This window comes from Massilia sp. ST3 (assembly GCF_018119405.1).
Taxonomy (GTDB): Bacteria; Pseudomonadota; Gammaproteobacteria; order Burkholderiales; family Burkholderiaceae_D; genus Telluria.
In genome coordinates this window covers 1-53690 of record NZ_JAGPWC010000032.1, presented here as the reverse complement: position 1 = coordinate 53690, position 53690 = coordinate 1, and the positions used below count along the sequence as shown (strand labels likewise).

Genomic DNA, 53690 nt, shown 5'->3' with positions numbered 1-53690 from the left:
AATAGAGGGAGGCGATATTATGCCCCAACGCAAGATTTGGTGATAATTGAAATATCCGATAAGGGATATAAGCAATTCATATATTAGCAAGCTGCTCGCGGCTCCCCGGGTGCTTCTTCGTGGTTCCCCGTCCAGCCCTGCGTCGGCGCAAGCCGTGCGCAAGGCAAGAGGCGGATCATACACGATTTCGGGGCCACGCGCCCGCCTGCCGTAGTAATAAACCCAACAGTATCCCTGGAACAAGTACAATACGCGCCCGGGCGCCGTGCTATCCTTTGCTTTCCCGTTCTTACCATGAAGTCAATGAATACCAATACCCCTGCAGAGTCCGCCGAAACCATCGCCACCCCAGCCGCGCCAGAGCAGGCCAAGGCACCCGCCCTGTCGGCCCGCGCACTGCTCAAGCAACTCCAGCAGGAGTTCCCCGCCTTCCGCGACTGCCTCCCGCTGGCAATCGGCATCGACAAGCAGTTGCTGGCCCGCATGCCGGGCCTGGACCGCAAGACCATGCGCGCCGCGCTGGGCATCCACACCGGTTCGATGCGCTACCTGCGCGCCATGGAAAAGGCCAAGCAGCGCTTCGACCTGGACGGCACCCCGGGCGCCGAAGTCACCGATACCCACCGCCTGCACGCCAAGGAACAGCTGCAGGAACGCTTCAAGAAGGAAGCCGAGCGCAAGAAGGCCGAGCGCGAGGCCGCGGCCGCCGAGGAAGCGGACCGCAAGCGCCAGGAAAAACTGCAGGCCCTGGCCAGCAAGTTCTCGCGCAATTGATGGCTGTCGATCCGGACGAACTGCTCCCGCCCTATGTCGGCATCGGGCTGGCCGACGTGCGTATCGTCCGGACCGAGGCCGAGGCCGCGGCGGCCTTGACCGTGCTGTCGACGGCCGACGCGATCGGCTTCGACACCGAATCCAAGCCCACTTTCGCCAAGGGCGAAGTCTCGACCGGACCGCACCTGGTGCAGCTGGCCACCGATCAGATGGCCTACCTGTTCCAGACCGCCAGCCCTGCCGGCAACGCCACCGCGCTCACCGTGCTCAAGCCGGTGCTCGAATCCGACCGCATCCTCAAGGTCGGCTTCGGCCTGGGCGACGACCTGCGCCGCCTGCGCAGCAAGCTGGGCATCGAGCCGCGCAACGTGCTCGACCTGTCCACCGCCCTGCGCCGCGGCGAACGCAACTCGCTGGGCGCCAAGAGCGCGGTGGCGCGCTTCTTCGGCCAGCGCCTTCAAAAGTCGCGCCGCATCACCACCACCAACTGGGCCCTGCCGCGCCTGAGCGAAAAACAGGTGCTGTACGCCGCCGACGACGCCCACGTGGCGCTGCGCATCTACCGCCACTGGCGCGCCAACCCGCCTGCATAAACGCGCGCCCGGCCGAACCGCCCGGCCGGCGGGTGGCATACAATCCGGGCTCCACAGGCTTCCTCGGCAGGACTACCGGATGAAAGCACTCGGCTTGCTCCTCGCACTTCCCCTTGCCGCCCTGGCCGCCCCGCCAGCGCCCCTGCCTGGCGCGCTCGATGCCCTGGTCGCGGCGCGCTTCAAGCCGGAACTGCCGGGCGTCGCCGCCCTCGTGCTCAAGGATGGCCAGCCGCTGCTGCGCAAGGGCTATGGCATGGCCAACGTCGAACTGGGCGTGCCGGTGCGGCCCGAACACGTGTTCCGCATCGGTTCCACCACCAAGCTGTTCACGGTCACCGCTATCCTGTTGCTGGCCGACGAAGGCAAGCTCGTCCTCGACGCGCCCGTGGCGCGCTACCTGGCGGATGCGCCGCCGCAGTGGAGCAAGGTCACCCTCCTCCACCTGCTGGCGCATACCAGCGGCATCCCGAACCTGTCGATGGATTCCGGCTACTGGCGCACCACCGCCCGCCTGGACCACCAGCCGGAAGAACTGGTGGCGCCGGTGCGCGCCCGTCCGCTCGACTTCGAGCCGGGCGCCCGGTTCGCCTACAACAATACCGGCTACAACCGGCTCGGGCTGGTGATCGAAAAGGTCTCCGGCCAGGGGTATTACGACTTCATCGAGGCGCGCATCGCGCGGCCGCTGGGGCTGAAGCACACGGCGGCCGGCGACGACCGGCAACTGATCCCGGGCCTGGTCACCGGCTACCAGCTGGGTCCGAAGCCGGCCTGGATCCTGGCCGGCAGCAACCTGTACGCGGCGGGCGGCCTGGTGAGCACGGTGGACGACCTGGCCGCCTTCATGCTCGCGCTGCAGGCCGGGCAGATCGTCTCGCCCGCGAGCGTGGCGCGCATGAACGCCGGCCACGTGCTGCCGAATGGCGAGGCGACCGGCTACGGCCTGGGAACCTGGGTGCGCCGGGTCAACGGCAAGCGCCTGGTCGGCCACGGCGGCTACATCTTCAATTTCTACAGCCAGCTCGAGATGGATGTCGATTCGGGCATCGTGGCCGTCACCCTGCACAATGGCGACCGCTTCGGCGGCGACAACGAGGAGCTGAGCAAGGGCCTGATCGCGGCGGTTCAGGAGCAGGCCGCCGGCGCGGCGGCGAAGTAGCGCCTCAGGCGCCGGCGCTGTGCAAGGGCCGCTGCGCGGCGGGCCGGTCGAGCGCCCGCTCGACGCTGGCGGCCAGCTCGATCAACTGGAAAGGCTTGCGCAGGACCATGTCTTCCCCGATCACCTCCTCGATCGCCCGCATGTCCGCATAGCCGGTGGCGATGATCATCGGCACGTCGGGATAGGCCTGGCGCGCGTGCCGCATCAGTTCGGCCCCGGTCATCCCGGGCATCAGGTAATCGGTAATGATCAGGTCCGGGCGTCCCGCCGCCAGCTCCTCGAGCGCGCCGTGGCCGTCGCCTGCCTGGACCACTGCGTGGCCCAGCGCTTCGAGCGATTCGACCATCGAGCGGCGCACCGCGTCGTCATCCTCGACCACCAGGATGCGCACGCCCCTCGCTTGCGCCACGCGCAGGTCCGGGGCGCCGAGCAGCACCGGCGCATCGCCCAGGGCGGCCAGCCGCAGCCAGATTTCCACGGTCGTGCCCACGCCGGGCTGGCTCAGGATGCGCGCCGCACCGCCGGACTGGCGCGCCATGCCATACACCTGGCTCAGGCCGAGGCCCGTGCCCTTGCCGACCGGCTTGGTCGTGAAGAAGGGCTCGAAGACGCGCGCCGCCACGTCCGGCGGCATGCCCTGGCCGCTGTCGGTGACGGCGATACGCACGAAGTCGCCGGACAGCGCCAGGTCGGGCGGCGTCACCGTCGCGTCGGCGTGGAAGCGCAACTCGCCCCCGTCCGGCATGGCATCGCGCGCATTGATGGCCAGGTTCAGCAAGGCCATCTCCATCTGGTTGGCGTCGGCCAGCACGAGGGCATCGGCGCCGTCGGCATCGAAGCTCACACGGATACCAGACCCGAGCGAGGCAGCCACCAGTTCGCGCACGCCGTCGAACAGCTCGCCGACGCGGATCGGACGCAGCACCAGGCTCTGGTTGCGCGAGAAGGCCAGCAGCTGGCTGGTCAGTTTGCCGCCGCGCTGGCAGGCGCGCCGCGCCACCTCGGCGCGCTGCTTGGCCACCTCGTCCTTGGACAGCATGATGATCAGGTCCATGCTTCCCTGCACCACGTTCAGCAGGTTGTTGAAGTCGTGGGCGATGCCGCCGGTCAGGCGGCCGATGGCTTCCATCTTCTGCAGCTGGACCATCGCCGCCTGGACCCGTTCTCGTTCGATGATCTCGTTCATCAGGCGGTCGTTGGCTTGCGCGAGCTCACGGGTGCGCGCCTCGATCCGCGTCTCGAGGGTCGCGTTCAGGTGCACCAGCGCCTCCTGGCTCTCGCTCAGCCTGTGAGCGGTGCGGGTGCGGTCGGCCAGGACATCGCGCGCCTGGTACTGGCGATGCCTCGCGCGCAAGGCCGAGGTGGCGGCGCTGCGCAGGGTCTGGGTGTTGAGCGGCCGCTCGAGCAGGACGACGTTGCCCAGCGCCGCGAGCCAGGCGCGGGCGGCGTCGCCGGACGCCGCCGCGCCCATCGGCTTGCCGAGCAGGACGACGAAAGGAAAATCGGACCACGGCTCCTGCCGGCCGAGCCAGTCGGCCAGGCGCCCCAGGTCGGCGCCGTGCAGGGCTTCCTCGGCGACGATCGCAGCGCCCGCGCCCTCCTCGATGGCCGCGAGCAGCCCGCCGAAGGCGGCGACCACGAGGCAGCCGAAGCCGTCTTGCGCCAGCACCGAGGCCATGACTTCGGCGTCGCGCCCGCGCGGCGCGAAGACCAGCAGCCGTGCGTCCCGCTCGTCAGTCGCCTGCATGTGCCGTCGGAACCATCATGGGCGTGGCGCCGCGATAGCTCGGCAAGCCGGTCAGGACGCCGTCGAAGCCTTCGAGCGGCTCGCCGATCCGGACACCGTCGCTGCCGAGCTGCATCTCGTGGATCGTCAGCGCATGGTCCGCCGTGCGGCTCTTGATGACCGTGATGGCGCGGCGCAGTCTGCCGTTCGATTCGAAGAAGCGCAGCAGTACGGTACTGTCGCTCAGGTAGCTCAGGTCGACGTCGGTGCGCACTTCGCCGATCAGGCCGTGCTGTCCGAGCACCAGCACCGTGGTCACGCCCTTCTGGTTCAGGTAGGACAGCAGCTCGTGCATCTGCAGCGTGAGGAAATGCTCGCCCGGCATCGCCTGCAGGTAGGCGTTCAGGCTGTCGATCACGATGAAATCCACGCCTTGCCGCTCGACGGCGTCGCGCAGCATCTGCGCAAATTCGCCCGGCGCGAGTTCGGCGGGATCGATATGGTGGATGGCAAGCTGGCCGCTGGCGGCGTAGGCGCGCAGCTCCAGCCCCATCGCGGCGCTGCGCGCGAAGAAGGTGCCGAGCCCCTCGTCGAACAGGTAGAACGCCGCCTTCTCGCCCCGCTCGATGGCGGCCAGCAGGCAACGCGTGGACAAGGTGGTCTTGCCAATGCCGGACGGCCCCACGATCAGGGTATTGGTGCCGCGCACCAGCCCCCCTCCGAGCAAGCGGTCCAGGCCCGCCGCCCCGGTCGAACGCACCGACGGCGCGAAATCGCTGGCATGCTCGGCCGCCACCAGGCGCGGGTACATGGTGATGCCTCCGGTATCCAGCGTGTAGTCATGGTAGCCGCCGCGGAAGCGGATGCCGCGCATCTTGATGATGTTGACGCGGCGCCGCTCCTTGCCGAACTCCTTGGCGATCTGCTCCAGGCTGATGACGCCGTGGGCGATGCTGTGCAGGTGCTGGTCGGACGAGGCGGTCTTGTCGTCCAGCAACAGCACGGTACAGGCCCGCGAGGAGAAGAACTGCTTGAGCGCAAGAATCTGGCGCCGGTAGCGCAAGGGATTCTGGGCCAGCAGGCGCATCTCGGAGAGACTGTCGAACACCACGCGCGCGGGCTTGACCTGGTCGACCTGGTTCATCACGTTGCGCGTGGTCTCGCCCAGCTCGACCTCGGACGGGTGAAACACCGATTGCTGCGCATCGATGTCCAGGTCGGCGTCGCCGGCCAACTCGAACAGCGACAATTCCGCGAGCGACCAGCCGTGGCTGGCGGCCACTGCCCGCAGTTCATCGGTGGTCTCCGACAGGGTGATGTACAGGCCATGCTCGCCCTTGCGCGCGCCGTCGAGCAGGAACTGCAGGCCGAGGGTCGTCTTGCCGGAGCCCGGCGAGCCTTCGATCAGGTACACGCGCTGGGGCGTCAACCCACCGCCGAGGATATCGTCGAGGCCGTCAATGCCGGTGGAAATGCGCGGAGCCGACGAAGTGGGAAGGGGTGAAGCAGAAATCATGGTGCGGCCTATGGTCGGGATGACAAACACGCGACGGCGCCGGCAGGCGGCGCCATGGCCCTCGAACTGCGGTCGTAAACCGCGACAGTATCGTATGTGTAGGACAATACCACTTTATCGTGCAAAACAGCGCCGTGCTGGCGCGCCCACCTTTCATCCCGGGTCACGGTGTCCCGGATTGCCGTCCATTGGCAGGCGATCCGCGTTATCATCCATGCATGCCCATGATTGACGATCCGATGAACCGGTTTCGCCCCCTGTCCGGCGCCATGCTGCTTGCGCTGGCGTGCTCCGCCCCGGCCGCGCACGCCCAGGCCGTGCCCGACACCCTGGCCCAGCGCCTGGCCGCCTGCACCTCCTGCCACGCGCGCGTCGATGCGCGCGGCAATCCGGTCAACGACAGCTACTACCCGCGCATCGGCGGCAAGCCGGCCGGCTACCTGTACAACCAGCTGCTCAACTTCCGCGAGGGCCGGCGCCAGTATCCGCTCATGACCTACCTGGTCGACCACCTGCCCGATCCCTACCTGCGCGAGATCGCCGGCTGGTTCGCCGCCCAGCACCCGCCCGCGCCGCAGCCGGCGCCGTCCACGATGCCGGCGCAGACGCTGGAGCGCGGCCGCCAGCTGGTGTTCAAGGGCGACGCGGCGCGCAAGGTCCCGGCCTGCGTGGCCTGCCACGGCCAGCGCCTGACCGGCGTCGAGCCGGCGATTCCCGGCCTGCTCGGCCTGCCGCGCGACTACGTGAACGCCCAGTTCGGCGCCTGGCGCGACAAGCTGCGCCGCGCCCACGCGCCCGACTGCATGGCCGAGATCACCGCCCGCCTCACGCTGGAGGACGTGAACGCCGTCTCGGGCTGGCTCGCGGCCCAGCCGGTGCCGAGCGATCCCCGCCCCGCTGCGGCGGCGGCGATCGTCCGCCCGCTGCCGCTGGCCTGCGGCAGCGCGAAGGATGCGCCATGAAGAGGACTTCACTTGCCCTGCTGGTCCTGGCCGGCGCCGCCCTTGCCGCGATCGCCCTTGCCTGGCCACGCGCCCAGCACATCCCGGCCGCCTCGCCGGCCGCCTATGCGCCCACGCCGGAGAACATCGCGCGCGGCGCCTACCTGGCGCGCGCCGGCGACTGCGTCGCCTGCCACACGGCGCGCGGCGCGCCGGCCTATGCCGGCGGACGGGCGCTCGACACGCCTTTCGGCCGCCTCTACGGCCCCAACCTGACGCCGGACCGCGAGACCGGCATCGGCGCCTGGAGCGCGGACGATTTCTGGAACGCCCTGCACAACGGCATCGGCCGCGACGGCCGCCTGCTCTACCCGGCCTTCCCGTACACCAACACCACCCGCGTGACGCGTGCCGATTCCGACGCGCTGTACGCCTATTTCCGCAGCCTGGCGCCGGTAAGGCAAGCCAAGCGCCCGCACGAACTGGACTTCCCCTATAACCAGCAGGCCTTGCTGGCCGGCTGGCGCCTGCTCTACTTCCGTCCCGCCGTGTTCGCGCCGCAGCCGCAGCGCGGCGCGGCCTGGAACCGCGGCGCCTATCTGGTCGAGGGCCTGGGACATTGCAGCGCCTGCCACAGCACCCGCAACCGCCTGGGCGCGAGCGGCGAGACGCTCTCCGGCGGCCTGATTCCCGCCATCGGCTGGTACGCACCCTCGCTCACCGCCGGCAGCGAGGCGGGACTGGGCGACTGGGACAAGGAGCACATCGTGGCCCTGCTCGGCACCGGCGTCTCGCCGCGCGGCACGGCCACCGGGCCGATGGCGGAAGTGGTGGCGCGCAGCCTGCAGCACCTGACACCAGGCGACCTGGGCGCCATGGCGGACTACCTGAAATCGCTGCCGGCAACCGGGGCGCCCCAGCCCGCGGCGGGCGAGGCGGCCAGCGAGCAGCTGCTGGCCGAAGGCAAGCGGATCTACGACAAGCAGTGCGTGGATTGCCACGGCGCCGACGGCAAGGGCCGGCAGCCGGCCTACCCGCCGCTGGCCGGCAACCGCGCGGTGACGCTGACGCCCGCCGTGAACGCGATCAGGATGGTGCTGAACGGCGGCTTCCCGCCCGGGACCGCGGGCAATCCGCGTCCCTACGGCATGCCGCCCTATGGCCATGAGCTGAGCGACGCCCAGGTGGCGGCGGTCCTGAGCTATGTGCGCGGCAGCTGGGGCAACGCGGCGCCGGCGGTCACTTCTCCGGAGGTGAACCGCTACCGCGCGGTGCCGCTGGACTAGGCCTGTCCGTCCGAACGCGGTGGCGACAAGATAATTGTCGGCGCGATGAGTAGGGTGGACGGCTGTGCCGTCCACGCGGTGATTGGTAGTGGCTCCGCTCTCGTGCGGGATGATCTCGCTGCGGACTATCACCGCGTGGGCGGCAAAGCCGCCCGCCCTACGCCGGCAGGCGTCACACCATGTCGGCGAACGCCACCCGGTCGGTGGTGGCGGCGCGCGCGTCTTCCACGCGCACCTTGTGCGCGGCCAGCAGCTGTTCCAGCGAGGCGTTCATGGTGTGGCAGCCCGGATCGCGGCCGCTGTTCATGTGGGCGCGGATGCCGCCGATGTCGCCCGCTTCGAGCATGCGCATGATGGCGCTGCTGGGGGTCAGGCACTCGGTGGCGAGGTGGTAGCGGTTGCCTTCGCGCGAAGGCAGCAGCGCCTGGCACAGCACGCCGCGCAGCGCGTGCGCCAGCGCCTGGGCCTGGGCTTCGGAGTTGCCCAGCAGGCGCAGCATCTTTTGCAGCCCCAGTTCGGTCGAGCGCGCGTGCAGGGTGGCCAGCACCAGCGGGCCGGATTCGGCCAGCGCCAGCGCTTCCTGGGCGGTCTGGGCGTCGCGGATTTCGCCGATCATGATCACGTCCGGGCGCTCGCGCAGCGCGTCCAGGGCGCCCAGGTAGTAGCTCTCGACGTCGCCGTCCACGCCCACCTCGCGCTGGGTGATGATGCACTTGCGCTGGGGGATCAGGGTCTCGACCGGGTCTTCGATGGTGATGATGTGGCCCGAGCGCTGCTTGTTGATCTCGTCCAGGATCGAGGCGATGGTGGTCGACTTGCCCTGGCAGGTGTCGCCGATGATCAGGACCAGGCCGCTGGTCAGGCGCGCGAACTGCAGTTCGTCGTCCCACAGCCCCAGCTCGGACAGCGCCAGCGGCGCCTTCGGGAAGCGGCGGATCACGCAGCCCAGGCGCTTGCGGCCCTGGAAGTGGAAGCAGTTGGCGCGGATGCGCGCCGTATGCAGGTCGATCGAGCGGTCGAAGGCGCGCACCGCGATGCGCTCGGCCCAGTTCGGCTCGATCACGTCGAAGAACTCTTCCAGCTCCTCCTTCGTGATCGGCGAATCGGTCACCGCCACCAGGCCCTTGGGCTGGCGCAGCATGAGCGGGCTGTTCTGGTGAATGATGATGTCCGAGAACACCAGCTTCGAGTTCAGCAGGTGCAGGATCTGCTCGACCAGGGTCCCGAACACCGGGTGGTCTTCGTTTTCGATGTACGAGAGAGTGGGAATCTGCGAAGAGGTATGGTGTTCCATCTGGCCGGGGCGCTGTTAAATGAATTGATGCAAACCATTATAAAACCAGCACCGGCCAAAAATTGCAATATCGAAATCAAAATTGCCCGAGAAGCCACACTTGGCGTGACGCTTATCGTGTGATAGTTGCAACGATGCGGTCGCCGAACAGGGTAATCGCCACGCCCAGGGCTACCACCACCGCCCCGGCCAGGCGCACCATGGACACCTTGCGGGTCGCCATATGGATCAGGCCGAAATGGTCGATCGCCATCGAGGTGAACAGCTGGCCGGCGATCACCAGCACGATCAGGCTCAGCAAGCCGATGCGCGGAGCCAGGAACACGGTGCCGAAGACGAAGGCGGCGCCCAGGAAGCCGCCGGCGAACTTCCACAGCGGCTGCGAAGGCAGCGCCGCGAGCGTGGCGCCCAGGCCGCCGAAGCCATCCTTGGCCAGGGCCATCGCCAGCAGCGCCACGGTGCCGCAACTGAAGGACACCAGGGCGGCGGCCACCGAATTGGCGCCGATCGCATGCGCCAGCTGGCTGTTGACGGCCGCCTGCACCGACATCGCGATGCCGACGCAAAAAGCGACCATGAAGAGAATCAGGTTCATCACATACCTCAACCCGGGGAAATCCGGGGAAAAAGCGCACGATTCTAGTGCATCTCGCGCTTGAGGGATAGGCGGAATGCATGGCGGCCTGTCCCTCCATCGTGCATTCCACTCCGCCGGCCCTGCGGTTCGTCGCAAACGCGCCACGCGCACAGGGACGCTTGTCTAGGATGGCTGCACTGACATTCGCATCCAAGGAGACCACCATGAACAAGAACACCTTCACTGTCACCGCCCTGCGCGGCCTGCTGCTGGCCGCCGCCCTGGCCGGCGCGGCCGCCCCCGCCTCCGCCGGCATGTGGCCCTTCAAGGGCGAGCAGGTCGAAGGCAGCGGCAGCGTCAAGCGCCAGGCGCGCCAGGTCCAGCACTTCACCGGCGTGGCGCTCGAGCTGCCGGGCCGGCTGGAACTGCGCATGGGGAACAGCGAAGCGGTGACCGTCGATGCCGACGACAACCTGCTGCCCCTGATCGAGACCGTGGTCGAAGACGGCACCCTCAAGGTGCGCCCGTCCAAGCGCAACCTGAACCTGCGCTCGCGCAACATGAAGATCGTGGTGAACGCGCGCCAGGTCGACCGCCTGTCGCTGGGCGGCTCGGGCACCATCGACGCCGACGCCCTGCGCGGCCAGCGCCTCCAGTTCGACCTGGGCGGCTCGGGCAAGATCAACGTGCGCGGCATCGAGAGCGAATCGGTCTCGGTCACCCTGGGCGGCAGCGGCGACTTCCGCGCCGAGGGCGGCAGCGCGCGCAAGCTGTCGGTCTCGATTGGCGGCTCGGGCAATGTGGACCTGGGCAAGGTGGCGTCGAACGACGCCAGCATCAGCGTGGGCGGTTCGGGCGACGTGACGGTGTGGGCCAAGGATGCGCTGAGCCTGACCATCGCGGGTTCGGGCGACGTGAACTACTACGGCGATCCGCGTGTGAGCAAGTCGATCGCGGGGTCGGGGGATGCGCGCAGGCTGGCGGGGTCGCCGCGCTGAGTGGTGATGGTGCGGCGTGCATACGCCGCATGAACTTGGGTTCCCGCCTTCGCGGGAACCCAAGTTTGCCGGCAAATACACGACGCGAATCAGTGCCCGCTATGCGCCGAATACGACAAGGGCTTCACCGGCACCGCCACCTTCACCTCCTGCCGCTTCTTGGCGGCATCCTGCACCACCAGCACCAGCTCCACGCTCTCCCCTTCCTTCAGCTGCCGCTTCAGGTCGAACAGCATCACGTGGTAGCCGCCGCTGGCCAGGTTCACCGGCTTCCCGGCCGGCAGCTCGATGCCGTCGACGCGGCGCATGCGCATCACCTGGCCGTCCATGGCCATTTCGTGCAGCTCGGCGCGGCCTGCGGCCTCGGTGCGCACCTCCACCAGGCGCGCCGGCTGGGCCGACTTCACCCCCATGAAGGCGCCGGTGCTCTTCTGGACCGGCACCGTGGCGCGGATCCAGGGATCGGTCACGCTCACCTGGGCCAGCGCTTGCGTGGACAGCAGGGCGGCGCCCAGCAGGACAAGAATGCGAGAAGTCATGATCGTCTCTTCCAAACAGACATACGGACCGGCAGATTATAGTCCGCCGGGAGCTACTCAGCCGCCGCCGAACAGGTATTCGCGCTCCACCAGCACGGTGTCGACGCCGTCGGTCAGCCAGATCTGGCCGTCCTGGATCGTGCACTGCAGCTGCATCGAGCGCTTGGCCAGCTTTTCCAGCTGGGCGCTGGTTTCGGCGGGAATGTTCACGACCGTCACCTTCCTGGCGCGCTCGATCTTGTTGGCGATGCCCTTGAACCAGATGCTGCTGGTGGCGCTGTAGCTGTACACGAACACGCGCTCCGAGCGGCTGCAGGCCTTCAGGATGCGCTTCTCGTCCGGCTGGCCGATGTCGATCCACAGGTCGATGGCGCCGGTCAGGTCCTTCTGCCACAGGTCGGGTTCGTCGACGTCGAACAGGCCCTTGGTGAAGCCCAGGGCCGGATCGGCGTGGATGGCGAAGGCCAGCACGCGGATCATCATGCGCTCGTCGGTTTCGGAGGGGTGGCGCGCGATGGTCAGGCCATGGTCGCCGTAATAATTGCGGTCCATGTCGGCGATCGACAGGTCGGCTTTGTAGATGGTCGCTTTGAGAGCCATGGATGGGGTCGGTGGATAGGGTCGAATGCGTTAGCCCGCTATTGTCGCACGCGGCGCGCCGCAGGCGGTATAGTCTTGTTGCCAACATCATCATGGAGACCGCAATGACCAATGCATTTCCGCCGAACCAGCAGTTCCGCCTGGCCGCCCGTCCGTCCGGCATGCCGCGCCGCGAAGACTGGCAGTTCCACGAGGAAGCCGTGGGCGAGCCCCCTGAAGACGGCATCGTCGTCAAGGTGCTCTACCTGTCGCTCGACCCGGCCATGCGCGGCTGGATGAACGAGGGCAAGTCGTATATCCGCCCGGTGGCGATCGGCGAAGTCATGCGGGCCGGCGGCCTGGGCGTCGTGGTGGCCTCGCGCTCGCCGCGCTTCGCCGTGGGCGACTACGTGGCCGGCGGCACGGGCGTGCAGCGCTACTGGTCCGGCGCGGCCGACGACAAGGGCGCCGCCTTCGTCAAGATCGATCCCCGCATCGGCGGCACGACGGCCTGGCTCAATACCCTGGGCATGCCGGGCATGACGGCCTGGTTCGGCCTGCGCGAAGTCGGCCAGCCGAAGGCCGGCGAGACGGTGGTGGTGTCCGGCGCGGCCGGCGCGGTCGGCATGACCGTGGGCCAGCTCGCCAAACATATGGGCTGCCGCGTGGTCGGCATCGCCGGCGGCCTGGACAAGTGCCGCTTCGTGGTCGAGCAGCTCGGCTTCGACGCCTGCATCGACTACAAGGCCGGCCCGGTGCACGCGGCGCTCAAGGAGCACTGCCCGCAGGGCGTCGACGTCTACTTCGACAACGTGGGCGGCGACATCCTCGACGCCGTGCTCACCCGCATCAACATGAAGGCGCGCATCGTGATCTGCGGCGCGATCTCGCAGTACAACGCCACCGCCCAGGTCAAGGGGCCGGCCAATTACCTGTCGCTGCTGGTGAATCGGGCGCGCATGGAAGGCATGGTGGTATTCGACTACGCCGCGCGCTATCCTGAAGCTGTGCGCGAGATGGCGCACATGATCGGGGAAGGCAACCTGAAAAGCATCGAATTCGTGACCGAGGGATTCGAGACTTTCCCGGAGGCGCTTCTGATGCTGTTCGAAGGGCGTAACCTGGGCAAGCTGGTGCTGAAAGTCGCCGACGTCTGACGCCCCGGACGACACCCGTGGCCGCACGGTCCGCCGCCGTGCAGCCGCGCCCCCACCCGGCGGCCGGGGCGGCTCGGCGCGCAAACCCGCAGCGGACGGAACTAACGCCAGCCCCTCCTCTCTAATCGCACGAGCGCAGCCATTCGGCGTTCGGCAACATCCTCGATACCATCCACATAGACCGCATCGAGGGAGCACTGAATCATTCTGGCGCGCAGGAATCGTGGCCAAGGCCGCCGCCATGAATCGATCGGTGCTTCCCTAGTGCACAAGGAGATCGACATGGCGACTAGCAAGGAAAGCATCGACAGAGGCGCGGCCAGTCCAGGAAATGTGCAAAAAAGCGGCCAGCCCGCCAAGCGCGGGTTCGCAGCAATGGACCAGAACCAGCAACGTGAAATAGCCAGCAAGGGCGGGCAGGCAGCCCATCAGAAAGGCACGGCGCACGAATTCGATTCCGAAGAAGCGCGCCGGGCCGGGCAAAAAGGGGGCGAGGCGGTCAGCCGCAACCGCGCGCACATGGCCGACATCGGCCGCAAGGGTGGCGAAAGCCGCCAGTCGGCCCAGCGGGCAGCCGCTGCCGCCGCCAAGGGCAACCGCCAGGGGGAGAAGGAAGGCTGAGCAAGCAATCTGAATTGCCCTTCCGGCGCCGCCATTCCGGCGGCGCTGTGGCGCGGACGCCGCAAGCGTCCGCCCCGGGGCCGCCTGTGTTACATTGCGGCCCCTATGCATACTCCGCACACGCCAGCGTCGCCCGCCTCACCCTCTTCACCTTCCTCGCCCGGCACGCTGACCCTGAAATACCTGTCCGCCTACCCCGAGCAGCTGCGCGCCCAGGCCGGCCAGCTGATCGCCAGCAAGCAGCTCGGCGAGGTGCTGCGCCGGCGCTATCCCACAGCCCACGGCATCCGTACCGACAAGGCCCTGTATGCCTACGTGCAGGACTTGAAGGACGACTACCTGCGCCAGGCCGAGCCGGTGTCCAAGGTCGCCTTCGACAGCAAGATCCAGGTCGTCCAGCATGCCCTGGGCCTGCATACGGCGATCTCGCGCGTGCAGGGCAGCCGCCTCAAGGCCAAGCACGAGATCCGCATCGGCACGGTGTTCCGCGACGCCCCGCTGCCCTTCCTGCGCATGATCGCCGTGCACGAGCTGGCCCACCTGAAAGAGAAGGAACACGACAAGGCCTTCTACAAGCTGTGCTGCTGGATGGAACCGGCCTATCACCAGCTCGAGTTCGACGTCCGTCTTTACCTGACCTGGCTCGAGTTGTCGGGCGAGCGCCTGTGGGCGGCCTGACGCGCCTCGCAGGACAAGAAGGATTGCCGGCGCCTTCCGATGGAAGTCTTGCCGGATGCGCCAGACGCGGCGCCAACGTCGTTGCCGTCAAACAACAATCATTGTCACACCAACTAATTGCGCTGCGTAAAGTTCTCGACTTAAATAAGCGTGGCGGGTAAAGTTTGACCGGACATACGCATTCGCGTCGTCTCTCCCGGTTCGTTCTGGCTGCCGGGGCCGCTCATCCGACATCAGCATGTATCAGCACATCGTACCCGGCAAGCTTCTTCCTGCCGCGCTTGGCACCGCCATGCTTGCTTGCGGACTCTGCGCTACCGCGCAAGCCGCCGATTCCAGCCTCACGTGGAAACTGTCCGGCTTCGGGACGGTTGGCGCTGTCCATTCCAGCAACCGCGATGCCGACTTCACCACCTCGCCCCTGAAGGCGAACGGCGCCGGCTATACCCAGTCCTGGAGCCCGGACGTCGATTCGCGCCTCGGCGCCCAGCTCGACGTGAGCAAGGGTCCGTGGTCGGGCGTGGTGCAGGTGGTCAGCGAACAGCGCCTGGACGGCAGCTACCGTCCGCTGGTCGAATGGGCCAATGTGAAATACCAGGTCACGCCGGACCTCGCCGTGCGCGCCGGCCGCATCGCGCTGCCGATCTTCCTGGCGGCCGACTACCGCAAGGTGGGCTACATCGTGCCCTGGGTCCGCACCCCGACCGAGCTGTACGGCGGCCAGCCGCTGAGCGGCAGCGACGGCGTCGACCTCACCTGGCGCTGGACCGGCGGCGCGCTGCGCAATACCACCCAGGCCTTCTACGGGCACACCGATCTCAACCTGTACAACGGACTGCGCCTGAAGGCGGCCGGCATCGCCGGCCTGTCGCACAGCATCGAGCAGGGCGCCTTCAGCGGCCGGGTCTCGGCCGGCACCGCCACCCTGACCACCGACCTGGGCGGGGAATTGTTCGGCGCCCTGCGCGCCTTCCGCCCGCAGGGCCAGTCCCTGGCCGACCGCTACGACATCGTCGACAAGCGCGTCGTGATCATGACGGCCGGCGCCACCTACGATCCGGGCGAATGGTTCGTCACCGCCGAAGGCGGCCGCACCCGCACCGCATCGGTGCTGGGCGCCTATACCGCGGTCTACGTGGGCGCGGGCATGCGCTTCGGCGCCTTCACCCCGTATGCCGGCTACGCGCGCTCGCACGCCGACGTGCCGACCACCGACCCTGGCCTGCCGCTGGCCGGCCTGCCGCCGCGCCTGGCCGCCACCGCCGGCATGCTGAACGCCGGCCTGAACGCCTACCTGTTCGCGATGGCGGCCCAGAGCACCTGGAGCACCGGCCTGCGCTGGGACTTCGCGCCGAACATGGCGCTCAAGGCCCAGTACGAACGCGCCCTTCCCAAGCAGGGCACCCGCGGCACCTTCTCCAACGACCAGCCGGGCTATCGTCCCGACCGGCCCATCCACGTGACCAGCGTGGCGCTGGACTTCGTTTTCTGAGGCGCCGCATGGGACATCGTTTGCATCACCTTCTCGGCGCCCTGACCCTCGCGCTCGGCGCGGCCGGCCATGCCTCGGCCGAACTGGTCGTCATCGTCTCGGCCCGGAATCCGGCGCCGGCCCTGAGCAGCGACCAGATCGCCGCCATCTTCCTCGGCCAGGCGGGACGCTTCCCTGACGGCGCCGAAGCGGTCGCGCTCGACCAGCGCCTGGGCTCCCAGGAGCGCAACCAGTTCTACCAGCAGGTCGCCGGCAAGACCCCGGCCCTGCTCAAGGCGCACTGGTCGAAGATGGTCTTCACCGGCCGCGGCCAGCCGCCGCGCGAGGCCACCGACAGCGCCAGCGTGCGCCGCATGGTGGCCGACAATCCCGCGATGATCGGCTACATCGAACGCGCCGCGCTGGACGCCAGCGTGCGTCCGGTGCTGGTGCTGCGCTGACATGAGCACGCTCGCCCGCTCCGACCGAGGCGCCCTGCCCGCGCGGGCCGTGCGCAGCCGCCGCAGCCTGCTCTCGCGCTGGCTCGGCATCGGGCTCGAGACCTATGTCTCGCTGCCGCTGTTCGCCCTGCTGCTGGTGGGCGCGCTCTGGTTCGCCACCCTGCACGTCATCGACTCCGAGCGCAGCGCCGCCCAGGAAGCCGCGCTCGACGCCACGCGCGAGCTGGTCGACACCTACGAAGCCCAGATGGCGCGCAGCCTGAGCGGCATCGACCAGACCTTGCGCGTGCTGAAGTACGCGGTCGAGCAGAACGGCCCGACCGGCGCCCTGCCCGCGCTCGCGGCCCAGGGCCTGCTGCCGCCCGGCCTGGTGTTCCAGGTCGCGATCATGAATGCGGACGGCCGCGTCCTGGCCAGCAATCCGGCGCTCGGCGCGCACGACCTGTCGCAGGCGCCCTGGCTGGCCTTCCACCGCAACACGCCGCACGACACGCCCTTCGTCAGCGAGACCAGCGGCGGCGACGAGCCGCACCTGCACTTCACGCGCCGCATCAACGACGCCGCTGGCCACTTCGCCGGCGTCGCCATGGTGGCGGTCGATCCGTCCTACTTCACGAGCTCCTACGAACGTTCGCGCCAGGGCGAGCGCGGCCTGCTCGGCCTGGCCGGGCGCGACGGCATCGTGCGCGTCCTGCGCATCGGCGAGAACGTGTCCTGGGGCCAGCGCTTTGCGCCCGGCGCCGCCGATGCGGTGGTGCTGCGCGACGCCGGCGTCGACGCCGAGCTGCGCTACACCAGCACCCGCCCCCTGAACGGCTTCCCGCTGGTGGCCGTGGTCGGCCTGTCGCAGAGCGAGCAGATGGCCCAGTTCGAACAGGGACGCCGCGCCTGGCTGCTGGGCGCCGGCGCCGGCACCGCCCTGGTGCTGGGCGTGGTGACCCTGGTCAGCGCCTGGTCCTGGCAGCTGGCCAAGGCGCGCCGCCGCGAGCGCCGCGCCCAGCAGACCTATGCCGCCGCCTCCGAGGCCAGCCTGGACGCCTTCTTCGTGCTGCGCGCGGTCTACGGCCCGGGCAACAGCGTGCTGGATTTCACGATCGAAGCCGCCAACGGGCGCGCCGAGCAGCTGACCGGCCTGAGCAAGCAGCAGATGGCCGGCCAGCGCATGTCGGTCCTGCTCCCCGCCTCGCTCGGCGCCTGCATGTTCGAGGACCTGGCGGCGGTCGCCACCGATGGCGTGGCGCGCGAGGCCGAGTGGCAGGCGCAGGAACTGCCGCTGCCGGACCGCTGGCTGTACCGCCAGGTGGTGCCGGTCGAAGGCGGCGTGGTCGCCATCGTGGGCGACATCACCGAACGCAAGACCACCGAGCAGCGCATCCGCCACCTGGCCCACCATGACGACCTGACCGGCCTGCCCAACCGCAGCCTGCTGCGCGACCGCCTGGGCCAGGCGATCCGCGAGGCCGAGCGCAAGGGCAGCGCCGTGGGCCTGGCCTTCATCGACCTGGACGGCTTCAAGCTGGTCAACGACGGCCTCGGCCACAACGCGGGCGACGAACTGCTCAAGGTGGTGGGCGCGCGCATGGGCCGCTGCCTGCGCCGCACCGACACCCTGGCGCGCTTCGGCGGCGACGAGTTCGTGATCCTGCTGCCCGACCTGTCGGGCGATCCGATGGCGATCACCCCGCTGCTGGAGAAGGTGCGCCAGGCGGTCACCGAGCCGGTGCTGGTCGAGGGCCAGGAGGTGCAGGTCAGCTCGAGCATCGGCGTCGCCTTCTACCCGCGCGACGGCGCCGACACCAATACCCTGATGATGAACGCCGACGCGGCCATGTACCGCGCCAAGGACATGGGCAACAATAACGTCCAGTTCTACGCCAGCGAGATGAACGCCAGCGTGGAGGAAAAGCTGGTGTTGCTCGAGGGCCTGCGTGCGGCGCTCGACACCTGCGTGGACGGCTACCAGGGCGCCTGCCAGTTCGAGTTGCTGTACCAGCCCAAGGTCGACCTGCGCACCAATCGCCTGTTCGGCGTCGAGGCCCTGATCCGCTGGCACCATCCGGAAAACGGCATGGTCTCGCCGCTGCGCTTCATCAGCCTTGCCGAGGAGAGCGGCCTGATCGTGCAGATTGGCGAGTGGGTGGTGCGCACCGCCTGCCGCCAGGTCCAGGCATGGCGCGCCGCCGGCCTGCCGCCCCTGAGCGTCTCGGTCAACGTCTCGGCCCGCCAGTTCGAGGAAAAGCGCCTGGTCGAGCGTATCGAAGGCGCCCTGCGCGAAACCGGGCTGCCGCCCGGCGCGCTGGAAGTCGAAGTCACGGAAAGCTCGATCATGCGCGACCTGGCGCGCTCGATCGACAAGATGCGCGAACTCAAGGCGATGGGCGTGTCGCTCTCGATCGACGATTTCGGCACCGGCTATTCGAGCCTGTCGGCCTTGAAATCCTTCCCGATCAGCCGCCTGAAGATCGACAAGTCCTTCGTCAGCGACCTGGCCGAGAGCCAGGACGACCAGGCCATCGCGATGGCGGTGATCTCGCTCGGCCACAAGCTGAACCTGCGCGTCATCGCGGAAGGCGTCGAGACCGAGCAGCAGCGCGACTTCCTGCGCGCCAACGACTGCGACGAGATGCAGGGCTACCTGTTCAGCCGCCCGGTACCGGCGCACGAGATCGCGGCCATGCTCGCGGTAGACCAGGCGTGAGCACGGGCGCCACCGTCTGGCGGGCCCTGGCCGGGTCCGAGCGCGGCCTGCGCCGCATGCTGCAATACTGGGCCGCCACCGCCCTGCTCTACCTGGCCTCGATCGGCATGGTGGAATGGCAGGTGCTGAATGGCTTCAGTGAGCTGGAGGGAATGCGCCGGCTGGAGCTGTTCGGCATCGGCGGCCTCATCGTCTTCTATTTCATGGTGCGCTTCAGCGCGGTGCTGCGGCTGACGCCGGAAGTCTTGACCGTGACCCAGGCCCTGTACGCGATCGGTTGCGGCATGTGGGCCTATTCGATCGGTGGGCCGGTGCGCAGCGGCATCATGCCGATGACGGTGATGGTGGTTGCCTTCTGCATGTTTGCCCTGCGTCCGCGCCAGACCCTGCTCCTGACCGCTGCGGCGCTAACGGGGATGGGCAGTACCATGTGGTGGCTGCAGGCGCACGATCCCCTGCGTTTCCCGCCCGCGGTCGAGGCGATCACCTTCGGCTACCTGGCGGCGGCACTGCTGTCGACCGCCTTGCTGACCGGCGAAATGAGCAAGCTGCGTGCGAAACTAAAGCGGCGCAAGAAGGAACTCGAGCGTGCGCTGGAGACGATCCGCCTGCTGGCAACACGGGACGAATTGACCTCGCTGGCCAACCGCCGCCACATGAACGAAGTACTGGCCGAGGAAGAGCGCCGCCATCCGCATGGCGCCGGCACCTGCGTGGCGCTGCTGGACATCGACTTCTTCAAGCAGGTCAACGACCGCCACGGCCACGCCGCGGGCGACGCGGTGCTGCGCAGCTTCGCCGCCACCACGCGCGGGGCTCTGCGCAGCCACGACGTGCTGGCGCGCTGGGGCGGCGAGGAATTCCTGCTGCTGCTGCCGGACACCTGCCCGTCGGATGCGCGGCTGGTGCTGGAACGCATGGCCGAGCGCGTGCACGCGATGCGAGTGCCGGGACTGGAAGCGGACCGGCGCATCAGCTTCTCGGCCGGGCTGGCCGAGCGCCGCCATGGGGAGGCGTTCGCGGATGCGATCAACCGGGCGGACAAAGCCTTGTACCGGGCCAAGGAGGCGGGGCGGGACCGGATCGAGATGGCGTGAAGCCCGCGCCTCTACCGTCAGCCCCCAACTCCTCCGTCATTCCCGCGAAGGCGGGAACCCAAGTTTGCTCGCGTGCCCGCTGCGTTTGACGATAGTGGTGCGTCACGAACTTGGGTTCCCGCCTGCGCGGGAAGTCGTAGGCGCCAGTGGCGCGTACGACGGTGTGCAAGCGGAGGTGAAGCTATCCTCGCAGGATCCCGCCTTCCACATCCTCGCCCGCCGCCGGCGCCGCCGCCTCGCGCAGCCGGCGGATCAAGAGGCCAGGATCCTCCTCGATCATCATCAGCCCCTCATGCTCCGGCCTGACGAAGCCCTCTTCGCATTGGTGGCGCACGAAGGCCTTCAGGCCGTCGTAGAAGCGCTGGGTGTTGAGCAGCCCGATCGGCTTGGCATGGATGCCCAGCTGGGCCCAGGTCACCATCTCGAACAGCTCTTCCAGGGTGCCCATCCCGCCCGGCATGGCGATGAAGCCTTCGGACAGGTCGGACATCATGGCCTTGCGCTCGTGCATGTCCTTCACCACGAACAGCCGGGTCAGCCCGGCATGCCCTACTTCGCGCTCGACCAGGGCCTTGGGAATCACGCCGGTGGCTTCGCCGCCCAGGCGCAGCACCTCGTCGGCGATCACGCCCATCAGACCGACCTTGCCGCCGCCATAGACGAGGCCGATGTTGTGCTCCACCAGCGCGCGCGCCAATTCACGCGCCGCGTCGGCGTAGACGGGATGGGCGCCGTGCGAGGCGCCGCAGTAGACAGCGATGGTTTTCATGGGGCGCAAGCTTACAGGAATTCGGCGCCGGGACGGGCCTCGGCGGAGAGTTTCTTGAGGTATTCCTCGGACAGCTTCTCGAACAGCAGGCGGGTGTCGCCGCGCAGGTAGGGACCAACCATCGACAGCACCTGGTAGCAGCCGCGCGCCAGCGCGTCGGCGATCGCCTGCTGCTCGCTGTACTTGCGCGGATTGCGCACGTACTCGTACGACAGCCAGTAGGTTGCCACCACCACCATGTTGGTCGCCATCGCGCCGATCTGCTGGTCCGATGCTTCCAGCGAGCCTTCGCTGCGCAGGTCCTCGCATAGCTGGCGCGCGACCTTGATCTTGTGCGCAAGGATGGCCTTGAAGTGCAGCTCGAGCTTGCGGTTCCGCGACAGCAGGTCGTTCAGGTCGCGGTAGAAGAAACGGTAGCGCCAGATCAGCTCGAACATCAGGTGCAGGTAGAGCCACACGTCCTCCATGTTGGAGCGGCGTCCGGCCGGCACCGTCAGGATGCGCTCGATTTCCGCCTCGAACTGGACGAAGATCGAATTGACGATGTCGTCCTTGTTGCGGAAATGGTAGTACAGATTGCCGGGCGAGATATTCATCTCCTCGGCAATGACGGTCGTCGTGATGTTCGGCTCGCCGAATTCGTTGAACAGCCTGAGCGAGAGCTCGAGAATGCGTTCACGGGTCCGGCGCGGAGCTTTCTGTTGCATGAAGGACGAGGTTAAAGTGTGTTCCTGAAAGGATAACATCGAACGGTCGTTCGTAGAATGCCTCCTTTCACGGTTTCTTTCAACCAGCCTCGTCGCCCGGTTCGTCGGCCGGCGGCAGGCGCCGCGCCAGCTCGGCCACCTGGGCTTCCAGCTCGGCCACGCGCCCTTGCAGGGCCTCGACCTCGGCCGCGGCCGGGGCGCCGATGCGGGTCAGGGCGCGCGCCACGCGCTCCTCGAACACCTGCTCGAGCTGGTTCCAGGAGCTGGTGCCGCGCCGGCTGGCCCGTTCGGCCGAGCGGCTGACGGTCTCGGTGGCGTCTTCGACTTCGCGCGCATAGCGCTGCAGTTCGCTGCCGTCGCGCACCAGGCGGGTGAAGGCGGTCCCGCCCTCTTTCTGGGCCTTGGCGAAGGCGCCCAGACCGGCCTGCCAGATCTGGCGGGCGGACGCGCGGACGGCCTGGGCGAGCGCCTCGTCGTCGTCGGGAGGGGTGAGTTTCTTGGTCATGATGGTCTCTGGCTGCATGCGATCCGGGCATTGTAGGGGCGCACGCTAGAAACAGTCTTCTAAAGCGGGTATGCCTAAAGCGGGGGCCCGGCCTGGAAGCCATGGGAGGAGGCGCGCCTGCGGTGCAGGCGCAGCGCCTCTTCCACATGGCCGCGCAGCTCCCCGGCCGCCACCGGCTTGGCATGGTGGGCGTCCACGACTCCGGCCGCCATCGCGGCCTCGATCTCGGCCAGGTCGCTCTGGCCGGTCAGCATCAGCCTTACCGACGCCGGGTAGCGGTGCGCCACCTCGGCCAGCAGCGCGGTGCCGGTCATGCCCGGCATATCCTGGTCGCACACGATCACCTCGACCGGCTCGCGTTCCAGCACACCCAGGGCCTCCTCGCCCGAGGCGGCGGTGAGCACCCGGTAGTCCTGGCCGGACAGCATGTCGGCCAGCACCCCCAGCATGAAGCCGTCGTCCTCGACCAGCAGCACACTGGACGCCGCTTCGGCGGCGGGCGGCAGGAAGGCTTCCAGCTCGGCCACGAAGCTTTCCGGCTCGATCGGCTTGCTGATGTAGCCGTCGAAGCCCGCCGCGAGCACGTGCTCGCGGTCGCCCGCCATCGCCAGTGCGGTCACGGCCAGGACCGGTATGGCGGCCAGTTCCGGCTCGGCCTTCAGGGCCGCCAGCACGGCGTAGCCGTCCATGCCCGGCAGGTTGACGTCGCAGGCCACCAGGTCGGGCCGTTCGCTGCGCGCCGCCGCCACCCCGCGCGCGCCGTCGGGCGCGGCCAGGGGCGTGTGGCCGTAGGCGCTGAGCAGGAAGGACATCAGCTCGATATTCGCCGGATTGTCTTCGATGATGAGGATATGGGCCACGGAACGCTCCGGAATGCTGCAATGATGTCACTGTAACATGCCGGAGGTTCCGGCGATGTAGGCCGGATGGCGGGGTTCTAGGGCCGTGCGAGCTCGCGCATGACCGCGTCCAGCACGCGCGGATTGCGGCCCAGGGCGACGTGGCCGACGCCGCCGAAGGCCAGGTTGCGCGCGCCTTCCAGCTCGCTCGAGGTCTGGGGCGCGATGATGTTGTCGTGGTGGGTGTAGATCGAGGTGATGAGGGCGCGCGTGGCGGCGCTCTCGCCGTCGCCCAGCGCCTGCAGCCAGGCGCTGGAGCGGCGCATCTGGACCGCGTTGGCGCCGACGCCGAGGGCGGCCAGGCTGGTGCCGTGGTGCGGCGTGCCGAGGGTGATCACGCGCGCCACGTGGGCGGTGCCGTAGGCGCGCATCCAGGCGCGCGCCACCAGGCCGCCCATGCTGTGCGCCACCAGCGTCACGCGCGCCGCCCCGCTGGCGCGGCGCAGGGCCTCGACCGCATGCTGGACCAGTTGGGCGTAGCCGTCGATGTCGCCGGTGACCGGCTCCAGGTCGAGCGAAGCGTGGCTGATGCCGGCGGCGTCGAGGCGCCGCGCCAGCTGGCCCCAGTAGCCGCTGTTGCAGCCGTAGCCGTGCACCAGCAGGACCGGCGGCAAGGTGGAGGACGGATAAATGCGGGTGCGCGGCACCGCGCGCGGCCCGTGCCAGTTCGCGTACAGCATGCTGGACATGAACTCCTCGGCGAACAGGCGCAGGCTGCCGAACGGGTCGAGGCGGAATTCATGCGGTGTAGGACTGGCGCAGCGCGCGCTCATCACGAAGTTGTTGGCGTTGATGAGCAGGCGCACCAGCACCACGGCGCCCAGGCCGGCGCCGAAGGCGATCCAGCGGCTGGCGCCGGCTTCGCTCAGCGCCACCCCGATGCCGAGCGCCGCCAGCGCCTGCACCAGGATGATCAGCCTGAGGATCCAGCGCGCGCTCATCGATCTATGCCAGGGGCTCCGCCGGCCGCCCCATCAGCGCCGCGGCCAGGGTGCTGGCCAGGCGCGTCGTCAATCCATAGATGCTCAGCTGCGGGTTGGCGCCGATCGAGGTCGGGAACAGCGAGCCGTCGTGCACCGACAGGTTGGCCAGGCCGCGGTAGCGCCCGTCGGCGTCGGTCACGCCCAGGCGTTCGTCGCCGGACATGGCGCAGCCGCCCATCACGTGGGCCGACACCACGCGCGTCAGGTGGATGCGCTGCGGCAGTTCCGGGATGGCCTTCTTCGCCGCTTGCCAGCTGGCGTAGCGCGGCGCCATCTCGTGCCCGACCTGGACCTCGCGCGCGCCGGCCGCGAACTGGATCTCGGCCATGCTGAGCAGCGCGCGGCGCGCGCCGTCCCACAAGTACTCGTTCAGCGGATAGTCGAGCTCCGGGCTGCCATCGGCGCGCAGGCGCACCCGGCCGCCCTGCGACTCGGGGTGGAAGCCGTCGCGCAGCAGGGCCAGCATGGCGTGCATGTGCGGGAAGTCGCGCATGGTCGCCGCGTGGTCCTGGCCGAAGCCGCTCATCTTGGTGGCCAGCAGCAGCGGGTGCAGCGGCGGCGCCTCGAGCTTGTAGCCCATCGGCCCGTCGACCGGACCGGTGTGCAGGAAGTGGTCGGAATAGACGGTCTGCGGCGCGCCGGCCCAGGCGTCCACGCGCTGGGGGAAGAAGGCGGCCGAGATCAGGGTCGGGTGCAGGAAGGTGCGCCGGCCCAGCATGCCGCTGGGGTCGGGTGCGCCGGAGCGCAGCAGCAGCGCCGGCGAATTGATGGCGCCGCCCGCCACCACGTAGTGGCGCGCGCGCAGGCGCAGTACGCGTCCCGTGGGCGCCAGCCCGTCGGCCCCGAGGGCATGGCAGACCAGTTCCTCGACCTGCCCCTTGCGGATCGCCAGCCGTTCGGCCCGCGCGCGCGTTACCAGCGTCGCGCCATGGTCGAGCGCCACGGGAATCGTCGTCACCAGCATCGACTGCTTGGCATTGGTCGGGCAGCCCATGCCGCAATAGCCTAGGTTCCAGCAGCCGTTCACGTTGCGGCGGATGAAGCCGGTCGGGATGCCGAGCTTGTCGGCCCCGCGGCGCAGGATGTCGTTGTTCTCGTTGGGGGCGGCCTGCCAGTCGCCGACCTTCAGGCGCCGCTCGGCCATGGCGAACCAGGGCGCGGTGGCCTCGACGGTGGCGCCGGGCAGCGTGTACTGACGCTGCCACCAGGCCAGGGTGTCGGGCGGGGTGCGGAAGCTCGAGGTCCAGTTGACCGTGGTCGAGCCGCCTACGGTGCGGCCCTGCAGGATGTCGATGCCCTTGTCGGCGCTCTTGCGCGCCGCCGATTCCTGGTACAGCGCGGGATAGGCCTCGGCCTCGCGCATGTTGAAGTCGCGCGAGGATTTCAGGGAGCCCTCCTCGACCAGGATCACGGACAGGCCGGAACGGGCCAGGATCTCGGCGCTGATGCCGCCGCCCGCGCCGCTGCCGACGATGACGACGTCGGCCTCCAGCGCGCGGTCCTCGTCCAGGGAAGCAGCGTCGATGACCTTCCAGCCGCGCGCCAGGCCGGCCGCGATCGGGTCGGGGATGATGAGTTCCTTGCTCATGCCAGCTCCTTGAGCGGACCGGGATAGCCGATCGCTTCCCAGGTCGACGGCTGGGCGTACCAGGCGCCCAGCACCAGATCGTGCAGCGCCTGGTAGGCCGTGCGCAACAACCCCAGGCGGTGCAGGCGCCAGTCCTGGAGGAAGGCGCTCACCTGCTCGGGACTGGCGTTCTCCCAGCCATCGGAAACCCCGGTCAGCAGGCGCCGCGCCGGCGCCAGGGCGAGCAGGCCGAACAGGTCCTGCACCTCCTTTTGCGTGGCGGGCGGCAAGCCCAGGATGGCGGTGTGCACGCCTGCGACGGCGGCGTCCAGCGCCTGGCGGCGCCGGTCGGGTTCCGGCGGCAAGGCGCCGGCCAGGATCGCCGGCGCGATCGCGTGCAGCGCGGCGCGCGCTTCGCCGTCGAGCGCGAAACGGTGCGGCGTGCCGGCGTGGGTAGCGCGGTACCAGGCCCCGCCCCCGGCCAGCACCAGGGCGGCCAGGCCGCCCGCTTTCAGGAAAGTCCTGCGTGATGTCCCCATGCTTCTCTCTTGTGTTTTTCTACGGGTAGGATAAAACGAAAGCCCCGCCAGCGGGCCGGATTAGAGGGCTTCGTCTAGCAGCATGCTTCGATGCGCAGCGAAGCGTCATGCGCCGCTACCCGGCTAACATGGCCTCATGGAACTCATCGACTACCTCGACCGGCATTTCTTCACCCGCGAACAACTGCTGGCCTGCGCCGGCGTGAGCGGCGCGCATCTCGACAGCCTGGTCCGCGACGGCGCGACGCCGCAGCCGTCCTATCGGCTGCGCCTTGCGCTCGGTTGCGATTCCTTCTTTGGCGCGCATGCCGAGGAACACGCGATCGCGTATTACGCGAAGGGTTGTGCAGCCTGGATCGGCGCGCTCGGAGCAACCGAGCTGGCGCCGTTCACGCTGTTCGCGCGCCGCTACCGCGAGGCGCTGGCGGCCCTGCCCTTGCGCAGCCTGGATGCGAAACTGAACGCGGGCCTGGAGGCGCACCTGCGCGAGGAATGGCGCCACTTCCTGGACGGGACCTACGGCCTGTGCACCCGGACGGGCCTGCCGGAAGACATCGCAGCGAAAGAGCTGGCCATCTGCGTGATCCGCGAGGAGACAGGCTCACAGGCCGCCGACCTGGCGCGCCTTAAGGAGGCGGTGGATGTGCTGGACCGGGCCAGCAGCCCGTTCGCGCCGCACGATCGGGCGCGCAGTTCGCGCCGGCGCTACGTGGACGCGGTCCGGGCCCGCTACGGATTCGAACTAAACAATATTTGCAGTTAGCCGCCGCGATGCAAAGACTGTTTGCCTAGTTTTTCGGCGCGTGCTTGAGGATCTGGCGCGCGATGCCGCGCAGGATGTTGACCTCTTCGGTCTCCAGCTGGGTGCGCGCGAACAGGCGCTTCAGGCGCGGCATCAGCTTGCCGGGATTGCCGGCCTTGAGGAAGCCGACCGCCGCCAGCGCTTCTTCGAGGTGCGCGTACATGCCTTCGATCTGCGTGACGCTGGCCGCGTCGCCATGGAAGCCCACGCCGCGCAGGTCGACGCCGTCGCCGGTGGCCGCCAGGCGCGCCTCGTAGGCCAGCACCTGGGCCGCCTGCGACAGGTTGAGCGAGGAATAATCCGGATTGGCCGGAATGTTGATCAGGACGTTGCACCCCTCGACGATGTGGTTCGGCAGGCCGACCCGCTCGTTGCCGAGCACTACCGCCGGGCGCAGTTCCGGCAGCCCCGCCGCATGGCTCGAGAAGGCGCGCGGCGTCCAGACCGGCGGCGAGAACTCGCGCAATCTGGCCGACACCGCGGCCGCGAAGTTGCAGCCTTCCAGGGCTTCGCCGATGCTGCCCACGATGCGGGCGCCCTGCAGCACGTCGCCCGCGCCGCTGGCGAAGGCCACCGCTTCCGCATCGTTCAGCGGATCCTCGCATTTGGGCGTGACCAGCACCAGGTCGCCGAACCCCATCGTCTTCATGGCCCGCGCCACCGCGCCGATGTTGCCCGCGCGGCTGGTTTCGACCAGCACAAAGCGCAGCCGGGTGAAAAGAGAAGTGTCGGTTTGGGTCGGGTTCATTTACAATAGCGCCATCGCGCGGTGTGCGAACGGTTCGAAAGCGGGTGAGGTTGCAAAACTTTGGCTCGCGATTGTAACGGGTTCGACACCGCTTTGCTCTTTAATTCACTCTCAAAGCTGACCGTTCACAGCGCCTGCGTGCGTTCGTGGGCCGTTCGCGTTTTTTCACGGAAAAGCCTCCATGCACCCAATGCTCAACACGGCCATCAAGGCCGCTCGCCGCGCCGCCACCGTCATCAACCGCGCGTCCTTCGATATCGACCGCATTACCGTCTCTGAAAAGCAACACAACGATTTCGTTACCGACGTCGACCAGGCGGCGGAACAGGCGATCGTCGAGACCCTGCTGAAGGCCTACCCGGGTCACGCGATCCTGGCCGAGGAAAGCGGCGCGTCCAGCAACCTGAACGACGAGAGTGAATATGTGTGGATCATCGACCCGATCGACGGCACCACCAACTTCCTGCACGGCTACCCCAACTACTGCATCTCGATCGCCCTGCAACAGCGCGGCGTGATCACCCAGGCCCTGGTTTACGACCCGGTCCGCAACGACCTGTTCACCGCCACCAAGGGCGCCGGCGCCTACCTGAACGACAAGCGTATCCGCGTGCGCAGCACCGACCGCATCGCGCGCGCCCTGCTGTCCGCCGGCCATGGCCCGGACCCGCGCGCGCTGGCCGAGTACCTGCGCATGTACGAAGTCGTCGCCTCGCGCAGCCACGGCGTGCGCAGCGGCGGCTCGGCCGCGCTGGAACTGGCGAACGTCGCCGCCGGCCGCATCGACGGCTACTTCGAGAAGGGCCTGAAGGTCTGGGATATCGCCGCCGGCGCCCTGCTGGTGACCGAAGCGGGCGGCATCGTCGGCGAGTTCAGCGGCGAGTCGGATTACCTGCACAAGGGCGACGTCATCGCCGCCGGCCCGAAGGTATTTGGGGGGCTGATCCCGCTGCTCTCGCCTTTCGCGTAAAATACCCTCCGTGTTACCGGGATGGCGGCAAGCACTTGCTTGCGACATCCCGCGTCCATCGGCTGAAAGTGCCCCGGTTGTCTGCCACGCGCGATCCGCGTGTCCTCCACAAAACTTTCCATAGTGAAACATTTTCACTATAATCCCGGCTAGCCGCAGCCTTCGATCGTCGAACTGCGGCAGCGTCCGGGCGGGATGCGGCTCGGCCGCCCGCCTGCACTAATCCGATCCGAGTTCCTGGACTGGCGCCTTCGATGGCGACGGGCCACTCTTTACTGAGAATTTATGTCCTTTTCTACACTTGGCTTGTCCGATGTTATCGTCCGCGCGGTCACCGAACAGGGTTACACCGCCCCGACGCCCATCCAGGCCCAGGCCATCCCCGCCGTCCTGAACGGCGGCGACCTGCTGGCCGGCGCCCAGACCGGCACCGGCAAGACCGCCGGCTTCACCCTGCCGATCCTGCACCGCCTGTCGACCGACAAGGTGGGCGCTACCCTGCGCAACAAGACCGCGCCGCGCGCCATCCGCGCCCTGGTCCTGACCCCGACCCGCGAACTCGCGGCCCAGGTCGAGGAAAGCGTGCGCGTGTACGGCAAGTACACCAACCTGAATTCCGCCGTGATCTTCGGCGGCGTCGGCATCAATCCGCAGATCAAGCTGCTCAAGCATGGCGTGGACATCCTGGTGGCGACGCCGGGCCGCCTGCTGGACCACGCCGGCCAGGGCACCGTCGACCTGAGCAAGATCGAAATCCTGATCCTGGACGAAGCCGACCGCATGCTGGACATGGGCTTCATCCACGACATCCGCAAGGTGCTGGCCCTGCTGCCGCCGAAGCGCCAGAACCTGCTGTTCTCGGCCACTTTCTCGGACGACATCAAGGCCCTGGCCGACCGCCTGCTGAACAACCCGCAATCGATCGAAGTGGCGCGCCGCAATTCGACCGTGGAAGTGATCGCGCAAAAGATCCACCCGGTCGACCGCGACAAGAAGCACCCGATGCTGTCGCACCTGATCAAGTCGAACAAGTGGCACCAGGTACTGGTGTTCACGCGCACCAAGCACGGCGCCAACAAGCTGGTGGAACAGCTGGGCAAGGACGGCATCGGCGCGATGGCGATCCACGGCAACAAGAGCCAGTCGGCGCGCACCAAGGCGCTGGCCGAGTTCAAGGACGGCAGCCTGCAGGTGCTGGTGGCGACCGACATCGCGGCGCGCGGCATCGACATCGACCAGCTTCCGCACGTGGTGAACTACGACCTGCCGAACGTGCCGGAAGACTATGTGCACCGTATCGGCCGTACCGGCCGCGCCGGCGCGACGGGCGAAGCGGTGTCGCTGGTGTGCGTGGACGAGCACCAGATGCTGAAGGACATCGAGAAGCTGATCAAGCAGACCCTGCCGCGTCACGTGATCCCGGGCTTCGAGCCGGACATGAACGCCAAGCCGCAGCCGATCCAGCTGCGCAGCGGCGCCCCGGGCCACGCGAACCGCGGCCGTCCTAACGGCGGCCGTGGCGGCAACCCGGGCAATCCCGGCAACAAACCGCGCACCCCGGGCGGCGCCCCCGCCGGCGCCAAGCGCAGCGGCCCGCGCCCCCCGCAAGCCTCCCGCCCCGCGCGCGCCCGCTAATCTGTTCCCCGGCCGCCCCGAGCGGCCCCTCTCTCCCGAGAATCCCACTAGGGTCAGAGTCGAATTCTTTGGCAACTTTAGGTAATTGCCCAACAATTCGACTCTGACCCTATTTATTTTTTCGCCGGGCGGAAACGAAAAACGGCGAAAACGTAAAGCTCAGCAATTTATCCCCCTCGGACAATAGCCTGCCGTTTAAAAATTGCTGAGGGGCTCGAAAAATAATTGGGGTCGGAGTCGAATTGTTTGGCAACTTTGAGGAATTGCCCAACAATTCGACTCTGACCCCGGTTGAGCGGCTTGGAGCGCGGTTGCGGTAGCATAGGGGTTTGCCGACTTGCGATTCAGCCATGCCCCAGTTCGCCGCCAACCTGAGTATGCTGTTCAACGAAGCGCCCTTCCTGGAGCGCTTTGCGCTGGCGCGGGCGGCGGGGTTCGAGGGGGTGGAGTGCATGTTTCCGTATGGGGTGGAGGCGGACAGCATTGCCCAGCGGCTCGATCGGCAAGGGCTGAAGATGGTGTTGCATAACCTGCCGGCCGGGGATTGGGCGGCGGGGGAACGCGGGCTGGCCTGCGATCCGCGCCGGGTCGGGGAATTCCAGGACAGCGTGGCGCTGGCGCTGGACTATGCGCTCGAACTCGGCACGCCGCGCCTGCATTGCCTGGCCGGCCTGTTGCCGCACGGCGTGGCGCGCGAGCGGGCGCATGCGGCCTATGTCGACAACCTGCGCTTCGCCGCGGCCCGCTGCGCCGAGCACGGGATCGCGCTGCTCATCGAACCCATCAACGACCGCGACGTGCCGGGCTATTTTTTGACGGGCACGCGGCAGGCGGCCGAGGTCATCGCGGAGTGCGGGGCGGCCAACCTGTTCATGCAGTACGACATCTACCACATGCAGCGCATGGAAGGCGACCTGGCCGCCACCCTGCGCCAGCACCTTGGCCTGATCCGCCACATCCAGCTGGCGGACGTGCCCGGCCGCCACCAGCCGGGCACCGGCGAGATCCATTTTCCCTTCCTGTTCCGCCTGCTTGACGAGCTCGGCTATGAGGGCTGGGTAGGCTGCGAATACCTGCCCCTGAGCGAGACCCAGGCCTCCTTCGGCTGGCTGGAAGAATACCGCCGGGGCCGCTAGACAAGCTCATGCCGGTCAGGCAACATCGCTGCTTCCCACCCATCAGGAGCCGATATGATCCAAGGACTGCGCACCGTCATCTACCCCGTCGCCAACCTGGCCGAGGCCGCCGCATGGTATGCACGCGTGGCCGGCAAGGCCCCCTACTTCGACCAGCCCTTCTATGTCGGCTTCGAGATCGGCGGCTTCGAACTGGGGCTGATCCCGGACGGCCAGCCCGGCACCGCCGGCGCCACCGCCTACTGGGGTACCCAGGACGCCGACGCCGAACTCGCCCGCCTGCTGGAGCTCGGCGCCACGGTCGAGTCGCCGGTGGCCGACGTCGGCGACGGCATCCGTGTCGCCACCGTGCGCGATCCCTTCGGCAACCTGTTCGGCGTCATCCAGAATCCGCATTTCGACCCCGCCAAAGTCGCTTAGTTGACCCTCAGCAAGATCAGGCCGATCCGGGTTTGAAAGAATGAGGAGGTTCAGGCCGCCACGTTGCGCGGCCGGGAGGACCTCCGATGCTCCATCGCCTTGCGATCCACCTGGGCCTGGCCGCCAGCCTGCTGCTGGCCGGCTGCGCCACGACCGGTCCCGTCAGCCTGCAGGAGGTGCGCGAGTTCGCAGACGCCTCCGCCCGCCTCGGCGGCTATTCCGAACTGGCGCGCCGCTACCGCGACACCTACGAGCGCGAACAGCCCTACCTGTCGCCCGCGGCCGACAAGCTGGCGCGCGAGAACGACGCCAAGCGCCGCGCCGTCTACGACGATTTCGTCGCCATCCAGAAGACCCTGGTGCTCTACATGCAAACGCTCAGCCTGCTGGCGGGCGACGGCCGCTACGACCTGTCCGAGCGCATCGATGACCTGGGCAATGGCTTGAAGGCGAATACCGATTCCGGCCTGCAGCAGCGCCACATCGCCGCCTATACCGGCCTGACCCGGCTGCTGACGCGGGTCATCGCCTCGGGCTACCAGAACCGCAGCGTCGAGACCATGGTGCGCGACGGCGACGCCGACGTGCAGGTCCTGCTCGACGCCATGATCTCGCTCACACGCCTGTACTACAAGACCAACGAGAATGAGAAGAAGACCGTGCTCGGCATTTTCGATGTCGAGATCCCGTTCTCGACGCGCAGCGCCGACCGCATGCTGGTCACCCTGGCCAAGGTCCATTACCTGAACAAGTCGACCGAATACCGGCTGATCGACCGGCGCTACGAACTGACGCTGCAGGGCTTGACCAAGGTGGCGCTCGGCCACCAGAAGATGCGCGAACACATGAACAAGCTGACCAGCGACGAAGTCCGGCGCCTGCTCGCGAACTACGGCCGCGACCTGCGCACCATCCGCGACAACCTGTCCGGCGATTGAGAGGCCTGCCATGACGAACCCTTCCCCTTCTTCCCACGCCGCCGCGCCCACGAATACGCCGGCGGCGAACCGGCCCGGCGGCGGCCTGTCGAGCGTCGACCAGGTGGTCGAGCTGGCGGACCAGCTGTCGTCCTGCGCCGACCAGCTGCACGAACGCATCATGAAGGAGATCCGCAGCTACGGCGGCGGCAGCGTCCCGGAGAAGGTGCAGGCTGCCATGCGCGCGCTGCTGGAAGACGAGATCCTGCTGCGCCAGCGCGCCAATGGCTTGTACGCCGATGCCGCCATCGTCATCGTGAAAGGATTGGGCAAGCCGCAGAGCCACCTGATGGCGCTCACGGCCGATGCCGCGGAGAAGATCCGCAAGATCGGGCTGATCGGCGAAGTCACCACCCTGGTGGCCGGGCTGCTGGCCTTCGCCGGGGCGGTGACGACCGGCCAGCCGGCGCCGATCCTGCTGGCGCTGGAGAAAATCCACAAGCAGATCAAGCTGATCGAGGCGCAGGCGCCGAAGCCGCCGACAGCGCCGGCGTGATGGACGATCGGCTCCCGCGTGGATTGTTGCCGGCTCCGATCTCGTGCGCGAAAGCTGCACCGCCAACGATCACCGCGTGGGCGGGAGGACCCGCCCACCCTACGGGATAGCCGCTGATTATGTCAGCACATGTGCTGCCCGCCATTGATCGCGATATTCGCGCCGGTCACATAGCCCGCTCCCTCCGACGCAAGGTAGGCCACCAGCCCCGCCACCTCGTCCGGCGCGCCGAGGCGTCCGACGGGGATGCCCGGCAGGATGCGTTCCTTCATCACCTGCGGCGGCACGTCGCGCACCATCCTGGTGTCCAGGTAGCCCGGCGACACGGTGTTCACCGTGATCCCGTGGCGCGCGACTTCCAGCGCCAGGGCCTTGGTGAAGCCGTGCATGCCGGCCTTGGCCGCGGCATAGTTGGCCTGGCCGAAGGCGCCCTGCTGGCCGTTGACCGAGGAGATATTGATCACCCTGCCCCAGCGCCGTTCGATCATCTGCTCGAGCACGTGGCGCGTCATGCTGAACACGCTGTCGAGGTTGGTGCCGAGGACGGCGTGCCAGTCGTCCACGGCCATCTTGCGCAGGCTGCGGTCGCGCGTGATGCCGGCATTGTTGACCAGCACGTCGATGCGGCCGGTCTCGGCCAGCACGCGCGCCACGGCATTGGCGCAAGCGCCGTCGTCGGCCACGTCGGCCTCCACCACCAGCACGTCCACGCCTTCGTCGCGCTGTGCCGACAGCCAGGCATGGCGCTGGCCGTTGGACGGCGAACAGGTCGCTGCAACGAGAAATCCCTCCTGGTGCAGGCGACGGCACACTGCCGTGCCGAGCCCGCCCAGTCCGCCCGTCACCAGGGCTACTTGTTTACTCATGAATCGGTTCCCTTGTCTCAATCCGCCGCGCCGGGCGCGCGGCACGAAATCGGGAGTGTAGGGAAGCCTTGAGGTAGGTCTTTTGAGGGCGATCAATAGATCGCCCTTGACGCCGGCGCTAGGCGATGACGTCGGGCCGGCAAGTGGCGTCGAAATCGGCCCAGTCGCCGTCGACGATGTTGCCCTTGGCCCGCTCGATGCGCTCGGCGCCGAGCTGGCGCAGGATGTCGACGGCCTTGCCCTCCAGGCCGGTATCGTCGAAGGCCACCGCCACCAGCATGCCGGTCAGGCGCGGCGGGATGGCGTTCTCGCCGTCGCCGCCCTTCTCGGCCTCGCCGGCTTCCTTCATCTTGCTGAAACTGAACAGCGAGCCGACGTGGCCGCCGACCAGGCCGCCGACGATCGGGCCCAGCGGCCCGGTGAGCGGGGCCGTGGCGGCGCCGATGGCGAGCCCCACGGCGCCGCCGGTGGCGACACCTTTCACGACCCCTTCCGGGGTTTCCTTGGCCCCGGGCGACAGGATGTTGTCGCCGCCGAGCGGGGTCGTGTCGTGCTGGCCGGGCTGGCTGACATAGAAGCCGCTGATGCGGTCGGCGTCGAACCCGGCGTCGATCAACGCGCGGCGTGCGCGCTCGACGTCTTCCTGAAGCTGTACGTGCCCTGCGATGATGGTGGACATAGCGGTTCCTCCTGGTCGTGGTGGCTCAAGCATGCTCCCGTCGCGCTTTCCGCTCTGTACGCCGACGCACCTAAGCCCAATGAGCTCAGCGTCAGCGCCACTGTCCGTAGACCACGCCGGGCGGGTCCGGTTCCAGCGTGACGGGCGGCGGCGCGCTCTGCCATTGACGCGGATCGATCCGGAAGTACTTGAGGAATTCCGCGTACAGCGCCGGATGGCGCATCGACAGCTGGTGCGGCTGTTCGAAGAAGCTCTCGGTGGCCACCGCGAAGAACTCGGCCGGGCTGCTGGCGCCATAATGGTCGAGCACGCCGGGCAGGCCCCACATGGCGTCGTGGCGCAAGTTGGCAAAGTCGCGCGACAGCACTTCGGACCAGCTGCGGTAGCGCTCGCGGCTGCCCAGGTAGGGGGCGCCGTTGGTGCTGCCCGACTCGCTGTCGAGCTGGTGCGCGAACTCGTGCAGGACCACGTTGTGGCCCGGCGGCTCGGGCTGGCCGGCGCGCCGCACATGGTCCCAGGACAGGATCACGCGGCCATCGCCCCAGGATTCGCCCAGCAGGTCCTGGCGCGCCTCGGTCACCACGCCGGCCACGTCGACCTCCTTGCGCGGCACCAGGAAAGCGCCCGGGTAGACCAGGATCGTGTGCAGCGCCGGATACAGCGCGGCCGGTTCGTCGTCGGCGGCGCGTCCGAGCAGCAGCAGGCAGGCCTGGCCGGCGATGGTGACGCGCATCTCGTCGGTCAGCTCGAGGCCGGCGCAGCCGACGAATTTCTTCTCGAACAGGAATTGCTGGACCATGCGCGCCAGCTTGCGCCGCTGGTTGCCGTCCATGCCAGCATACTGCGCGACGTTGCGCGCCAGCACCGCCACCTGGGCAGGCGGCAGCGGACGCGCCAGCGCGCGGCGCCGGCGCCAGTGCGGCACCAGCCAGGCCAGCAGCACCGCCGTGGCGAGCAGCGCGAGGATCAGGGTGTCCATGGCCATGCCGTCCGTCACTGCGCCCGCTCGGCCAGCCAGGCCGCCAGCTCGTCCGCGCCGCCGATCAGGCGGCCGCCGACGAAGACCTGGGGCCAGGTCAGGCGTCCCGTCACGCCGCGCAGCACGCTGGTGGTGATTTTCTGGTCCTCGGAAATATCGGTGAACACGATGCCGGCTTCGCCGAGCGCGCGCTTGGCACGCGCGCAGTGCGGACAGCCGGGACGCGAGAACATCACGACCGGCTCGGGCACCACGGCCTTCGGGTTCAGGTAGCGCAGCATGGTGTCGGCATCGGACACTTCGAAGGGATCGCCCTCCTTGTCCGGCTCGATGAAGACCTTCTCGACCACGCCGTCGCGCACCAGCATCGAATAGCGCCACGAGCGCTTGCCGAAGCCGAGGTCGCGCTTGTCGACCAGCATGCCCATGCCTTCGGTGAAGTCGCCGTTGCCGTCGGGGATGACGGTGATGTTCCCGGCGTCCTGGCCGGCCTTCCACTGGTTCATCACGAAGGCGTCGTTGACCGAGATGCACAGGATGTCGTCGACGCCATTCGCGCGCAGCACGGGCGCCAGCTCGTTATAGCGCGGCAGGTGGGTCGAGGAGCAGGTCGGCGTGAAGGCGCCGGGCAGCGAGAACACGACCACGGTTTTGCCCTTGAACAGCTCGTCGGTGGTCAGGTCGCGCCACTGGTCGTCGGGACGCGCCTTGAAGGTCACGTTCGGCACGGGTTTTCCCTGCAGCGTTTCGGCACTCGGTAACATCGTCACTCCTTATCGGTTGAACGGGCGGTCCGGGGACCGTCGCATGGCGGACAGGTGAGGATTATTGACCGGTTTCCAAGGTGCCTCGTGCAAATAGTTGTTTACCCAACATCGCCGGATCGGCGCGGCCCAAAAAACAAAACCGCGCCCAGGGCGCGGTGAATGACGACAGCGATCGTCGGACCGGAGCCGGCGCGGGTCTCTGCCGCGCCGGCTCCGGGCGCGCACTCAGGCGCGTTCCTTGGCAGTCTGGCCTGGAGCCGGGCCGAACAGCGCAGCCACCAGCGGATCGCGGGTCACCGGGCTGCGGTTCACGCGGATGGCGTAGTGGGTGTCGTCGGCCAGGATGTGGAAGTGGCGGCCGCTGCCGGCCATGTTCTGCTCGCGCAGGCCCGGCCGCTCCTTGCGCGGGGTGGCGCCTTCGCGCTTCGGCTGGCAGATCGCGGCCAGGAAGGCCTTGACGCGCTCCGGGTCCGGCGAGATCTGGTACACGGCCTTGCCCAGGTAGGTGGCGGTGCCTTCGATGTAGCGCGCCAGCTCGATGACGCCGGCTTCGCGCAGGTCGCGGATGTATTTACGGGCGCCCGACGGCGAGAATTTGAGGAACCAGGCGATCTCGTCGGCCAGCATTTCGTGGTTCGAGAGCTCATTGATCAGCTTTTGCATGTTCTCGATGCGGCGCTGCGTGGCCGAGGTCGAGCGGACGCGCTCGATCGGCGCCAGCGAGATCGGGGCGCGCTCGGTCGGCTGGGGCGGGACGCGCTCGATCAGGGCCGAGTTGCTGGAAGTGTGCACTGCGCCGGTTTCGCCTTGGGCCGCGTTGTGGTGAGTCGTTGCATGCATATTCTTGAGCTCCAATGAAAGAGAGAGACTGTGTGGTCCGGGTCGCTGTGTGTCGTTTGACACCCTGACAACACCTCGGTTCCGCTTAACTGGACTCAAGATTGCCTGCGCCTGCCCGTCCGGTCTGTGCGCCATCCAACATTCGACAACATTCCGACAAGCATTTTTGTCACTCCCACACGCAGGCTTTCGTCACCTTTTTGTTTCCCGTCAAAACACAACGCACCGGATTGGTGCGTTCCGTTGAGAAATGTGGGTTTTCCGTCACTGTTGTAAAATTGCACAGCGCTTTCCACTTGGTGCGCTATCGCACCGAGTTTGCGGAACTTGCACTGTTAATGTTTATCCAACATCCCTGTTTAGGCATGCGATGTCATCTAATTTTTAACCAACGGGAGTTACCTGTGAATAATTCGAAGAAGATCGCCCTGGCTGTGGCACTGCTGTGCTCGGCTGGTGCAACCCTCGCCCAAGAAGCCACCACCGCCAATGTCATCAATCCATCGTGGTACATCCAGCCGAGCGTCGTGCACGCGAAGCCCGACGCTGACTTCGGCGTGGACGAGCGCGACACGGGCGGCGGCCTGAAGTTCGGCAAGGCAGTCAGCGAGCTGTGGGACATCCAGATCGGCGGCACCCACACCCGCTTCGAAGACAACGGCGCGCGCTACCGCCAGACCCTGCTGGGCATCGACGCCCTGCTGATGCTGTCGCGCGGCAAGGTCCGTCCCTTCGTCCTGTTCGGCGCCGGCGCCCAGCGTGACAAGGTCAACAACATCGTCCGCAACGTCAAGAAGACCTCGCCGTACCTGACCGCCGGCATCGGCTTCCAGGCCGACCTGACCCCGCAATGGTCGCTGCAGGCCGACCTGCGCAGCGTGCACGGCCACCTGCGCGACGAAGACAACTTCGGCTTCAGCCGCAGCAACAACAAGTACCTGTCGGTCGGCCTGAACTACGCGTTCAACCCGCCGCCGGCTCCGGTCGTCGCTCCGGCCCCTGCCCCGGTCGCCGAGGCACCGGCTCCGGCCCCGGCTCCTGAACCGGCACCGGCGCCGGCACCGGCCCGCTTCGAAAAAGTCACCCTGGAAGCGACCAAGCTGTTCAACTTCGACAAGGCCGAGATCATCCTGCCGTCGCCGAAACTGGACGAAATCGCCGCCGCCCTGCAGGCCGACCCGAGCGTCACCGACGTCGACGTCACCGGCTACACCGACCGCCTGGGTTCCGAGAAGTACAACCTGGCCCTGTCGGAGCGCCGCGCCAACGCCGTGCGCGACTACCTGGTCAGCAAGGGTGTGGACGCCAACCGCCTGAAGGCCTACGGCAAGGGCGAAGCCAACCCGCTGGTCACCTGCAACCAGAAGAAGCGCGCAGAGCTGATCGCCTGCCTCGAGCCGAACCGCCGCGTCGAAGTCGAGCAGATCACCGTCGAGCGCAAGGTCCAGTAAGACCTGAGCCCTGGCAGTCCCGCATGGGACTGCTGAGCACAAGGGGGCTGCGGCCCCCTTTTCATTTGGAGGAAGGCTTATGGCTGTCAGCAAGTGGATACCGTATTCGCGCCAGATCGTGCACGTGCTGCGCTGCGCGGTCTCGGAATGGCTCGACCACCGCGCCTCGAGCAAGGGCGCCGCACTGGCCTTCTACACCTTGTTCTCGCTGGCGCCGATCCTGGTGCTGGTGATCGCCGTCGCCGGCTTCTTCTACGGCGCCGAGGCGGCCCAGGGCCAGCTGCTCAACGAACTGCGCGGCCTGGTCGGCAAGCAGGGGGCGGAAACCATCCAGGCCATCCTGGCCGGCGCCCAGAACAAGGAAACCGGGCGCTTCGCCACCATCGTCGCATCGATCCTGCTGTTCATCGGCGCCACCACCGTGTTCGCCGAGCTGAAGGACTCGCTCGACGAGATCTGGGACGTGCCCAAGCCGACCGGGTCCGGGGTCTGGGTCGTGATCCGGACGCGCCTGCTGTCCTTCGGCCTGATCCTGGTGCTGGCCTTCCTGCTGATGGTCTCGCTGGTCGTCAGCGCCGGCATGGCCGTGGTAGAGCGCTATATCGGCGGCATGTGGAAGGAAGCGGCGCTGATCCTCGGCTGGGTGGCATCCGGCATCAGCTTCCTGGTGATCGCCACCCTGTTCGGCGTGATCTACAAGCTGCTGCCGAAGATCAAGCTGTCCTGGCACGACGTGACCATCGGCGCCCTCGGCACCGCGGCCATGTTCACGCTCGGGAAATTCGGCATCGGACTGTACATCGGCAACAGCGGCGCGGCCGACAGCTTCGGGGCGGCAGGTTCGCTGATCGCCCTGCTGCTGTGGGTGTATTACTCGGCCCAGATCTTCTTCCTGGGGGCGGAGTTCGCGCGCCAGTACGCGCTCAAGATGGGCAGTCTGCGCCACAGGCCGGCGCACGAGACGGGCGACAAGAACAAGGCCCCGATGCCGGGGACGGTCAAGCCGTGATGGAAGCCGGGGCGGTCCTCGCGGGCCGCCCCTGGAATGCGGTGTCCTATTCGCCCAGCAGTTCGGACACCACTTCCATTCCCTCGACGCGCTCGGCGACCACCTTCAGCACCATCACCACCGGCACCCCCAGCAGCAGGCCCCACACGCCCCATAACCAGCCCCAGAACAGCAGGCTGACGAACACGGCGGCCGGGTTCATCTTGGCGATCTTGCCCGTCATCCAGGTGGCGACCACCATCCCGACCAGGGTCGCGATGCCCAGCGAGGCGCCGGCCACCAGGATCACCATGCGTACCGATTCGAACTGCAGGAAGGCCACCATGCCGGTCGCGGCGGTGATCAGGAGCGGTCCGAAGTAAGGCATCAGGTGGGCCACGCCGGCGAAGGCGGCCCAGGCGCCGGCGTTTTCCAGGCCGATCGCGCGCAGCGCGCCCCACATCAAGAGGGCCAGCAGCACATTGGTGACCAGGAGCATGAACATGTAGTTCTGGATCGAGGTGTTGATGTCGTCCAGGATGTGCACCGTGACTTTCTTGCGCGTCAGCGAGGGCCCGGTCAGCTTGACCAGCTTGCGCTTGAAGGTATCCCCCGCCAGCAGCAGGAAGAACACCAGGAACACCACCATGGTGGCCTGCGACAGGAAAGTGGCCAGGCCCACCGAGCCCGCCAGCACCCAGTCCATGACGCGGATGTTCGAGCCGGCCGCGGCCGGCGGCAGCTGGGCCTGGCGCCGCGGCGCCGCCTTGCGCGTATCGCCGCCGACATTGTTGGCCGCGCGCTCGATCTCCGCCGCGGCCGCCTGGACCTGCTGGATGGTCGAGCGCTGGCCGCCCTGGTTGTTGGTAAGGATCTTGGTGATCTTGTGGGTCAAGGTCGGCAGTTCGTCGACGATGTTGAAGAATTCGTCCTGCAGGCGGTAGATGGTGCCGGCCATCAGCGCGACGATCACGGCCGTGACCAGGGTGGCGCCGACGACGCGGCGCACGTGCAGGCGCTCGAGCCAGAGCACGACGGGATTCAGGGTGTAGGCGATGAGGATGCCGAGCAGCAGCGGCACGAAGAATTTCTGCGCCCATTGCAGGGTGAACACGCAGGCGACGGTCGCCAGGATGCCCAGCGAGATGCCGCGTGCGTTGACATGTACCGGCAGGCGCAGGCCGCCGGACTGGAGGGCGAGGTCTTCCTCGTCCGCCGGACGGGCTTCCAGGCCGTCGGGATGCGCGTCCGGGGCGGCTTGATCAGGCAAGGTGGCCGGCGTGACGGACGCCGGATCGGAATGGGCTAGCTGCATGGAAAACGCCTGAACAAAATACCGGGCCGCCCCGGTGACCCGCTATTATTTCACACGGATGTCGTTTTTGACCGAAGTCACGCCTTTGACGCCACGTGCGATTTCCACGGCGCGCTGCGCGTCGCCCGGCTGGGCCACGAAGCCCGACAGCTGGACGTCGCCCTTGTAGGTTTCGACATTCACCTCGGTCGCCTTCACGTTCGGGTCGGCGGCCAGGGCTGCCTTCACCTTGGTGGTGATGACGGCGTCGTCGACGTATTCGCCGGCGGTCTTGGCGGTCGAATCCGGATTGTTGCTTGCGCAGCCGACGGCGGTGATGGCGACAGCGGCGGTGAAAGCGGCGGTGATGAGGCGTTGTGCGATTTTCATGATGGCTCCTTGTTGGTAGTGGTCAGTGATACAGCATTGCCCTGTCGGGCGGTCGTGCAGTGCCGGCCCGGCCGGCATGCGGATTCCTATTTGCCGAACGCGGTCTTCGCGGCGTTCACGCACTGGTCCTTGGCGGCGCCGGCGAAGGCGTCGCATTTTTCCAGCGCCACGCGGTATTCGGCGGCGATCTTGTCCTCGCGCGCATCGAGGCGCGCTTCGATGGTCTTGCGGTCGGCCTTGGCGTCGGCCTGGGCCGCCACCAGCACGGCCTTGGCCTGTTCGAGGCAGACGTCGCGCTCGTTGCCGGTCAGCGCGGCGCAGCGCACCTTGTCGCGGTCGTGGTTGGCCGAGGCGATGCGCATGCGCGCCTGGATGTAGGCGGCCAGGGTGTTCTTGTAGGCGGCCTCGGCCTCTTCCTCGACCCGGACCCGCGCGGCGCGGGCATCGGCCACGCACAGGTCGTGGGGATTGCCGGCGATCAGGTCGCACTTGGCGCGGGCCGCCTTGTAGTTGGCTTCGGCAGCCTCGCGCGCCTGGGCATACGCCGTCTTCGCATCGGGCACCGACTGCTGCGCGCGGCTGTGGCCGGCCCAGCTGAGGGCGGCGCCGAGCAGCAGGAGCGCATGCGAGGTTTTCATTTTTTCTTCTCCATTTGTCAACACACTAAGTGACTTTGTACACGTCACGCTGAGCGTTTTCTGTTCGGTACCGAACACATTCACGAGTGCGCAACAGTCCGGCTCGTTTGGCGCGAAAGGTGGGTGCGTCAACGCACAGACCCCTGTTGGGTGCGTGATTAATCTGGCCACATACTTTTGTCAGGAGAACAACATGAAAGCTACCCGTACTTTCGCCGCCGTCATCGTGGCCACCGGCGCCCTTCTCACTGGCTGCGCCAGCAACAGCTCCCAGCCGTATAACAACGGCGGCTACGCAAGCGGCGGCTATGCAAGCACCGCCTCCATGGGCTACGGCACCATCGAGTCGATCCAGGTGACCCAGGCCAACGGCCGCACCAGCGGCGCCGGCGCCATCCTGGGCGGCGTGGTCGGCGCGCTGGCCGGCAACCAGGTCGGCAGCGGCAGCGGCCGCACCGCCGCCACCGTGGCCGGCGGCGTCGCCGGCGCAGCGATCGGCAACAAGGTCGAAGGCAACCGCAATGCGGGCGGACAGGAGATGTATCAGATCAACATCCGCATGGATAACGGCGAATACCGTACCGTGAACCAGGACAGCGTGTATGACCTGCGCGTCGGTAACCGGGTTCGCATCGTCGACGGCCGCGTCTATCGCTACTGATGCACCGCAGGTAGCAGGCAGCGATGGGCGCGCTGTTGCTCGTCATCCTGCTGGTGGCCCTGGTCGGCGTGTTGCCGACCTGGAGCCACAGCCGAAGCTGGGGATATGGCCCGGTGGGCGTGACCGGCGCGCTGGTGATCCTGCTGGTCGTGTTGCTGCTGACCGGATGGCTGTAGCGTGAGCCGGCGCGGTTGCGCCGGTCTATTGAGGCAGGAGGCAAGCATGGGATATCCGAACCGCCTGTTGCGCGGGGTATGCGCCTGCGCGCTGGGTTTTGCCGGACTGGCCGCTTCGGTGGCCCTGGCGCAGACCGAGGGCGAGCAGGCGCCGCGCCATACCGATGCGGTGGTCGATCCAACCGTGGCGCGCCAGCAGGCGCGCGAGATCGCCCAGGGCGACCCGGCGCGCTGGTACCGCAACGCCCCGACCCGCCAGGCAAGGCTGAAGACCCTGCAGAAGGAAATCGGCGCGGCGCTGCAGGAAGCGCAGAACGCCTGCAGGAAGCAGCCCGCGGCCGAACGCAGCGCCTGCATGAAGGAAGCGCGCGCCACCTGGCAGCAGGATATGGCGCAGGCGAAGGCGCAGGTGGACCAGGAGCTGTGAGGGCTGCTTGACCGGTGTGCTTCGACAGGCTGGCTGCCTTGGCGGCCGGTTTGTTTGCGTCTGCGTGCCCGGAGCGGCAAACGCCAACCGTAGGGTTGGCGGCTCTGCCGCCGACGCGGCGATCGTTGGCGGCGTCGTTGCCGTGAATGGGCTGGCCGACGCTGTTGAACGCGTCGGCGGCCGAGCCGCCAACCCTACGCCGCTTCTCTCAAATGCTGCTGGTTGAACGGGTCGGCGGCGGGCCCGGCTGCGCGCCCCGGCCAATCCTGCGCCCGTCTCGAACCGCGCGGACAAAAAAAGACGGCGTCCAATCCCCGATTGAGACGCCGCTCAAGCCCCACCATATTCGTGGCAGACTTCTTGTGCTTCTTGTCGCGCAGCCGCTTAGTGCGTGAGCTTCTGTTGCTGCACCTTCCTGCGATTCAGATACCAGCCCAGCGCCCCCACCGCCAGCACCGCGCCCGCCGCCGGCTTGCCCAGGCGGCGCTGGCGAACAAAGTTCACCACCGCCAGCGCATACGGCATCAGCACCGACACATTGGTCCCCGTGGGCTTGAGCAGCGCATCGGCGCGTGCCCGCAGGGCCCAGGTGGCGTGGTCGATCGCCGAATGCAGCATGACTTCGGGCCGCGCCGCGTGCCGGATGTGCGCCTTCGCGTGCACCACGCTGGCGCGGAAGTATTCTCCTTCGCGCAGCAGCTCCTGCTTGCGGGCCGCCGGATCCAGGCTGTGCTTGTGACCGGCCAAACCAGTCGTTCCGTCATGATTGTGCATGATTCCTCCCCATCGTGTCGCCGCTTAGCGCAGCATGTCGCGGTCGTTCTTCAGTTCCTTCATGGTCTCGGGGAAGCCCAGCTTGTTTTGCTTCAGCAAGGACAATCCCTTCGCCACCAGCACCGCGGTGACAAGAAGAAAAATGACGAACATGATCAACAGGATCTTCCAGCCCATGGCGTCCCAGGCCAGCGCCACGACCATGGCCGTACCGTAGGCAATGGCGAACCACACGGACAGCGCGGCGACGGCGAACACCGCCACCAGCTCGATCACGTGGTTGCGCACCTCGGACAGTTCGAGCGCGGCGAGCTCCACCCGCGAGACCATGAGGCCGAACAGGCTCTTGCCCAGGCTGGAGATCCCGCCCATGAGGCCGGGGTTATGCACTACGTTATCGTTTTTTTCCACGGCAGCCCCCGGCGCAGGTTATTTGGTGTTCTTGCTGAGCAGCACTCCGAGCAGGATGCCGACGCCGGCGGCGACGGCCATCGTGCGCCATGGGTTGTCCTTCACGTAGACATCGGCCGTGTGCGCCAGCTCCTTGCTGCGCTCCAGGGCCTGGTCCTGCACGTAGCTCGCCTTGCCCAGCGCACGGTCCAGCATCTCCATGCCGCGGTGGCGCAGCTCGTCGGCCTTCTCGCCGGTGAGGTTGGCCGCCGCCGACAGCATCGATTGGGCGTCGCGCACCAGGGCCTTCATGTCGGATTGGGTGGCGTAGGTGGCGCCGCTGATCGGATGCGAGCTGCCGTTGCTGGAAGAGCGGTAGGTGTCGTGCATGATGTACTCCTTCGTGTCGTCGTAATGGTGGTGAATTCTTGTCGCCCTGCCCTCAGGCCATCAGGTCGCGCATGTCGTCCGCGTGTTCCTCTTCGACCGCCATGATGTCGATGAGCATGTTGCGGGTGGTCGGGTCCTTGTCGCCGATGGCGGCGATCATCTGGCGGTAGGACTCGATCGCCACCCGCTCCGCGATCAGGTTGGCCCGGATCATGGACTGCACGTCCTCCGACTCGTCGTACTCGGCGTGGCTGCGCGCCGTCAGCGTGGCCGGGTTGAAGTTCGGCGAGCCGTTCAGCTGGACGATGCGTTCCGCGATGCGGTCGGCGTGGTCCTGTTCCTGCTGCGCATGCTCGAGGAATTCGGCCTTGATATGGCCGGTCCCCGGCCCGCTCACCGTGTAGTAGTGCCGCTTGTAGCGCAGGATGCACAGCAGTTCGGTGGCGAGGGCGTCGTTGAGCATCGCGATGACGGCTTCGCGGTCGGCCTGGTAGCCCTCGGTCACTGCGCCTTCGTCGAGGTTGGCCGCGGCGCGGCGGATCGCCGCGATGTCGAAGCCGTGCGCCAGGTTGGTCTTTTGTTCCATAGTCGGTCCTTATGTTTCAGTGTGCCCGGGCGGCGCCATGCCTGCCCGGGCGGTCCCCGCCTCAGCGCCCGGCCGAGCGCGGCGGAATCTGCGCGCCTTCGTTGGACAGCACGATCTCGACCCGGCGGTTCAGCTGGCGGTTCGAGGCCGTGTCGTTCGAGGCCACCGGGAAGGCTTCGCCATAGGCGCGCATGGCGATGCGGTCGCGCGGCACGCCGAGCGAGCCGAGCGCCGTGGCCACGGCATTGGCGCGCCGCTGCGACAGCTCCTGGTTGTAGGTCTCGCTGCCGACACTGTCCGTAAACCCTTCGACCAGCACGGTACGGTTCGGGTTCTGCGCCATCACGTCGGCCAGCTTGCGCAGGGTCGACATGCCGTTCGGCGTCAGGCTCGACTTGTCGGTGCCGAACAGCACGTCGCCGATGGTGACCACGTAGCCGCGCTCGGTCTTGACCGCGTGCAGTTCGACCAGCAGGGCCTCGAGCTGGGCGGCGCGCTGGGCCAGGGCCGCGTTCTGCTCCTGGGCGGCCTGGGCCTGGGCCTGGGCTTGCGCGGCCTGCTGCTGGGCCGATGCAGCCTGGGCCTGGGCGGCCTCGGCGTCGCGCTTGGCGCGGTCGGCTTCGGCAGTGCGGGCTTCCAGGCGCACGGCGTCGCGTTCGCGCGAGGCGTTGGCGATGTCGGCCTCGGCGGCCTTGGCCTTGGCGACTTCCTGGGCGGTGGCGATCTTCTGCTTGGCCACATAGGCCAGGCGGTCGATGTCGCTCAGGCTCTCGCGGCGCGCCGCGGCCGAATTGGCCTGGTCGAGCGCATCGCTGGCGGCCTTGAACTCGAGCGGCGCGTGGGTCGCGATCTGCGGGTTGTTGTTGGCGGCGACGAAGTCGGCCCTGGCCTGGTCGAGGGTCGGGGTGGTCACCGGGGCGCTGGCGCAGGCAACGGCCAGCACGGCGGCGGCCAGCATCGAGATCACGGGCTTACGGTTGTTCATGGTCTGGTCCTCTTCTTGTTCGGGCGCCATGGGCGCGGACGCATGGATCGCGGCAAGGCAAGCGCTTCCGTGCTTGCCGCTCGGCTTGTTTTCAGCGGTTACCGCTCTGCTTTATTGCTGCTGCTGGGTGGTGCCGGTCTGGCTGGTGCCCATCTGGGTGGCGCCCGCATTGGCGCGGTCGACCTCTTCGCGCAGCACGCGCAGGTCTTCGTTCAGCTGGTTCGAGGCGGCGTTGGCCTTGGCGGAACGGGCCTTGCTCTGGGCCAGCTTGGCGTCGGCCTGGGCCTGGATTGCCAGTTCGCGCGCCAGCTTGTAGTCCTTGGCGGCCAGCGCCTGGTTGGCGCGCAGCATCTTGTCGCGCGCGGCGCTGATTTCTTCCGGCGCCAGCTCGGCGGCGCCGGCCGATACGGCGTTCTCGACGGCGTTGCGCGATACCGCGACGTCCGCGGTGGCCGGGGCTTTCTGCTCGCTGGCGCAGGCCGTCAGCGCCAGCACCGCGCACAGGCAGCCGAGGCGGGCCAGTTGAGTCATCGGATGATTCTTGTCCATCGCAGTCTCCTGGTTGAAGAAAGGGTTAGACAACGTTATAAACCTGTTATCGGATGAGATCGGTTCGCTGGCGCACATTGCCCTGGCGAAGGCTCCGGGGTGCGTGCGGCACCGCACATCAGTACGCCGCGCCTTGCGCTACGCTCGGCCCAATAATCCCTCTACAGGAAGGACCCGCCATGGCCGAATCGACGACGCCAGCGGCCAGCGACGCCAAGTCTGGCCGCAAGAACAAGATCCGCAAGCACAAGCTCCTCCTGACCATCCTCGGCATCGCGATCGCACTGCCGGTGCTGGCCGTCATCTTCATTCTGACCTTCGACTGGAACCGCGCCCGGCCGTGGATCAACACGCGGGTGAGCGACGCCATCGACCGTCCGTTCGCGATCCGCGGCAATCTGCAGGTCGAGTGGGAAAGCCCCGCCAAGACGATGGCGCCGGCCGAACGCACCTGGCGCGACCATATCCCCTGGCCCTATCTCTACGCCAACGATGTGTACGTGGGCAATCCCGCCACCATGCCGGTACGCGACATGGCCAGCGTACGCCAGTTCTCGTTCTCGCTCAATCCGTTCGCGCTGCTGCACAAGACCATCCACATTCCGCTGTTGCGTTTCGAGTCGCCGCGCGTGGACCTGCTGCGCCTTGATCCCACCCACAACAACTGGACCTTCAAGCGCAACCAGGAAGAATCGCGCTGGAAGCTGGATCTCGAACGCGTGGTGCTGACCGACGGCGTGGTGCACATCAAGGACGCCGTCACCAAGGCCGACGTCACGGCCCAGGTGCGCACCCTCGACCAGGATCCGAAGTACGGCGTGGGCTGGACCCTGAGCGGCACCTACAACGGCGCGCCGGTCAAGGGAGGCGGCAAGGCGGGCGCGGTGCTCTCGCTCAAGCAGCAAAGCACGCCCTACCCCATCCAGGCGGACATGCGTTCCGGCAAGACCCGGATCGCGGTCGAGGGCACGGTGACGCGGCCGTCGAAACTGGCGGCGCTCGACCTCAAGCTGCAGCTGGCCGGGCCGAGCATGGACCAGCTCTACTATTTCACCAAGGTGCTGCTGCCGACCACGGGGCCGTTCTCGACCTCGGGCCGCCTGACCGGCACCCTGGGCGAGGACAGCAAACGCTGGGTCTACGACGATTTCACCGGCAAGGTGGGCTCGAGCGACATCGGCGGCCGCCTCGAATATGTCACCGGCGGCAAGCGGCCCAAGCTGTCGGGCAACGTGCGCTCGAAGCAGCTGGTGTTCGCCGACCTGGCCCCGCTGATCGGCGCCGACTCCAATGCCGCCAAGCAGGAGCGCAATGCCGATACCCTGCAGCCGGCGGGCAAGGTGCTGCCGGTCGAAGAATTCAAGACCGAGCGCTGGACCGTGCTCGACGCCGACGTGCGCTACGCCGCCGACCGCATCATCCGCGACAAGACCCTTCCGATCAGCAAGCTCTCGACCCACCTGAAGATGCAGGACGCGGTGCTGAGCCTGGAGCCGCTCGAGTTCGGCATGGCGGGCGGCACGGTCCGCTCCACCATCCGCCTGGACGGCAGCGCACGCGAAGGCAAGAACGCGATCCGGGCCACGGCCAAGGTAGCTGCACGCAAGATCCAGATCAAGCAGCTGTTCCCGCAGATCGAGCAGATCCAGCAGGCCACGGTGGGCCAGATCAACGGCGACGCCCAGCTGTCGGCGGTCGGCAATTCGGTGGCCAGCCTGCTGGCCAAGTCGAACGGCGAACTGAAGGCGCTGGTCAACCGGGGCACGGTGAGCAAGATGCTGCTCGAGATGGCCGGCCTGAACGTGGGCAACATCATCATCACCAAGCTGTTCGGCGACAAGCAGGTACAGCTCAATTGCGTGGCGGCCGACTTCGCCGTCACCGACGGCATCGCCAAGACGCGCAGCTTCGTCATCGACACCGAGGAAGCCCTGATCACGGTCGACGGCGCGATCAACCTGGCGGGCGAGCAGCTCGACCTGCGCATCAACCCGCAGACCAAGGCCTTGCGCATCTTCTCGCTGCGCTCGCCGCTGTATGTGCGCGGCCCGTTCAAGAAGCCGGATGTGTCGATCGACAAGGGCGTGCTGGCGCTCAAGGCAGGCGGCGCGGCGGCGCTGGCGGCGGCCGCGGCGCCGGTCGCGGCTCTGCTGCCCTTGATTAACGCGGGGCCGGGCGAGGACAGCGACTGCGCGCGCCTGGTGGCCCAGGCCAGGGAAAAACCGACCGCGCCGCCGCCGGGCAAGACTCAGCGGCGCTGAATTGGCGCTGAGTTGACGATCCGTGGCGCATCCGTGTGTTGTCGAACAGATCAGATTCATGTGCGGGAATATGCTGGCGTCAAGTCATCGAACATTGAACGCTGGAATGAACGGAAACCGCACCATGCATCACCTCGGCTCCACCGCCACCTTGCTGGCTTGCCTGGCAATGGCGGGGGTGGCCGGGTGCGCCTCCACCGACGCAGACAATCGCCGCGGCGTGGCCGCCATCGTGGACGATGCCGCGATTACCGCGGGGGTGAAGGCGGCGCTGGTGGGGGATCCGAACCTGAAGGCCTCGGAAATCAATGTCGAGACCTACCAAGGCGTCGTCCAGCTGAGCGGCTTCGTCGGCTCGGCGGAGAGCGTGGCGGCCGCAGCGACGGTTGCCCGTACCGTGAAAGGCGTGAAGTCGGTCAGGAACGACCTGCGCTTGAAGTAGAACCCACCGATAGGAGAACTACCCATGAAGACTATTAAACAAATCGTCGTTACCGCATCGCTGGCAACCGCCGCCCTCGGCCTGGTCGGCTGCTCGGGCATGTCGCAGCAGGACAAGAACACCGCCATCGGCGCCGGCGCCGGCGCGGTCATCGGCGGCGCACTGACCGGCGGCAGCGCTGCCGGCACCGTCGGCGGCGCTGCCGTGGGCGGCGTGATCGGCAACCAGGTCAAGAAGACCAACTAAGCCGTCACAGCACCGACAGGCAAACGCCCGGCTTGGCCGGGCGTTTGTTTTTGTAAGCGGATGGTGTCCCGTAGGGTGGACGGCTTGCCGTCCACGCGTTCAAGCGGCCGGCGGGTCGCCGCACAGGCGCTGGAACCGTAGGGTCGGCAGCTTTGCTGCCGACGCGTTCAAGCGGGGGTGCCGGTCGCGGTGCGATTCGTGAGGATGTGATTGGACGCGTCGGCAGGGGACCTGCCGACCCTACGGTCGTGTGACCGCGCATGCGATGGTTGGACGCGTGGGCGGGAAACCCGTCCACCCTACAACACGCTTCGCTGTTCACTCGAACCGCGGATCAATTTACATGAAACTATGCACCGGCAAGGCTCCCGCCTCCTTCACGATCTCGTAGCAGGCGCATGAAGCCGCCGCCAGGCCCTTCGGATCGAGGATCTCGATATTGCCCCGGCTGTAGTCGATCAGGCCCTGCTGCTGCAGCGCGCTGGCGGCCTTGGTCACGCCCACGCGCCGCACGCCAAGCGCGTGCGCCAGGAACTCGTGGGTCAGGTGGAAGCGGTCGGATTGCAGCCGGTCGCGGGTAACCAGCAGCGAGCGCGCCAGACGGGCTTCCAGCACGTGGAAGCGGCTGCACACGGCGATCTGGATCGCCTGCGCCAGCAGCTGGTCGGTGTAGCGGTAGAGCACGCGCTGCAGGGCCGGATTGCGCGCCACCTCCTCGCGGAAGCGGGCGCTGTCCATGCGGCTGGCGCTGCCGGCGCGCTGCACGATGGCGCGTACCTGGGTGGTGTCGTGGCCCAGCGCGACGGTGGCCCCGAGCATGCCTTCGCGTCCCACCTGCCCCACCTCGAGCGTCATGCGGCCCTCGGCCACGCCGAGCAGCGAGATCAGGCAGTCGTGTGGGAAATAAATGTGCTGGATCGGGTCGCCCGCCTCGCACAGCACTTCGCCGACCTCGACCTTGACCAGGTCGAGGGACGGCAGCAGCTGCGCCAGGTCCTGGGGCGGCAAGGCGGCAAGCAGAAGGTTGCTGTGGTGCCCTGCGACCTGCGGGGGCACAGCAAAATTCATCGTGTCCTCGTGATGGGATTTCATGGGCTGGCTGGCACCGGTGTCGGATACATTTGCAAACAATTTAGGCCAGCGTAACGGCCCAACCCGAGCGAGTATGTACGGTGACGCACGGAAGTGCAGTTCGTTCCTAGAGACAATGTTTGCTCGAATAGGCGAGCCGCGCCCCGCATCCCGGCGGCGCCGTCTTCATGGATCACTGGAAAGGACAAGACATGAACAACACACCGACCACCCCCGGCGCTCCGGGCTCACCCCTGCGCGGCCGCCACCATCCGCTGATGATCCTGGCTGCGCTTGCCGTCCTGCTGTTCTGCCTGGTCGGCACGGCCGCGATCATGGGATGGATCCCCTCCTCGATCAGCGGCACCGCCAACCGCCAGCTGAGCGAGGCTGACCGCATGGCCCTGGCCGCCAGCCTGCCGCAAGGCGCGCCGCAGCCGGCGCCGGGCGTGGCGCCGATGGCGCCGGCCCAGCAGGCTGCCGGCATCCCGGGCCAGCCTGCGCCGCAATATGCGCAAGGCTATGCCCCCGAGACAGGCCCGGTTTACCCGCCCCAGCCCGCACCGCAGGCCTATGCCCAGCCGCAGCAGGCGCCGGCCGTGATCCATCCCCAACCTGTGAGCAAGCCGGCCAAGAAGGCCACCCAGGTGGCTGCCGCCAACAGCGGCCGCGACTGGTGCTCGAATTGCGGCAACGTGGAATCGGTGCGCACGATCAAGCAGCGCGCCGAAGGCAGCGGCCTGGGCGCGGCCGGCGGCGCCGTCCTGGGCGGCCTGCTGGGCAACCAGATCGGCGGCGGCAGCGGCCGCCAGATCGCGACGGTGGCCGGCGCGGTCGGCGGCGCGGTGGTCGGCAACCAGGTCGAAGGCAACATGAAGGCCACCACCAGCTACGAGATCCGGGTGCGCCTGGATGACGGCAGCCTGCGCACCTTCCGCCAGACCAGCGCGCCGCAATGGCGCACCGGCGACCGCGTGCGCATCGTGAAGGGCCGCCTGCGCTCGGTCGCCTGAGGCGGCGCCGGGCTGGGCGCGACCCAGCCCGCATGGCTAGCACATGGCCGGATTTCCGCAAGGAGTCCGGCCAAATATTTTCTTAACTGCAATGTGCGGCAGCGCACGGAAGAACTGCTGAGCTACCCCGAAAATGGATCCACGCTGAAACAAAGTGGCGGTGCGGAAACAAAAACAACGGGGAGAGAGCATGAACAGCCTGGCGTGGATCGGCATCATCATTTGGGGAATCGTATTGACCGGCTTCGGCCTGCTGACGGCGACGCCGCCGTCCGAGACAAGCGGCCCGGTCCAGGCGCACGATGTCGTGTTCCTGGTGGCGGGCGGCCTGCTCACCTGCCTGATCGGGATTACCGGTCTGATGGGGCTGATGGGATGGATCCCGGGCTTGCGCGAGGAAAAAAGTTGCGCTTAATGTACGCCATCGAACGGTGCTCAAGCACGGCGGCAAGCATACTGGAATCACAGCGCGCACAGCGCAAGACTCTCAGTCGAGGAGACCATTATGCTTTACACCATTGCCGTCATTCTTATCGTTCTCTGGCTGCTGGGCCTGGTGACTTCGTACACCATCGGCGGCTTCATCCACATCCTGCTGGTGGTCGCGGTCATCATGATCCTGGTTCGCCTGATCAGCGGGCGCGGCATATAGCGCAGCTATAATGCTCGCCCCGTTTTTGTAAGACCAATCCGTTTCGCGGTCGCGCCTGGAACGGGCGCCACTCCGAAACGGATTTTTATTTGAGGAGACTTCTATGCATACTACCCTGACCAAGTCGGCCGTCGCCGCGGCCCTGGTGGCCCTGACCGCCACCGGCTGCGCCGACATGAGCGCCACCCAGCGCGGCACCGCGACCGGCGCCGGCATCGGCGCGGGCCTGGGCGCCATCATCGGCGGCACCACCAGCGGCGGCGGCAGCGGCCGCGCGACCCGCGGCGCCGTCATCGGCGGCGCCGCCGGCGCGGTGATCGGCAACATCTGGTCCAAGCGCATGGAAGCGCAGAAGCAGCAGATGGAACAGGCCACGCGCGGCACCGGCGTGCAGGTGACCCAGACCCAGGACAACCGCCTGAAACTGGAAATCCCGAGCGACGTGTCCTTCGACACCGGCCGCTCCGACATCAAGCCGAACTTCCAGCCGGTCCTGGAGCGCTTCGCCCAGACCCTGCAGGAAAACCCGGCCACCACCGTGACCATCATCGGCCACACCGACAGCACCGGCACGACGGACATCAACCAGCCGCTGTCGGTCGACCGCGCGGCGCGCACCCGCGACTATCTGGCGGGACGCGGCGTGAATCCGAACCGGATCACGATCGAAGGCCGTGGGGCGCGCGAGCCGATTGCCTCGAACAACGACAATGCGGGCCGGGCGCGGAACCGCCGTGTGGAGATTTATGTGGCGGAGCGGGCGCAGGGCTGATTGGTCCGTCCGCATTTCGCTGCATCGACAGCCGCCGGATGAACACCGGCGGCTTTTTTATTCCACCAGCCCCAAAACCCTACAC

General features: G+C 67.6%; 61 protein-coding genes. 32 read left to right on the top strand and 29 right to left on the bottom strand.

The window, feature by feature from the left end:
• Nucleotides 1-303 precede the first annotated feature (303 nt).
• The 3 genes from KBW98_RS13075 (at nucleotide 304) to KBW98_RS13065 (ending at nucleotide 2526) form a co-directional block, all read left to right on the top strand.
• Nucleotides 304-774, top strand: coding sequence for a ProQ/FINO family protein (locus tag KBW98_RS13075; protein ID WP_211520578.1), 471 nt, complete (start codon nucleotides 304-306; stop codon nucleotides 772-774).
• Nucleotides 774-1367, top strand: coding sequence for a 3'-5' exonuclease (locus KBW98_RS13070; RefSeq protein WP_211520577.1), 594 nt, complete (start codon nucleotides 774-776; stop codon nucleotides 1365-1367). The genes KBW98_RS13075 and KBW98_RS13070 overlap by 1 nt, the downstream gene beginning before the upstream one ends.
• A 79-nt stretch (nucleotides 1368-1446) precedes the next feature.
• Nucleotides 1447-2526 (top strand): serine hydrolase, encoded by a 1080-nt coding sequence (locus KBW98_RS13065; protein ID WP_211520576.1) that lies wholly within the window; start codon nucleotides 1447-1449, stop codon nucleotides 2524-2526.
• Between the two features lie 4 nt (nucleotides 2527-2530).
• On the opposite strand, the gene KBW98_RS13060 is transcribed toward KBW98_RS13065, so the two are convergent.
• Nucleotides 2531-4273 carry a response regulator gene (locus KBW98_RS13060; RefSeq protein WP_211520575.1) on the bottom strand — a complete coding sequence of 581 codons (1743 nt, stop codon included), beginning with the start codon at nucleotides 4271-4273 and terminating at the stop codon, nucleotides 2531-2533.
• Complete coding sequence (locus KBW98_RS13055; protein ID WP_211520574.1) at nucleotides 4260-5768, bottom strand: ATPase domain-containing protein; 1509 nt, start codon at nucleotides 5766-5768, stop codon at nucleotides 4260-4262. Before KBW98_RS13055 ends, KBW98_RS13060 begins: the two co-directional genes overlap by 14 nt.
• Before the next feature lie 239 nt (nucleotides 5769-6007).
• On the opposite strand from KBW98_RS13055, the gene KBW98_RS13050 reads away from it, so the two are divergent.
• Together KBW98_RS13050 and KBW98_RS13045 are read left to right on the top strand one after the other, a co-directional pair.
• The gene (locus KBW98_RS13050) at nucleotides 6008-6730 is read left to right on the top strand and encodes a cytochrome c (RefSeq protein ID WP_373888940.1); all 723 of its coding nucleotides are present in this window, start codon (nucleotides 6008-6010) and stop codon (nucleotides 6728-6730) included.
• A complete protein-coding gene (locus KBW98_RS13045) occupies nucleotides 6727-7995 on the top strand; it encodes a cytochrome c (protein ID WP_211520573.1) in 1269 nt (422 codons plus the stop codon). The genes KBW98_RS13050 and KBW98_RS13045 overlap by 4 nt, the downstream gene beginning before the upstream one ends.
• 172 nt (nucleotides 7996-8167) lie before the next feature.
• Here KBW98_RS13045 and KBW98_RS13040 read toward each other — a convergent pair whose 3' ends face one another.
• Both KBW98_RS13040 and KBW98_RS13035 read right to left on the bottom strand, forming a co-directional pair.
• Complete coding sequence (locus KBW98_RS13040) at nucleotides 8168-9289, bottom strand: type IV pilus twitching motility protein PilT (protein WP_211520572.1); 1122 nt, start codon at nucleotides 9287-9289, stop codon at nucleotides 8168-8170.
• A gap of 112 nt (nucleotides 9290-9401) precedes the next feature.
• The gene (locus tag KBW98_RS13035) at nucleotides 9402-9884 is read right to left on the bottom strand and encodes a DMT family transporter (RefSeq protein WP_211520571.1); all 483 of its coding nucleotides are present in this window, start codon (nucleotides 9882-9884) and stop codon (nucleotides 9402-9404) included.
• A gap of 206 nt (nucleotides 9885-10090) precedes the next feature.
• On the opposite strand from KBW98_RS13035, the gene KBW98_RS13030 reads away from it, so the two are divergent.
• Entirely contained in the window at nucleotides 10091-10864 is a 774-nt protein-coding gene (locus KBW98_RS13030; protein WP_229429162.1) for a head GIN domain-containing protein, read from the top strand.
• Nucleotides 10865-10953: 89 nt separating this feature from the next.
• On the opposite strand, the gene KBW98_RS13025 is transcribed toward KBW98_RS13030, so the two are convergent.
• Nucleotides 10954-11403, bottom strand: a complete 450-nt coding sequence (locus tag KBW98_RS13025; RefSeq protein WP_211520569.1) for a copper chaperone PCu(A)C — start codon at nucleotides 11401-11403, stop codon at nucleotides 10954-10956.
• Nucleotides 11404-11460: 57 nt separating this feature from the next.
• A complete protein-coding gene (locus KBW98_RS13020; protein WP_211520568.1) occupies nucleotides 11461-12003 on the bottom strand; it encodes a YaeQ family protein in 543 nt (180 codons plus the stop codon).
• 104 nt (nucleotides 12004-12107) lie between these two features.
• On the opposite strand from KBW98_RS13020, the gene KBW98_RS13015 reads away from it, so the two are divergent.
• The 7 genes from KBW98_RS13015 to KBW98_RS12985 all read left to right on the top strand — a co-directional run bounded on the left by KBW98_RS13015 (nucleotide 12108) and on the right by KBW98_RS12985 (nucleotide 20165).
• Entirely contained in the window at nucleotides 12108-13139 is a 1032-nt protein-coding gene (locus tag KBW98_RS13015) for an NADP-dependent oxidoreductase (protein WP_211520567.1), read from the top strand.
• Between the two features lie 282 nt (nucleotides 13140-13421).
• The gene (locus KBW98_RS13010) at nucleotides 13422-13760 is read left to right on the top strand and encodes a KGG domain-containing protein (protein WP_211520585.1); all 339 of its coding nucleotides are present in this window, start codon (nucleotides 13422-13424) and stop codon (nucleotides 13758-13760) included.
• A gap of 105 nt (nucleotides 13761-13865) precedes the next feature.
• Nucleotides 13866-14438, top strand: a complete 573-nt coding sequence (locus KBW98_RS13005) for a M48 family metallopeptidase (RefSeq protein WP_211520566.1) — start codon at nucleotides 13866-13868, stop codon at nucleotides 14436-14438.
• 238 nt (nucleotides 14439-14676) lie between these two features.
• Nucleotides 14677-15930 (top strand): porin, encoded by a 1254-nt coding sequence (locus tag KBW98_RS13000; RefSeq protein WP_211520565.1) that lies wholly within the window; start codon nucleotides 14677-14679, stop codon nucleotides 15928-15930.
• A 20-nt stretch (nucleotides 15931-15950) separates the two neighbouring features.
• Nucleotides 15951-16370 (top strand): phosphate ABC transporter substrate-binding protein, encoded by a 420-nt coding sequence (locus KBW98_RS12995; RefSeq protein WP_307727597.1) that lies wholly within the window; start codon nucleotides 15951-15953, stop codon nucleotides 16368-16370.
• Nucleotide 16371: 1 nt separating this feature from the next.
• Nucleotides 16372-19068 (top strand): EAL domain-containing protein, encoded by a 2697-nt coding sequence (locus tag KBW98_RS12990; protein ID WP_211520563.1) that lies wholly within the window; start codon nucleotides 16372-16374, stop codon nucleotides 19066-19068.
• Entirely contained in the window at nucleotides 19065-20165 is a 1101-nt protein-coding gene (locus tag KBW98_RS12985; protein ID WP_373888939.1) for a diguanylate cyclase, read from the top strand. The genes KBW98_RS12990 and KBW98_RS12985 overlap by 4 nt, the downstream gene beginning before the upstream one ends.
• Nucleotides 20166-20346: 181 nt before the next feature.
• Here KBW98_RS12985 and KBW98_RS12980 read toward each other — a convergent pair whose 3' ends face one another.
• From KBW98_RS12980 to KBW98_RS12950, 7 genes are all read right to left on the bottom strand, one after another.
• Nucleotides 20347-20934, bottom strand: coding sequence for a TIGR00730 family Rossman fold protein (locus tag KBW98_RS12980; protein ID WP_211520562.1), 588 nt, complete (start codon nucleotides 20932-20934; stop codon nucleotides 20347-20349).
• An 11-nt stretch (nucleotides 20935-20945) separates the two neighbouring features.
• Nucleotides 20946-21641 carry a TetR/AcrR family transcriptional regulator gene (locus KBW98_RS12975; protein WP_211520561.1) on the bottom strand — a complete coding sequence of 232 codons (696 nt, stop codon included), beginning with the start codon at nucleotides 21639-21641 and terminating at the stop codon, nucleotides 20946-20948.
• Between the two features lie 79 nt (nucleotides 21642-21720).
• The gene (locus KBW98_RS12970; protein WP_211520560.1) at nucleotides 21721-22146 is read right to left on the bottom strand and encodes a phasin family protein; all 426 of its coding nucleotides are present in this window, start codon (nucleotides 22144-22146) and stop codon (nucleotides 21721-21723) included.
• 74 nt (nucleotides 22147-22220) lie between these two features.
• Nucleotides 22221-23006 (bottom strand): response regulator, encoded by a 786-nt coding sequence (locus KBW98_RS24200; protein ID WP_211520559.1) that lies wholly within the window; start codon nucleotides 23004-23006, stop codon nucleotides 22221-22223.
• A gap of 77 nt (nucleotides 23007-23083) precedes the next feature.
• Nucleotides 23084-23986, bottom strand: coding sequence for a triacylglycerol lipase (locus KBW98_RS12960; protein ID WP_211520558.1), 903 nt, complete (start codon nucleotides 23984-23986; stop codon nucleotides 23084-23086).
• A gap of 4 nt (nucleotides 23987-23990) precedes the next feature.
• The gene (locus KBW98_RS12955) at nucleotides 23991-25616 is read right to left on the bottom strand and encodes a GMC family oxidoreductase (RefSeq protein WP_211520557.1); all 1626 of its coding nucleotides are present in this window, start codon (nucleotides 25614-25616) and stop codon (nucleotides 23991-23993) included.
• Entirely contained in the window at nucleotides 25613-26134 is a 522-nt protein-coding gene (locus KBW98_RS12950) for a twin-arginine translocation signal domain-containing protein (protein ID WP_211520556.1), read from the bottom strand. Before KBW98_RS12950 ends, KBW98_RS12955 begins: the two co-directional genes overlap by 4 nt.
• Before the next feature lie 136 nt (nucleotides 26135-26270).
• Between KBW98_RS12950 and KBW98_RS12945 the strand changes: the two genes are divergently transcribed.
• Nucleotides 26271-26897: a DUF6058 family natural product biosynthesis protein gene (locus KBW98_RS12945; protein WP_211520555.1), complete on the top strand. Its 627-nt coding sequence runs from the start codon at nucleotides 26271-26273 to the stop codon at nucleotides 26895-26897.
• A 25-nt stretch (nucleotides 26898-26922) separates the two neighbouring features.
• On the opposite strand, the gene KBW98_RS12940 is transcribed toward KBW98_RS12945, so the two are convergent.
• Entirely contained in the window at nucleotides 26923-27684 is a 762-nt protein-coding gene (locus KBW98_RS12940; RefSeq protein ID WP_211520554.1) for an RNA methyltransferase, read from the bottom strand.
• A gap of 190 nt (nucleotides 27685-27874) precedes the next feature.
• Here KBW98_RS12940 and KBW98_RS12935 point away from each other — a divergent pair, with 190 nt between their 5' ends.
• From KBW98_RS12935 to KBW98_RS12910, 6 genes are all read left to right on the top strand, one after another.
• Nucleotides 27875-28654: an inositol monophosphatase family protein gene (locus KBW98_RS12935; protein WP_211520583.1), complete on the top strand. Its 780-nt coding sequence runs from the start codon at nucleotides 27875-27877 to the stop codon at nucleotides 28652-28654.
• 285 nt (nucleotides 28655-28939) lie between these two features.
• Nucleotides 28940-30289, top strand: a complete 1350-nt coding sequence (locus KBW98_RS12930; RefSeq protein WP_211520553.1) for a DEAD/DEAH box helicase — start codon at nucleotides 28940-28942, stop codon at nucleotides 30287-30289.
• A gap of 350 nt (nucleotides 30290-30639) precedes the next feature.
• Nucleotides 30640-31425: a hydroxypyruvate isomerase gene (hyi, locus tag KBW98_RS12925; protein ID WP_211520552.1), complete on the top strand. Its 786-nt coding sequence runs from the start codon at nucleotides 30640-30642 to the stop codon at nucleotides 31423-31425.
• Nucleotides 31426-31479: 54 nt separating this feature from the next.
• Nucleotides 31480-31845 (top strand): VOC family protein, encoded by a 366-nt coding sequence (locus tag KBW98_RS12920; RefSeq protein WP_211520551.1) that lies wholly within the window; start codon nucleotides 31480-31482, stop codon nucleotides 31843-31845.
• 86 nt (nucleotides 31846-31931) lie between these two features.
• Nucleotides 31932-32783, top strand: a complete 852-nt coding sequence (locus KBW98_RS12915) for a hypothetical protein (protein WP_211520550.1) — start codon at nucleotides 31932-31934, stop codon at nucleotides 32781-32783.
• 10 nt (nucleotides 32784-32793) lie between these two features.
• A complete protein-coding gene (locus KBW98_RS12910) occupies nucleotides 32794-33318 on the top strand; it encodes a hypothetical protein (protein WP_229429161.1) in 525 nt (174 codons plus the stop codon).
• 122 nt (nucleotides 33319-33440) lie between these two features.
• Here the strand turns inward: KBW98_RS12910 and phbB are convergent, their stop codons facing one another.
• The 5 genes from phbB to KBW98_RS12885 form a co-directional block, all read right to left on the bottom strand.
• Complete coding sequence (gene phbB, locus KBW98_RS12905) at nucleotides 33441-34184, bottom strand: acetoacetyl-CoA reductase (RefSeq protein ID WP_211520549.1); 744 nt, start codon at nucleotides 34182-34184, stop codon at nucleotides 33441-33443.
• Between the two features lie 118 nt (nucleotides 34185-34302).
• On the bottom strand, nucleotides 34303-34863 hold the full coding sequence (locus KBW98_RS12900) for a hypothetical protein (protein WP_211520548.1): 561 nt from the start codon (nucleotides 34861-34863) through the stop codon (nucleotides 34303-34305).
• A 91-nt stretch (nucleotides 34864-34954) separates the two neighbouring features.
• Nucleotides 34955-35842, bottom strand: coding sequence for a zinc-dependent peptidase (locus KBW98_RS12895; protein ID WP_211520547.1), 888 nt, complete (start codon nucleotides 35840-35842; stop codon nucleotides 34955-34957).
• Nucleotides 35843-35856: 14 nt separating this feature from the next.
• Nucleotides 35857-36606: a glutathione peroxidase gene (locus tag KBW98_RS12890; protein ID WP_211520546.1), complete on the bottom strand. Its 750-nt coding sequence runs from the start codon at nucleotides 36604-36606 to the stop codon at nucleotides 35857-35859.
• A 228-nt stretch (nucleotides 36607-36834) separates the two neighbouring features.
• Nucleotides 36835-37449, bottom strand: a complete 615-nt coding sequence (locus KBW98_RS12885; protein WP_211520545.1) for a winged helix-turn-helix domain-containing protein — start codon at nucleotides 37447-37449, stop codon at nucleotides 36835-36837.
• Between the two features lie 404 nt (nucleotides 37450-37853).
• On the opposite strand from KBW98_RS12885, the gene KBW98_RS12880 reads away from it, so the two are divergent.
• Nucleotides 37854-38900, top strand: coding sequence for an OmpA family protein (locus tag KBW98_RS12880; RefSeq protein ID WP_211520544.1), 1047 nt, complete (start codon nucleotides 37854-37856; stop codon nucleotides 38898-38900).
• Nucleotides 38901-38979: 79 nt separating this feature from the next.
• Nucleotides 38980-39909, top strand: a complete 930-nt coding sequence (locus KBW98_RS12875) for a YihY/virulence factor BrkB family protein (protein WP_211520543.1) — start codon at nucleotides 38980-38982, stop codon at nucleotides 39907-39909.
• A gap of 46 nt (nucleotides 39910-39955) precedes the next feature.
• Here KBW98_RS12875 and KBW98_RS12870 read toward each other — a convergent pair whose 3' ends face one another.
• From KBW98_RS12870 to KBW98_RS12860, 3 genes are all read right to left on the bottom strand, one after another.
• Nucleotides 39956-41203, bottom strand: coding sequence for an AI-2E family transporter (locus KBW98_RS12870; protein WP_211520542.1), 1248 nt, complete (start codon nucleotides 41201-41203; stop codon nucleotides 39956-39958).
• A gap of 45 nt (nucleotides 41204-41248) precedes the next feature.
• Nucleotides 41249-41572 (bottom strand): BON domain-containing protein, encoded by a 324-nt coding sequence (locus tag KBW98_RS12865; RefSeq protein WP_211520541.1) that lies wholly within the window; start codon nucleotides 41570-41572, stop codon nucleotides 41249-41251.
• An 86-nt stretch (nucleotides 41573-41658) separates the two neighbouring features.
• Nucleotides 41659-42210: a hypothetical protein gene (locus tag KBW98_RS12860; protein WP_211520540.1), complete on the bottom strand. Its 552-nt coding sequence runs from the start codon at nucleotides 42208-42210 to the stop codon at nucleotides 41659-41661.
• Between the two features lie 193 nt (nucleotides 42211-42403).
• Between KBW98_RS12860 and KBW98_RS12855 the strand changes: the two genes are divergently transcribed.
• Genes KBW98_RS12855 through KBW98_RS12845 form a run of 3 tightly spaced genes read left to right on the top strand, consistent with a single transcriptional unit; the run spans nucleotide 42404 to nucleotide 43474 of the window.
• A complete protein-coding gene (locus KBW98_RS12855; RefSeq protein WP_211520539.1) occupies nucleotides 42404-42871 on the top strand; it encodes a glycine zipper 2TM domain-containing protein in 468 nt (155 codons plus the stop codon).
• A 23-nt stretch (nucleotides 42872-42894) separates the two neighbouring features.
• On the top strand, nucleotides 42895-43047 hold the full coding sequence (locus tag KBW98_RS12850) for a DUF3309 family protein (RefSeq protein ID WP_211520538.1): 153 nt from the start codon (nucleotides 42895-42897) through the stop codon (nucleotides 43045-43047).
• A gap of 46 nt (nucleotides 43048-43093) precedes the next feature.
• Nucleotides 43094-43474 (top strand): hypothetical protein, encoded by a 381-nt coding sequence (locus tag KBW98_RS12845; protein WP_211520537.1) that lies wholly within the window; start codon nucleotides 43094-43096, stop codon nucleotides 43472-43474.
• 384 nt (nucleotides 43475-43858) lie between these two features.
• Here the strand turns inward: KBW98_RS12845 and KBW98_RS12840 are convergent, their stop codons facing one another.
• The 6 genes from KBW98_RS12840 to KBW98_RS12815 all read right to left on the bottom strand — a co-directional run bounded on the left by KBW98_RS12840 (nucleotide 43859) and on the right by KBW98_RS12815 (nucleotide 47148).
• Nucleotides 43859-44248: a hypothetical protein gene (locus tag KBW98_RS12840; protein WP_211520536.1), complete on the bottom strand. Its 390-nt coding sequence runs from the start codon at nucleotides 44246-44248 to the stop codon at nucleotides 43859-43861.
• A 24-nt stretch (nucleotides 44249-44272) separates the two neighbouring features.
• Nucleotides 44273-44638: a phage holin family protein gene (locus KBW98_RS12835; RefSeq protein WP_373888938.1), complete on the bottom strand. Its 366-nt coding sequence runs from the start codon at nucleotides 44636-44638 to the stop codon at nucleotides 44273-44275.
• A 39-nt stretch (nucleotides 44639-44677) separates the two neighbouring features.
• Nucleotides 44678-44950 (bottom strand): YqjD family protein, encoded by a 273-nt coding sequence (locus KBW98_RS12830; protein ID WP_373888941.1) that lies wholly within the window; start codon nucleotides 44948-44950, stop codon nucleotides 44678-44680.
• Nucleotides 44951-45080: 130 nt separating this feature from the next.
• A complete protein-coding gene (locus KBW98_RS12825; protein WP_211520534.1) occupies nucleotides 45081-45614 on the bottom strand; it encodes a bacterioferritin in 534 nt (177 codons plus the stop codon).
• A 61-nt stretch (nucleotides 45615-45675) separates the two neighbouring features.
• Nucleotides 45676-46599, bottom strand: a complete 924-nt coding sequence (locus tag KBW98_RS12820; RefSeq protein WP_211520533.1) for an OmpA family protein — start codon at nucleotides 46597-46599, stop codon at nucleotides 45676-45678.
• Nucleotides 46600-46710: 111 nt separating this feature from the next.
• Entirely contained in the window at nucleotides 46711-47148 is a 438-nt protein-coding gene (locus KBW98_RS12815; protein ID WP_229429160.1) for a DUF4398 domain-containing protein, read from the bottom strand.
• A gap of 179 nt (nucleotides 47149-47327) precedes the next feature.
• On the opposite strand from KBW98_RS12815, the gene KBW98_RS12810 reads away from it, so the two are divergent.
• The 3 genes from KBW98_RS12810 to KBW98_RS12800 all read left to right on the top strand — a co-directional run bounded on the left by KBW98_RS12810 (nucleotide 47328) and on the right by KBW98_RS12800 (nucleotide 50097).
• Nucleotides 47328-49409 (top strand): AsmA family protein, encoded by a 2082-nt coding sequence (locus tag KBW98_RS12810; RefSeq protein WP_211520532.1) that lies wholly within the window; start codon nucleotides 47328-47330, stop codon nucleotides 49407-49409.
• 124 nt (nucleotides 49410-49533) lie between these two features.
• Complete coding sequence (locus tag KBW98_RS12805; RefSeq protein ID WP_229429159.1) at nucleotides 49534-49851, top strand: BON domain-containing protein; 318 nt, start codon at nucleotides 49534-49536, stop codon at nucleotides 49849-49851.
• Nucleotides 49852-49875: 24 nt separating this feature from the next.
• The gene (locus KBW98_RS12800; protein WP_211520530.1) at nucleotides 49876-50097 is read left to right on the top strand and encodes a glycine zipper 2TM domain-containing protein; all 222 of its coding nucleotides are present in this window, start codon (nucleotides 49876-49878) and stop codon (nucleotides 50095-50097) included.
• 339 nt (nucleotides 50098-50436) lie between these two features.
• On the opposite strand, the gene KBW98_RS12795 is transcribed toward KBW98_RS12800, so the two are convergent.
• Entirely contained in the window at nucleotides 50437-51165 is a 729-nt protein-coding gene (locus KBW98_RS12795; RefSeq protein WP_211520529.1) for a Crp/Fnr family transcriptional regulator, read from the bottom strand.
• A 215-nt stretch (nucleotides 51166-51380) separates the two neighbouring features.
• On the opposite strand from KBW98_RS12795, the gene KBW98_RS12790 reads away from it, so the two are divergent.
• The 4 genes from KBW98_RS12790 (at nucleotide 51381) to KBW98_RS12775 (ending at nucleotide 53605) form a co-directional block, all read left to right on the top strand.
• Nucleotides 51381-52181, top strand: coding sequence for a glycine zipper 2TM domain-containing protein (locus tag KBW98_RS12790; RefSeq protein WP_373888937.1), 801 nt, complete (start codon nucleotides 51381-51383; stop codon nucleotides 52179-52181).
• Nucleotides 52182-52371: 190 nt separating this feature from the next.
• Nucleotides 52372-52596, top strand: coding sequence for a hypothetical protein (locus KBW98_RS12785; protein ID WP_211520528.1), 225 nt, complete (start codon nucleotides 52372-52374; stop codon nucleotides 52594-52596).
• Nucleotides 52597-52686: 90 nt separating this feature from the next.
• Complete coding sequence (locus KBW98_RS12780) at nucleotides 52687-52833, top strand: lmo0937 family membrane protein (protein WP_020652694.1); 147 nt, start codon at nucleotides 52687-52689, stop codon at nucleotides 52831-52833.
• 103 nt (nucleotides 52834-52936) lie between these two features.
• Nucleotides 52937-53605, top strand: a complete 669-nt coding sequence (locus KBW98_RS12775; RefSeq protein WP_211520527.1) for an OmpA family protein — start codon at nucleotides 52937-52939, stop codon at nucleotides 53603-53605.
• Nucleotides 53606-53690: the final 85 nt, after the last annotated feature.

Bases quoted from the DNA above. Each gene is read 5' to 3' on its own strand.
- KBW98_RS12935 (WP_211520583.1), top strand. From the start codon at position 27,875: ATGCTCAACACGGCCATCAAGGCCGCTCGCCGCGCCGCCACCGTCATC.
- KBW98_RS12785 (WP_211520528.1), top strand. From the start codon at position 52,372: ATGAACAGCCTGGCGTGGATCGGCATCATCATTTGGGGAATCGTATTG.
- KBW98_RS13000 (WP_211520565.1), top strand. From the start codon at position 14,677: ATGTATCAGCACATCGTACCCGGCAAGCTTCTTCCTGCCGCGCTTGGC.
- KBW98_RS13010 (WP_211520585.1), top strand. From the start codon at position 13,422: ATGGCGACTAGCAAGGAAAGCATCGACAGAGGCGCGGCCAGTCCAGGA.
- KBW98_RS12820 (WP_211520533.1), bottom strand. From the start codon at position 46,599: ATGAACAACCGTAAGCCCGTGATCTCGATGCTGGCCGCCGCCGTGCTG.
- KBW98_RS13040 (WP_211520572.1), bottom strand. From the start codon at position 9,289: ATGGAACACCATACCTCTTCGCAGATTCCCACTCTCTCGTACATCGAA.
- KBW98_RS12950 (WP_211520556.1), bottom strand. From the start codon at position 26,134: ATGGGGACATCACGCAGGACTTTCCTGAAAGCGGGCGGCCTGGCCGCC.
- KBW98_RS12790 (WP_373888937.1), top strand. From the start codon at position 51,381: ATGAACAACACACCGACCACCCCCGGCGCTCCGGGCTCACCCCTGCGC.
- KBW98_RS12990 (WP_211520563.1), top strand. From the start codon at position 16,372: ATGAGCACGCTCGCCCGCTCCGACCGAGGCGCCCTGCCCGCGCGGGCC.
- KBW98_RS13025 (WP_211520569.1), bottom strand. From the start codon at position 11,403: ATGACTTCTCGCATTCTTGTCCTGCTGGGCGCCGCCCTGCTGTCCACG.
- KBW98_RS13035 (WP_211520571.1), bottom strand. From the start codon at position 9,884: ATGAACCTGATTCTCTTCATGGTCGCTTTTTGCGTCGGCATCGCGATG.
- KBW98_RS13060 (WP_211520575.1), bottom strand. From the start codon at position 4,273: ATGCAGGCGACTGACGAGCGGGACGCACGGCTGCTGGTCTTCGCGCCG.
- KBW98_RS12800 (WP_211520530.1), top strand. From the start codon at position 49,876: ATGAAGACTATTAAACAAATCGTCGTTACCGCATCGCTGGCAACCGCC.
- KBW98_RS13050 (WP_373888940.1), top strand. From the start codon at position 6,008: ATGAACCGGTTTCGCCCCCTGTCCGGCGCCATGCTGCTTGCGCTGGCG.
- KBW98_RS12845 (WP_211520537.1), top strand. From the start codon at position 43,094: ATGGGATATCCGAACCGCCTGTTGCGCGGGGTATGCGCCTGCGCGCTG.
- KBW98_RS12885 (WP_211520545.1), bottom strand. From the start codon at position 37,449: ATGCATGCAACGACTCACCACAACGCGGCCCAAGGCGAAACCGGCGCA.
- KBW98_RS12850 (WP_211520538.1), top strand. From the start codon at position 42,895: ATGGGCGCGCTGTTGCTCGTCATCCTGCTGGTGGCCCTGGTCGGCGTG.
- KBW98_RS12955 (WP_211520557.1), bottom strand. From the start codon at position 25,616: ATGAGCAAGGAACTCATCATCCCCGACCCGATCGCGGCCGGCCTGGCG.
- KBW98_RS12900 (WP_211520548.1), bottom strand. From the start codon at position 34,863: ATGTCCACCATCATCGCAGGGCACGTACAGCTTCAGGAAGACGTCGAG.
- KBW98_RS12920 (WP_211520551.1), top strand. From the start codon at position 31,480: ATGATCCAAGGACTGCGCACCGTCATCTACCCCGTCGCCAACCTGGCC.
- KBW98_RS12875 (WP_211520543.1), top strand. From the start codon at position 38,980: ATGGCTGTCAGCAAGTGGATACCGTATTCGCGCCAGATCGTGCACGTG.
- KBW98_RS12945 (WP_211520555.1), top strand. From the start codon at position 26,271: ATGGAACTCATCGACTACCTCGACCGGCATTTCTTCACCCGCGAACAA.
- KBW98_RS13075 (WP_211520578.1), top strand. From the start codon at position 304: ATGAATACCAATACCCCTGCAGAGTCCGCCGAAACCATCGCCACCCCA.
- KBW98_RS12830 (WP_373888941.1), bottom strand. From the start codon at position 44,950: ATGAAGGCCCTGGTGCGCGACGCCCAATCGATGCTGTCGGCGGCGGCC.
- KBW98_RS12895 (WP_211520547.1), bottom strand. From the start codon at position 35,842: ATGGACACCCTGATCCTCGCGCTGCTCGCCACGGCGGTGCTGCTGGCC.
- KBW98_RS12915 (WP_211520550.1), top strand. From the start codon at position 31,932: ATGCTCCATCGCCTTGCGATCCACCTGGGCCTGGCCGCCAGCCTGCTG.
- KBW98_RS13015 (WP_211520567.1), top strand. From the start codon at position 12,108: ATGACCAATGCATTTCCGCCGAACCAGCAGTTCCGCCTGGCCGCCCGT.
- KBW98_RS13065 (WP_211520576.1), top strand. From the start codon at position 1,447: ATGAAAGCACTCGGCTTGCTCCTCGCACTTCCCCTTGCCGCCCTGGCC.
- KBW98_RS12855 (WP_211520539.1), top strand. From the start codon at position 42,404: ATGAAAGCTACCCGTACTTTCGCCGCCGTCATCGTGGCCACCGGCGCC.
- KBW98_RS13045 (WP_211520573.1), top strand. From the start codon at position 6,727: ATGAAGAGGACTTCACTTGCCCTGCTGGTCCTGGCCGGCGCCGCCCTT.
- KBW98_RS12815 (WP_229429160.1), bottom strand. From the start codon at position 47,148: ATGGACAAGAATCATCCGATGACTCAACTGGCCCGCCTCGGCTGCCTG.
- KBW98_RS12840 (WP_211520536.1), bottom strand. From the start codon at position 44,248: ATGCACAATCATGACGGAACGACTGGTTTGGCCGGTCACAAGCACAGC.
- KBW98_RS12975 (WP_211520561.1), bottom strand. From the start codon at position 21,641: ATGCAACAGAAAGCTCCGCGCCGGACCCGTGAACGCATTCTCGAGCTC.
- KBW98_RS12865 (WP_211520541.1), bottom strand. From the start codon at position 41,572: ATGAAAATCGCACAACGCCTCATCACCGCCGCTTTCACCGCCGCTGTC.
- KBW98_RS12890 (WP_211520546.1), bottom strand. From the start codon at position 36,606: ATGTTACCGAGTGCCGAAACGCTGCAGGGAAAACCCGTGCCGAACGTG.
- KBW98_RS12960 (WP_211520558.1), bottom strand. From the start codon at position 23,986: ATGAGCGCGCGCTGGATCCTCAGGCTGATCATCCTGGTGCAGGCGCTG.
- KBW98_RS12775 (WP_211520527.1), top strand. From the start codon at position 52,937: ATGCATACTACCCTGACCAAGTCGGCCGTCGCCGCGGCCCTGGTGGCC.
- KBW98_RS12805 (WP_229429159.1), top strand. From the start codon at position 49,534: ATGCATCACCTCGGCTCCACCGCCACCTTGCTGGCTTGCCTGGCAATG.
- KBW98_RS12940 (WP_211520554.1), bottom strand. From the start codon at position 27,684: ATGAACCCGACCCAAACCGACACTTCTCTTTTCACCCGGCTGCGCTTT.
- KBW98_RS12980 (WP_211520562.1), bottom strand. From the start codon at position 20,934: ATGAAAACCATCGCTGTCTACTGCGGCGCCTCGCACGGCGCCCATCCC.
- KBW98_RS13005 (WP_211520566.1), top strand. From the start codon at position 13,866: ATGCATACTCCGCACACGCCAGCGTCGCCCGCCTCACCCTCTTCACCT.
- KBW98_RS12970 (WP_211520560.1), bottom strand. From the start codon at position 22,146: ATGACCAAGAAACTCACCCCTCCCGACGACGACGAGGCGCTCGCCCAG.
- KBW98_RS12810 (WP_211520532.1), top strand. From the start codon at position 47,328: ATGGCCGAATCGACGACGCCAGCGGCCAGCGACGCCAAGTCTGGCCGC.
- phbB (WP_211520549.1), bottom strand. From the start codon at position 34,184: ATGAGTAAACAAGTAGCCCTGGTGACGGGCGGACTGGGCGGGCTCGGC.
- hyi (WP_211520552.1), top strand. From the start codon at position 30,640: ATGCCCCAGTTCGCCGCCAACCTGAGTATGCTGTTCAACGAAGCGCCC.
- KBW98_RS12910 (WP_229429161.1), top strand. From the start codon at position 32,794: ATGACGAACCCTTCCCCTTCTTCCCACGCCGCCGCGCCCACGAATACG.
- KBW98_RS12780 (WP_020652694.1), top strand. From the start codon at position 52,687: ATGCTTTACACCATTGCCGTCATTCTTATCGTTCTCTGGCTGCTGGGC.
- KBW98_RS12870 (WP_211520542.1), bottom strand. From the start codon at position 41,203: ATGCAGCTAGCCCATTCCGATCCGGCGTCCGTCACGCCGGCCACCTTG.
- KBW98_RS13030 (WP_229429162.1), top strand. From the start codon at position 10,091: ATGAACAAGAACACCTTCACTGTCACCGCCCTGCGCGGCCTGCTGCTG.
- KBW98_RS12825 (WP_211520534.1), bottom strand. From the start codon at position 45,614: ATGGAACAAAAGACCAACCTGGCGCACGGCTTCGACATCGCGGCGATC.
- KBW98_RS13070 (WP_211520577.1), top strand. From the start codon at position 774: ATGGCTGTCGATCCGGACGAACTGCTCCCGCCCTATGTCGGCATCGGG.
- KBW98_RS12860 (WP_211520540.1), bottom strand. From the start codon at position 42,210: ATGAAAACCTCGCATGCGCTCCTGCTGCTCGGCGCCGCCCTCAGCTGG.
- KBW98_RS12795 (WP_211520529.1), bottom strand. From the start codon at position 51,165: ATGAATTTTGCTGTGCCCCCGCAGGTCGCAGGGCACCACAGCAACCTT.
- KBW98_RS13055 (WP_211520574.1), bottom strand. From the start codon at position 5,768: ATGATTTCTGCTTCACCCCTTCCCACTTCGTCGGCTCCGCGCATTTCC.
- KBW98_RS12930 (WP_211520553.1), top strand. From the start codon at position 28,940: ATGTCCTTTTCTACACTTGGCTTGTCCGATGTTATCGTCCGCGCGGTC.
- KBW98_RS13020 (WP_211520568.1), bottom strand. From the start codon at position 12,003: ATGGCTCTCAAAGCGACCATCTACAAAGCCGACCTGTCGATCGCCGAC.